43 protein-coding genes, 1 tRNA gene and 6 pseudogenes are annotated in these 53,385 nt (G+C 56.6%); 26 read left to right on the forward strand and 24 right to left on the reverse strand.

Going from position 1 to position 53,385, the window contains the following annotated elements:
• Nucleotides 1-224: 224 nt before the first annotated feature.
• The 6 genes and pseudogenes from metG (at nucleotide 225) to sanA (ending at nucleotide 7,236) form a co-directional block, all read left to right on the forward strand.
• Nucleotides 225-2,257 (forward strand): annotated as a pseudogene (metG, locus tag HA48_RS12465) (methionine--tRNA ligase).
• Between the two features lie 153 nt (nucleotides 2,258-2,410).
• Nucleotides 2,411-2,794, forward strand: coding sequence for a CidA/LrgA family protein (locus tag HA48_RS12470; protein WP_128601597.1), 384 nt, complete (start codon nucleotides 2,411-2,413; stop codon nucleotides 2,792-2,794).
• Nucleotides 2,787-3,477: pseudogene (locus tag HA48_RS12475) on the forward strand (CidB/LrgB family autolysis modulator). Before HA48_RS12470 ends, HA48_RS12475 begins: the two are co-directional and overlap by 8 nt.
• A gap of 124 nt (nucleotides 3,478-3,601) precedes the next feature.
• Nucleotides 3,602-4,498 carry a cytidine deaminase gene (cdd, locus tag HA48_RS12480; RefSeq protein ID WP_128601598.1) on the forward strand — a complete coding sequence of 299 codons (897 nt, stop codon included), beginning with the start codon at nucleotides 3,602-3,604 and terminating at the stop codon, nucleotides 4,496-4,498.
• 157 nt (nucleotides 4,499-4,655) lie between these two features.
• Nucleotides 4,656-6,353, forward strand: a complete 1,698-nt coding sequence (locus HA48_RS12485) for an NAD-dependent malic enzyme (protein WP_128601599.1) — start codon at nucleotides 4,656-4,658, stop codon at nucleotides 6,351-6,353.
• Nucleotides 6,354-6,517: 164 nt separating this feature from the next.
• Nucleotides 6,518-7,236 (forward strand): annotated as a pseudogene (gene sanA, locus HA48_RS12490) (outer membrane permeability protein SanA).
• A 59-nt stretch (nucleotides 7,237-7,295) separates the two neighbouring features.
• Here sanA and mglC read toward each other — a convergent pair.
• The 7 genes from mglC to HA48_RS12525 form a co-directional block, all read right to left on the reverse strand.
• Nucleotides 7,296-8,306 carry a galactose/methyl galactoside ABC transporter permease MglC gene (mglC, locus tag HA48_RS12495; RefSeq protein ID WP_128601600.1) on the reverse strand — a complete coding sequence of 337 codons (1,011 nt, stop codon included), beginning with the start codon at nucleotides 8,304-8,306 and terminating at the stop codon, nucleotides 7,296-7,298.
• A gap of 18 nt (nucleotides 8,307-8,324) precedes the next feature.
• Complete coding sequence (mglA, locus tag HA48_RS12500) at nucleotides 8,325-9,845, reverse strand: galactose/methyl galactoside ABC transporter ATP-binding protein MglA (protein WP_128601601.1); 1,521 nt, start codon at nucleotides 9,843-9,845, stop codon at nucleotides 8,325-8,327.
• 71 nt (nucleotides 9,846-9,916) lie between these two features.
• The gene (mglB, locus tag HA48_RS12505) at nucleotides 9,917-10,912 is read right to left on the reverse strand and encodes a galactose/glucose ABC transporter substrate-binding protein MglB (protein WP_128601602.1); all 996 of its coding nucleotides are present in this window, start codon (nucleotides 10,910-10,912) and stop codon (nucleotides 9,917-9,919) included.
• A 308-nt stretch (nucleotides 10,913-11,220) separates the two neighbouring features.
• Nucleotides 11,221-12,261: an HTH-type transcriptional regulator GalS gene (gene galS, locus HA48_RS12510; protein ID WP_128601603.1), complete on the reverse strand. Its 1,041-nt coding sequence runs from the start codon at nucleotides 12,259-12,261 to the stop codon at nucleotides 11,221-11,223.
• Nucleotides 12,262-12,403: 142 nt separating this feature from the next.
• Nucleotides 12,404-13,564: a DUF418 domain-containing protein YeiB gene (gene yeiB / locus HA48_RS12515; RefSeq protein WP_128601604.1), complete on the reverse strand. Its 1,161-nt coding sequence runs from the start codon at nucleotides 13,562-13,564 to the stop codon at nucleotides 12,404-12,406.
• Nucleotides 13,565-13,618: 54 nt separating this feature from the next.
• Entirely contained in the window at nucleotides 13,619-14,284 is a 666-nt protein-coding gene (gene folE / locus HA48_RS12520; protein ID WP_128601605.1) for a GTP cyclohydrolase I FolE, read from the reverse strand.
• Between the two features lie 125 nt (nucleotides 14,285-14,409).
• Nucleotides 14,410-15,540: a YbfB/YjiJ family MFS transporter gene (locus tag HA48_RS12525; RefSeq protein ID WP_128601606.1), complete on the reverse strand. Its 1,131-nt coding sequence runs from the start codon at nucleotides 15,538-15,540 to the stop codon at nucleotides 14,410-14,412.
• A gap of 103 nt (nucleotides 15,541-15,643) precedes the next feature.
• Here HA48_RS12525 and ptrR point away from each other — a divergent pair, with 103 nt between their 5' ends.
• Genes ptrR through fghA form a run of 3 tightly spaced genes read left to right on the forward strand, consistent with a single transcriptional unit; the run spans nucleotide 15,644 to nucleotide 18,581 of the window.
• A complete protein-coding gene (ptrR, locus tag HA48_RS12530) occupies nucleotides 15,644-16,555 on the forward strand; it encodes a putrescine utilization regulator PtrR (protein ID WP_128601607.1) in 912 nt (303 codons plus the stop codon).
• Between the two features lie 46 nt (nucleotides 16,556-16,601).
• Nucleotides 16,602-17,726 (forward strand): S-(hydroxymethyl)glutathione dehydrogenase/class III alcohol dehydrogenase, encoded by a 1,125-nt coding sequence (locus tag HA48_RS12535; RefSeq protein WP_128601608.1) that lies wholly within the window; start codon nucleotides 16,602-16,604, stop codon nucleotides 17,724-17,726.
• A 12-nt stretch (nucleotides 17,727-17,738) separates the two neighbouring features.
• Nucleotides 17,739-18,581 (forward strand): S-formylglutathione hydrolase, encoded by an 843-nt coding sequence (fghA, locus tag HA48_RS12540; RefSeq protein WP_128601609.1) that lies wholly within the window; start codon nucleotides 17,739-17,741, stop codon nucleotides 18,579-18,581.
• Between the two features lie 61 nt (nucleotides 18,582-18,642).
• Here fghA and HA48_RS12545 read toward each other — a convergent pair whose 3' ends face one another.
• The 5 genes and pseudogenes from HA48_RS12545 to HA48_RS12565 form a co-directional block, all read right to left on the reverse strand.
• The gene (locus HA48_RS12545; protein WP_128601610.1) at nucleotides 18,643-19,431 is read right to left on the reverse strand and encodes an ABC transporter ATP-binding protein; all 789 of its coding nucleotides are present in this window, start codon (nucleotides 19,429-19,431) and stop codon (nucleotides 18,643-18,645) included.
• A complete protein-coding gene (locus HA48_RS12550) occupies nucleotides 19,431-20,510 on the reverse strand; it encodes a FecCD family ABC transporter permease (protein ID WP_128601611.1) in 1,080 nt (359 codons plus the stop codon). Before HA48_RS12550 ends, HA48_RS12545 begins: the two co-directional genes overlap by 1 nt.
• A gap of 204 nt (nucleotides 20,511-20,714) precedes the next feature.
• Nucleotides 20,715-22,180, reverse strand: a pseudogene (locus HA48_RS12555) (amino acid permease).
• A 136-nt stretch (nucleotides 22,181-22,316) separates the two neighbouring features.
• Nucleotides 22,317-23,183: a DNA-binding transcriptional regulator YeiE gene (yieE, locus tag HA48_RS12560; RefSeq protein WP_128601613.1), complete on the reverse strand. Its 867-nt coding sequence runs from the start codon at nucleotides 23,181-23,183 to the stop codon at nucleotides 22,317-22,319.
• Between the two features lie 9 nt (nucleotides 23,184-23,192).
• A complete protein-coding gene (locus tag HA48_RS12565) occupies nucleotides 23,193-23,570 on the reverse strand; it encodes a YkvA family protein (protein WP_128601614.1) in 378 nt (125 codons plus the stop codon).
• Nucleotides 23,571-23,733: 163 nt separating this feature from the next.
• Here HA48_RS12565 and nfo point away from each other — a divergent pair, with 163 nt between their 5' ends.
• Nucleotides 23,734-24,582 carry a deoxyribonuclease IV gene (gene nfo, locus HA48_RS12570; RefSeq protein ID WP_128601615.1) on the forward strand — a complete coding sequence of 283 codons (849 nt, stop codon included), beginning with the start codon at nucleotides 23,734-23,736 and terminating at the stop codon, nucleotides 24,580-24,582.
• Nucleotides 24,583-24,631: 49 nt separating this feature from the next.
• Here the strand turns inward: nfo and fruA are convergent, their stop codons facing one another.
• The 4 genes from fruA to HA48_RS12590 form a co-directional block, all read right to left on the reverse strand.
• Nucleotides 24,632-26,320: a PTS fructose transporter subunit IIBC gene (gene fruA / locus HA48_RS12575; RefSeq protein ID WP_128601616.1), complete on the reverse strand. Its 1,689-nt coding sequence runs from the start codon at nucleotides 26,318-26,320 to the stop codon at nucleotides 24,632-24,634.
• Nucleotides 26,321-26,336: 16 nt separating this feature from the next.
• Entirely contained in the window at nucleotides 26,337-27,275 is a 939-nt protein-coding gene (fruK, locus tag HA48_RS12580) for a 1-phosphofructokinase (RefSeq protein WP_128601617.1), read from the reverse strand.
• The gene (gene fruB, locus HA48_RS12585) at nucleotides 27,272-28,402 is read right to left on the reverse strand and encodes a fused PTS fructose transporter subunit IIA/HPr protein (protein ID WP_128601618.1); all 1,131 of its coding nucleotides are present in this window, start codon (nucleotides 28,400-28,402) and stop codon (nucleotides 27,272-27,274) included. Before fruB ends, fruK begins: the two co-directional genes overlap by 4 nt.
• Before the next feature lie 276 nt (nucleotides 28,403-28,678).
• A complete protein-coding gene (locus tag HA48_RS12590) occupies nucleotides 28,679-28,933 on the reverse strand; it encodes a YkgJ family cysteine cluster protein (RefSeq protein ID WP_128601619.1) in 255 nt (84 codons plus the stop codon).
• A gap of 149 nt (nucleotides 28,934-29,082) precedes the next feature.
• Here HA48_RS12590 and yeiP point away from each other — a divergent pair, with 149 nt between their 5' ends.
• The 9 genes and pseudogenes from yeiP (at nucleotide 29,083) to yejF (ending at nucleotide 39,943) form a co-directional block, all read left to right on the forward strand.
• A complete protein-coding gene (yeiP, locus tag HA48_RS12595) occupies nucleotides 29,083-29,655 on the forward strand; it encodes an elongation factor P-like protein YeiP (protein ID WP_128601620.1) in 573 nt (190 codons plus the stop codon).
• A gap of 96 nt (nucleotides 29,656-29,751) precedes the next feature.
• A complete protein-coding gene (locus HA48_RS12600) occupies nucleotides 29,752-30,726 on the forward strand; it encodes a CobW family GTP-binding protein (RefSeq protein ID WP_128601621.1) in 975 nt (324 codons plus the stop codon).
• A gap of 44 nt (nucleotides 30,727-30,770) precedes the next feature.
• The gene (locus HA48_RS12605) at nucleotides 30,771-31,478 is read left to right on the forward strand and encodes a phosphatase PAP2 family protein (protein ID WP_128601622.1); all 708 of its coding nucleotides are present in this window, start codon (nucleotides 30,771-30,773) and stop codon (nucleotides 31,476-31,478) included.
• A 514-nt stretch (nucleotides 31,479-31,992) separates the two neighbouring features.
• Nucleotides 31,993-32,571: a bifunctional murein DD-endopeptidase/murein LD-carboxypeptidase gene (gene mepS / locus HA48_RS12610; protein WP_128601623.1), complete on the forward strand. Its 579-nt coding sequence runs from the start codon at nucleotides 31,993-31,995 to the stop codon at nucleotides 32,569-32,571.
• Between the two features lie 222 nt (nucleotides 32,572-32,793).
• Nucleotides 32,794-34,359 carry a cyclic di-GMP phosphodiesterase gene (locus HA48_RS12615; protein WP_128601624.1) on the forward strand — a complete coding sequence of 522 codons (1,566 nt, stop codon included), beginning with the start codon at nucleotides 32,794-32,796 and terminating at the stop codon, nucleotides 34,357-34,359.
• 65 nt (nucleotides 34,360-34,424) lie between these two features.
• Nucleotides 34,425-36,233, forward strand: a complete 1,809-nt coding sequence (locus tag HA48_RS12620; protein WP_128601625.1) for an extracellular solute-binding protein — start codon at nucleotides 34,425-34,427, stop codon at nucleotides 36,231-36,233.
• Between the two features lie 10 nt (nucleotides 36,234-36,243).
• Entirely contained in the window at nucleotides 36,244-37,332 is a 1,089-nt protein-coding gene (locus tag HA48_RS12625; RefSeq protein ID WP_128601626.1) for a microcin C ABC transporter permease YejB, read from the forward strand.
• The gene (locus HA48_RS12630) at nucleotides 37,332-38,354 is read left to right on the forward strand and encodes an ABC transporter permease (RefSeq protein WP_128601627.1); all 1,023 of its coding nucleotides are present in this window, start codon (nucleotides 37,332-37,334) and stop codon (nucleotides 38,352-38,354) included. The genes HA48_RS12625 and HA48_RS12630 overlap by 1 nt, the downstream gene beginning before the upstream one ends.
• A pseudogene (yejF, locus tag HA48_RS12635) lies at nucleotides 38,355-39,943 on the forward strand (microcin C ABC transporter ATP-binding protein YejF).
• Here yejF and HA48_RS12640 read toward each other — a convergent pair.
• From HA48_RS12640 to rsuA, 3 genes and pseudogenes are all read right to left on the reverse strand, one after another.
• The gene (locus HA48_RS12640; RefSeq protein ID WP_128601628.1) at nucleotides 39,937-40,263 is read right to left on the reverse strand and encodes a YejG family protein; all 327 of its coding nucleotides are present in this window, start codon (nucleotides 40,261-40,263) and stop codon (nucleotides 39,937-39,939) included. The pseudogene yejF and the gene HA48_RS12640 overlap by 7 nt on opposite strands.
• Nucleotides 40,264-40,670: 407 nt before the next feature.
• Nucleotides 40,671-41,863, reverse strand: a pseudogene (locus HA48_RS12645) (Bcr/CflA family multidrug efflux MFS transporter).
• 12 nt (nucleotides 41,864-41,875) lie between these two features.
• The gene (rsuA, locus tag HA48_RS12650; protein WP_128601629.1) at nucleotides 41,876-42,598 is read right to left on the reverse strand and encodes a 16S rRNA pseudouridine(516) synthase RsuA; all 723 of its coding nucleotides are present in this window, start codon (nucleotides 42,596-42,598) and stop codon (nucleotides 41,876-41,878) included.
• A gap of 247 nt (nucleotides 42,599-42,845) precedes the next feature.
• Between rsuA and radD the strand changes: the two genes are divergently transcribed.
• Nucleotides 42,846-44,600, forward strand: coding sequence for a DNA repair helicase RadD (gene radD / locus HA48_RS12655; protein WP_128601630.1), 1,755 nt, complete (start codon nucleotides 42,846-42,848; stop codon nucleotides 44,598-44,600).
• Between the two features lie 130 nt (nucleotides 44,601-44,730).
• The gene (rplY, locus tag HA48_RS12660) at nucleotides 44,731-45,015 is read left to right on the forward strand and encodes a 50S ribosomal protein L25 (RefSeq protein ID WP_128601631.1); all 285 of its coding nucleotides are present in this window, start codon (nucleotides 44,731-44,733) and stop codon (nucleotides 45,013-45,015) included.
• Nucleotides 45,016-45,107: 92 nt separating this feature from the next.
• On the opposite strand, the gene yejK is transcribed toward rplY, so the two are convergent.
• The gene (gene yejK / locus HA48_RS12665; RefSeq protein WP_128601632.1) at nucleotides 45,108-46,112 is read right to left on the reverse strand and encodes a nucleoid-associated protein YejK; all 1,005 of its coding nucleotides are present in this window, start codon (nucleotides 46,110-46,112) and stop codon (nucleotides 45,108-45,110) included.
• Nucleotides 46,113-46,270: 158 nt separating this feature from the next.
• Here yejK and HA48_RS12670 point away from each other — a divergent pair, with 158 nt between their 5' ends.
• The 3 genes from HA48_RS12670 to HA48_RS12680 all read left to right on the forward strand — a co-directional run bounded on the left by HA48_RS12670 (nucleotide 46,271) and on the right by HA48_RS12680 (nucleotide 48,422).
• Nucleotides 46,271-46,498 (forward strand): YejL family protein, encoded by a 228-nt coding sequence (locus HA48_RS12670; protein WP_021509249.1) that lies wholly within the window; start codon nucleotides 46,271-46,273, stop codon nucleotides 46,496-46,498.
• A 23-nt stretch (nucleotides 46,499-46,521) separates the two neighbouring features.
• Entirely contained in the window at nucleotides 46,522-48,273 is a 1,752-nt protein-coding gene (yejM, locus tag HA48_RS12675) for an LPS biosynthesis-modulating metalloenzyme YejM (protein ID WP_128601633.1), read from the forward strand.
• Between the two features lie 72 nt (nucleotides 48,274-48,345).
• A tRNA-Pro gene (locus tag HA48_RS12680) sits at nucleotides 48,346-48,422 on the forward strand.
• Nucleotides 48,423-48,672: 250 nt separating this feature from the next.
• On the opposite strand, the gene HA48_RS12685 is transcribed toward HA48_RS12680, so the two are convergent.
• Both HA48_RS12685 and HA48_RS12690 read right to left on the reverse strand, forming a co-directional pair.
• The gene (locus HA48_RS12685; protein ID WP_128601634.1) at nucleotides 48,673-49,062 is read right to left on the reverse strand and encodes a putative T6SS immunity periplasmic lipoprotein; all 390 of its coding nucleotides are present in this window, start codon (nucleotides 49,060-49,062) and stop codon (nucleotides 48,673-48,675) included.
• Between the two features lie 3 nt (nucleotides 49,063-49,065).
• On the reverse strand, nucleotides 49,066-49,620 hold the full coding sequence (locus tag HA48_RS12690) for a type IV secretion protein Rhs (RefSeq protein WP_128601635.1): 555 nt from the start codon (nucleotides 49,618-49,620) through the stop codon (nucleotides 49,066-49,068).
• A gap of 310 nt (nucleotides 49,621-49,930) precedes the next feature.
• Here HA48_RS12690 and HA48_RS12695 point away from each other — a divergent pair, with 310 nt between their 5' ends.
• Entirely contained in the window at nucleotides 49,931-50,134 is a 204-nt protein-coding gene (locus HA48_RS12695) for a hypothetical protein (protein ID WP_128601636.1), read from the forward strand.
• Nucleotides 50,135-50,211: 77 nt separating this feature from the next.
• Nucleotides 50,212-50,940 (forward strand): 4'-phosphopantetheinyl transferase family protein, encoded by a 729-nt coding sequence (locus HA48_RS12700; protein ID WP_128601637.1) that lies wholly within the window; start codon nucleotides 50,212-50,214, stop codon nucleotides 50,938-50,940.
• A 152-nt stretch (nucleotides 50,941-51,092) separates the two neighbouring features.
• Here the strand turns inward: HA48_RS12700 and HA48_RS12705 are convergent, their stop codons facing one another.
• Together HA48_RS12705 and alkB are read right to left on the reverse strand one after the other, a co-directional pair.
• Nucleotides 51,093-52,745 (reverse strand): multidrug ABC transporter permease/ATP-binding protein, encoded by a 1,653-nt coding sequence (locus tag HA48_RS12705; protein WP_128601638.1) that lies wholly within the window; start codon nucleotides 52,743-52,745, stop codon nucleotides 51,093-51,095.
• Between the two features lie 84 nt (nucleotides 52,746-52,829).
• On the reverse strand, nucleotides 52,830-53,385 hold a 556-nt coding region (alkB, locus tag HA48_RS12710; protein ID WP_128601639.1), incomplete at its 5' end, for a DNA oxidative demethylase AlkB.

Consider the following 53,385-nt stretch of genomic DNA (forward strand, 5'->3'; position numbering starts at 1 on the left):
ACGCCGATGACCACAGCGCGCAATGCTTCGGGTGAATGGTGTTCACGGGATTGTGAAGTCATCCCTACTCCTTATTTTGTCATGACGCCGGATGATGGCGGTGTGCTGTCAATAATATCAGATAGGCGCTAAAAGTGACGCGGCTCTCCTGTCGTGTTTACGCCGCAGGGTGCTTCGGTTAACATCTAAGCCCGATTTTTCATTTACGGAACGCTACGCAAATTATGACTCAAGTCGCTAAAAAATTACTGGTAACGTGCGCCCTGCCGTACGCAAACGGCTCAATCCATCTCGGTCACATGCTTGAACACATTCAGGCTGACGTATGGGTCCGTTACCAGCGAATGCGTGGCAATCAGGTTTACTTTATCTGCGCAGACGATGCTCACGGCACACCGATCATGCTGAAAGCCCAGCAGCTGGGCGTGGCACCGGAGCAGATGATTGCGGAGATGAAGCAGGAGCATGAGACCGATTTCGCCGGTTTCAACATCAGCTACGACAACTATCACTCGACGCACGGCGAAGAGAACCGCGTGCTCTCCGAGCTGATCTACACGCGGCTGAAAGAGAATGGCTTCATTAAAAACCGCACCATTTCGCAGCTGTACGATCCGGAAAAGGGCATGTTCCTGCCCGATCGTTTCGTAAAAGGTACCTGTCCGAAGTGTAAATCACCGGATCAGTATGGCGATAACTGCGAAGTGTGTGGCGCGACCTACAGCCCGACCGAGTTGATCGAGCCGAAATCTGTGGTCTCTGGCGCTACGCCGGAGATGCGTGACTCTGAGCACTTCTTCTTTGATCTGCCGTCGTTCAGCGCCATGCTGCAGGCGTGGACCCGTTCGGGCGCGCTGCAGGAGCAGGTAGCCAATAAGATGCAGGAGTGGTTTGAAGCGGGCCTGCAGCAGTGGGACATCTCACGCGATGCGCCCTACTTCGGCTTTGAGATCCCGGGTGCGCCGGGCAAATACTTCTATGTGTGGCTGGATGCGCCAATCGGTTACATGGTTCATTCAAGAATCTGTGCGACAAGCGCGGTGACATCGATTTTGACGAATTCTGGAAGAAGGATTCCGATACCGAGCTGTATCACTTCATCGGTAAAGATATCGTCTACTTCCATAGCCTGTTCTGGCCAGCGATGCTGGAGGGCAGCAACTTCCGTAAACCGACCAACCTGTTTGTGCACGGTTATGTGACGGTAAACGGCGCGAAGATGTCGAAATCGCGCGGCACCTTTATCAAAGCCAGCACCTGGCTGCAGCATCTGGATGCCGATAGCCTGCGTTACTACTATGCGGCGAAACTCTCGTCACGCATCGACGATATCGACCTGAATCTGGAAGATTTCGTGCAGCGCGTGAATGCGGATATCGTTAACAAAGTGGTTAACCTCGCCTCACGCAACGCCGGTTTCATCACCAGGCGCTTTGGCGGCAAGCTGGCGGGCGAACTGGCCGATCCGGCGCTGTATCAGACCTTTGTTGATGCCTCGGAAAAAATTGGTGAAGCCTGGGCGAGCCGCGAATACAGCCGTGCCATCCGGGAAATCATGGCGCTGGCCGATCTAGCTAACCGCTATGTTGACGAGCAGGCACCGTGGGTGGTGGCGAAGCAGGAGGGCCGCGATGCCGATCTGCAGGCGATCTGCTCCATGGGGATCAACCTGTTCCGCATCCTGATGACCTGGCTGAAGCCGGTACTGCCTTCGCTGAGCGAGCGCACCGAAGCGTTCCTGCAGAGCACCTTAACCTGGGACGGTATCGCGCAGCCGCTGCTGGATCACACCGTGGCGCCGTTTAAAGCGCTGTATGGCCGTATCGAAATGACCAAAGTCGATGCGCTGGTGGAAGCTTCTAAAGAGGATGCTGCCGCAGCCAGTAAACCTGCGGTAACCGGTCCGCTGGCCGATGCACCGATTGGTGACACCATAACCATTGATGACTTTGCGAAAGTCGATATGCGCGTGGCGCTGATTGAGCAGGCTGAACTGGTTGAGGGATCCGATAAACTGCTGCGCCTGCAGCTGGATCTGGGTGGTGAGAAGCGTCAGATCTTCTCCGGCATTCGCGCTGCCTATCCGGACCCGTCCGTGCTGGTGGGCAAGATGACGATCATTGTCGCTAACCTGGCGCCGCGCAAGATGCGTTTTGGCGTGTCAGAGGGCATGGTGCTGTCCGCCGGCCCGGGCGGCAAAGACCTGTTTGTGCTCTCCGTGGATAGCGGCGCACAGCCGGGCATGCCGGTGAAGTAAGGCTTCGGGGGCGTTGCCCCCACTTTGTCCCTCTCCCGCACGGGAGAGGGCGCTGACGTCCCGTTATCGCTTTCGTTTCACGCTGACCACCCGCACGGACACTCCCTCAAGCGCTGAGTGCGTATGATGAAGCCCATAAAACAGGAGCCTGACATGTCCGCCGTGTTATCTGCCTGCTGGCGTTACCTGCGCGCCTTTCTGATTATCTACGCTGCGCTGTACGCCGGCATCGCGCTTGCCGCCCTGCTGCCGTTTACCCTGCCGGGCAGCATCATCGGTATGCTGCTGCTGTTTCTGCTGCTGGCGCTGCAGATTCTGCCGGTGGAGTGGGTGAAGCCCGGTTGCCACCTGCTAATTCGCTACATGGCGCTGCTGTTTGTGCCGATTAGCGTGGGCGTAATGGGCTACACCGATATTCTTAGTGCGCAATTTGGCCCGATTGTTGTCTCCTGCGTGGTCAGCACTTTTGTGGTGTTACTGGTCGTCGGTTTGAGCGCAGAGCGTCTGCAACAGCCTGGGAATCCACGCGATGAGTGATGCCTGGTGGTCACTGCCGCTAACCGTGGTGGCTTACTTACTGGCGCGCAAACTGGCCGCCCGTATTAATCTCTCCATCATCAATCCGCTGCTGGTGGCGATGGCGATTATCATCCGCTTCTGCTGGTTACCCATCTGCCTTATGCGCGCTACTTTGCCGGCAGCGCGCTGCTTAATCAGCTGCTGCAGCCGGCCGTGGTGGCGCTGGCGCTGCCGCTGTATGAGCAGATGCACCAGATCCGCGCACGCTGGAAAACCATTATCAGCGTCTGCTTTATCGGCAGCATTACCGCCATGGTCTCCGGTACCGCCATCGCGCTGTGGATGGGCGCCACGCCGGAGATTGCGGCCACTATCCTGCCCAAATCGGTCACTACACCAATTGCCATGCTGTCTCCGGTTCGCTGCACGGCATTCCGGCGATCAGCGCCATCTGCGTATTGATTGCCGGCGTGCTGGGTGCGGTATTCGGCCACATGCTGCTCAATCTGTGCAGGGTCACGCTGAAATCATCGCGCGGGCTGGCGATTGGCAATGCATCACACGCGCTGGGCACCGCGCGCGCGGCAGAAATTGACTATCAGGAGGGCGCGTTCAGCTCCCTGGCGCTGGTTATCTGCGGCATTATCACTTCCCTGCTGGCGCCGTTTATTTTTCCGCTATTAATGCTGTGGCTGGGTTAAAACTTGCGAGAGATCTCGCAAAGTTGAAACAACCCGGCTGGCTTGCATTGTCTTAGCGACATGGATCACATATAAACCTTGAGGCGGCGCCCCGCCGCTGACGAGTTAATGAGGCCATCACATCATGCATGCACGATTCACATCCGCTTTTTCTGCCCTGCCCGCCACGCTGCAAACGGCGCTACAGCCTATGCTGGATGCCAGCGATTTTCGCGGCATGTTCAGCCCGCAGGATGTGGCCCACCTCAGGCAGGCAACCGGTCTGGATGATGATGCGCTGGCGCTCGAAATGCTGCCGCTGGCCGCCTGCTGTGCGGTCGCTACGGTGTCGCATTTCAACGTTGGGGCCATTGCGCGCGGCGTGAGCGGTCACTGGTACTTAGGGGCCAATATGGAGTTTCTGCATACGCCACTTCAACAGACCGTGCACGCCGAGCAGAGCGCCATTACGCATGCCTGGCTGCGGGGCGAAGAGCAGTTAGCGGCCATCACCGTCAACTACACGCCGTGCGGACACTGCCGTCAGTTTATGAACGAGCTGAACAGCGGCACTGCCATCCGTATCAGTCTGCCCGGCCGTGAGGTTCAGACGCTGGGCGATTACCTGCCAGACGCCTTTGGCCCGGCGGATCTCAACATCGCTGAACGTCTGCTGACGCCGGTTAATCACGGTTTTGCCCTTGAGGGCGATACGCTACAGCAGGCGGCGATTGCAGCAGCTAACGCCAGCCACGCGCCATACAGCCACAGCTATAGCGGCGTCGCATTACAGAGCCGCGACGGGCAGATCTTTACCGGACGCTATGCCGAAAATGCAGCCTTCAACCCCAGCCTGCCGCCGCTGCAGGCCGCGCTGATCCTGATGAATATGCACAATGAGCCGCTGGAGCATATTCAGCAGGCGGTGCTGGCAGAAGCGGAACAGGCGACGCTGAGTCAGTTTGATGCCACCCGCACCACGCTGGCCGCGCTGGGCTGCAAAGATTTCTCGGTTACTTTAGTTTCGAAACCAACAGTTTAGTGATCCTTTTACCGCTTTTGTGACCTTCTATTAACAAAAGCTGTACATCTGCAGGAATTTTCATAGGATCGGTCGCCAGAACTTCACAATAAAAGGCTCTGGCGTTACCTTTTGCCGGCGACACGTCAGAAAACACTGCAACCGGAGCAAACACTGCATGGAACTCGAGTACGAAAGTAAACGTCCGCTGTATATTCCTTACGCGGGTCCGATCCTGCTGGAATTTCCGCTGTTGAACAAAGGTAGCGCCTTCTCCCTGGAAGAGCGCAACGAATTCAACCTCAACGGCCTGCTGCCTGAAGCCGTCGAAACCATCGAAGAGCAGGCCGAACGCGCCTGGCGCCAGTTCCTGGACTTTAAAAACAACAACGACAAGCATGTCTATCTGCGCAACATCCAGGACACCAACGAAACCCTTTTCTACCGCCTGCTGGACAACCATCTGGAAGAGATGATGCCCATCATCTACACCCCAACGGTTGGCGCCGCTTGTGAGCACTTCTCAGAGATCTACCGTCGCGCGCGCGGCGTGTTTATCTCCTATAACAACCGCGACCGCATCGAAGACATGCTGCAGAACGCCACCAAGCAGAATGTGAAGGTGATCGTGGTGACGGACGGCGAGCGTATCCTCGGCCTCGGCGACCTCGGCATTGGCGGTATGGGCATTCCTATCGGCAAACTGTCGCTGTATACCGCGTGCGGCGGCATCAGCCCGGCCTATACCCTGCCGGTCGTGCTGGATGTGGGCACCAATAACCAGCAGCTACTGAACGACCCGCTCTACATGGGCTGGCGCCATCCGCGCATCACCGGTGAAGAGTATGAAGCGTTCGTGAACGACTTTATCCAGGCCGTCAAACGCCGCTGGCCGAACGTGCTGCTGCAGTTTGAAGACTTCGCGCAGAAAAATGCCATGCCGCTGCTGGAGCGCTATCGCGATGAGATCTGCTGCTTTAACGATGATATTCAGGGCACCGCGGCCGTTACGGTAGGCACGCTGATCGCCGCCAGCCGCGCTGCCGGCAGCCGCCTGTGCGAGCAGAAGGTGGTGTTCCTCGGTGCCGGCTCCGCCGGATGCGGTATCGCCGAGCAGATCATTGCGCAGATGAAATCTGAAGGCCTCAGCGATGACGAAGCGCGCGCGCGCGTCATGATGGTTGACCGCTTCGGCCTGCTGACCGATAAGCTGCCCAACCTGCTCGATTTCCAGAGCAAGCTGGTGCAGAAGAGCGATAACCTCAAGGAGTGGGATGTCACCAGCGATTCTATTTCACTACTGGATGTGGTGCGTAATGCGCGTCCGGATATTCTGATTGGTGTTTCAGGCCAGCCGGGGCTGTTCACGGAAGAGATCATCCGTGAGATGCACAAGCACTGTAAGCGCCCTATCGTGATGCCGCTCTCTAACCCGACCTCACGCGTGGAAGCGACGCCAGCGGATATCATCGCCTGGACCGACGGAGCTGCGCTGGTCGCGACCGGCAGCCCGTTCGCACCGGTAACCTGGAAAGGCAAAACTTATCCGATTGCGCAGTGTAACAACTCCTATATCTTCCCGGGCATCGGGCTGGGCGTGATTGCCGCTGGCGCCACCCGCATCACTGACTCAATGCTGATGACCGCCAGCCGTGCGCTGGCTGACTGCTCGCCGCTGGTGAATGATGGTGAAGGCCCGGTGCTGCCGGAGCTGAAACACATCCAGGGCGTTTCAAAGCTTATCGCGATGGAAGTGGGCAAAGCGGCGCAGCTGGCGGGCGTTGCCGTGGTGACATCCGAGGATGTGCTGTCAAAAGCGGTCAACAACAACTTCTGGCTGCCGCAGTATCGCCACTACCGCCGTACGTCTATTTAACCCGCGCTAACGCCCTTAACAGGCGATAAACGCGCTCCAGTGCCGGCAGCAACCGGCCGGCACTGCTTAAAAATACGCCAGCCGACCGGCACGATCTTGCTTAGCCGCCGCGCCTCAAGTAGCCTTGACCCATTCAATTTCTCGCCAATCGAGTGCCCACGCGCATGATCAAACGCGTTTTCTTTGCCCTGTTTATCATCATCTTATTGGTGATGGCGACCGCGCTTGGCCTGGATCGCTGGATTAGCTGGAAAACGGCGCCGTTTATCTATGAAGATGTCGCCTCGCTGCCGCATCGTCAGGTCGGTGTGGTGTTAGGCACGGCGAAGTATTACCGCACCGGGGTCTACAACCAGTATTACCTCTATCGCATCCAGGGGGCGCTCAACGCCTATAACAGCGGCAAGGTCAATTATCTGCTGCTCAGCGGCGATAACGCGCAGCAGAGCTACAATGAGCCGATGACCATGCGGCGTGATCTGATTAAAGCCGGGGTTGCGCCAGCGGATATCGTGCTGGATTACGCCGGATTCCGTACGCTGGATTCGATTGTGCGCACGCGCAAGGTATTCGATACCAACGATTTCATCATCATCACCCAGCGCTTCCACTGCGAACGCGCGCTCTACATTGCCCGACACCTCGGGATTCAGGCGCAGTGTTATGCGGTGCCGTCACCAAAGAATATGCTGTCAGTGCGTTTCCGTGAAGTGGGCGCCGACTTGGCGCACTGGCCGATCTCTACCTGATGAAGCGTGAGCCGCGTTTCCTTGGCCCGCTGGTGCCCATCCCGGCCGTGCATGAAGTGCCAGAGGATGCCCAGAGTTATCCGGCGGTAACCCCCGAGCAGCTGCTGGAGCTGGAAGAGAAGCTGCAAAAATAGGCGTATATAAAAAGGGCTGCGTCTCCGCAGCCCTTTGTCTGAGTATTGCTGTGTGATGTCTATTTTTTACGTGCGTACTTCAGTGAATCCAGCGCCACCGCGAAGATGATGATGCCGCCTTTGATAATGTACTGCCAGTAAGGGTTCACGCCGATGTAGGTCAGGCCGTAGTTGATGACGGTGAAGATGATGACACCGGTTACCACACCCGCCACGGTACCTACACCGCCAGCGAATGACACGCCGCCCACGACGCAGGCTGCAATCGCATCCAGCTCATACATAAAGCCAAGGTTGTTGGTCGCACTGCCGATACGGCCTGCTTCCAGCATCCCGCCAAAGGCGTAGAACACCCCTGACAGCGCATAGACCAGAATCAGGTTGAGCGGAACGTTAACGCCAGAGACGCGCGCCGCTTCCGGGTTACCGCCGATCGCAAAGATGTTCTTACCAAAGCGCGTTTTGTTCCACAGAATCCAGACAAAGATAATGGCGATAAACGCGTAGAACGTAATGAACGACAGCTTGAAATCACCGAAGCGCAGGAAGCCCTGAGCGAAGGTGGAGAAGCCGGCATCGAAGCCTGCCACCGGTGAAGCGCCCACAAAGTCGTAGTACAGCGAGTTGATGCCGTAAACGATGATCATGGTGCCCAGTGTGGTAATAAAAGGCGTCACCTTCAGATAAGCGATGATCACGCCATTTACCAGGCCGATCACGCCACCGATAAGGCATACGGTCAGGATCACCAGCGGAATCGGAACCGTATCCAGATGCGGGAACACTTTGTTCGCGTTATCCATCGACTGCAGCAGCGTTGCAGCGACGACCGCGGCCAGACCCACCTGACGCCCTGCTGAGAGGTCCGTACCCTGAGTAACGATCAACCCGGCGACGCCCAGTGCGATAATAATACGCACCGAAGATTGCGTCAGAATGTTACTCAGGTTCATCAGACTGAGGAAGGTCGGATCCTGGAAAATAATAATTGCCAGCAGTACCAACAGGACGACGTAAATACCGCCCTCTTTTAACCAGGTTAGCGCATTCTTTTTAGTAGTCGCTTTCATGTTAAAGCCCTTGCTTCATTAAAGGTGTAATGACGCTAAACGCAGGATTTCATTCTGCGAGGTCGTTTTCGTATCAACAATGCCCGCTACCTGTCCATTACTCATTACCAGAATACGATCGGTAATGCCCAGCAGCTCTGGCATTTCAGAAGAGATAATGATGATGCCTTTCTCTTTTTTCGCCAGCTCAGCAATCAGCTGGTAAATTTCGAATTTCGCACCCACATCAATTCCGCGCGTCGGCTCATCCAGCATCAGGATCTCAGGCTGGGTTAATAACCAGCGGCCGATAATGACTTTCTGCTGGTTACCACCGGAAAGCGATCCAATCTGCGTATGGTGGCCCGGCGTTTTCACGCGCATGGAGTCAATAACCCATTGGGTATCACTTTTCATGCGCTTATTATCGAGTAATCCCATGCTCGATTTATATTTCTTGATATTGGAGATCAGCGAGTTGAAGCCAATATCCAGATAGGCATAAATACCGGTGGAGCGACGCTCCTCGGTCACCAGGGCAAAGCCGTGATTAATGGCTTCGTTGGCGCTGTGGTTATTGATCGCTTTACCGTGCAGCTTAATGGTGCCGCCCGACTTTTCGCGAATGCCAAACAGCGTCTCAACAATATCCGTACGTTTTGCCCCGACCAGACCGGCAATACCCAGGATCTCCCCCTTGTGCAGATCAAAGGAGATATCGCGAATCGAGGGCTGACGCAGCGAGGTGAGATTACGCACCTCCAGAATCACCTCACCAGGCACGTTGGTCTTGTCCGGGAAGCGCTGGTTAAGTGAGCGGCCGACCATCATGGCGATGATCTTATCCATGTCCAGCCCTTCCAGCGGCTGGGTGGCGATCCACTGTCCGTCACGCAAAATAGTGATCTCATCGCACAGCTGGAAGATCTCCTCCATTTTATGCGAGATATACACAATACCGCAGCCACGATCTTTCAGCTTACGGATAATGGTGAACAGGTGGTTAACCTCTTTTTCGGTCAGCGACGAGGTGGGCTCATCCATAATGACGATTTTGGCGTCATAGGAGAATGCCTTGGCAATTTCAATCATCTGCATTTGCGAGACAGAGAGAGTCGCCACTTTATCGCGCGGGTCGATATCAATATCTAATTCATCAAAGATCGCTTTGGTATCGCGATACATCTTCTCCTGATCAACAAATACGCCTTTACGCGGATAGCGGCCCAGCCACATGTTATCCATGACGTTGCGTTGTAAAACCAGGTTTAATTCCTGATGCACCATTGATACGCCATTTTCCAGCGCCTCTTTGGAGCTCTTATAATCAATTTCCTCACCCTGAAACAGGATGCTCCCCGTATCCTTTTTATAAATACCAAACAGGCATTTTAATAATGTGGATTTCCCGGCGCCGTTTTCACCCATTAAGGCATGGACGGAGTGCGGCCGCACTTTTAAATTCACATTATCTAAGGCTTTAACCCCTGGAAATGATTTCGAGACATTCGTCATCTCCAGCAGATATTCACGCTGTGTGGTCGGATTCTCACTGGCCATAATTTACCTGGCTAAATAAAACGTGGGTCAGATGCAATAAGGCGCGGCACCTATGCCGCGCCCGGGACGGATTACTTCACAAACTGAGACAGGTTTTCTTTATCTACCGGTACGTAAGGTACACGTACGATTTTGTTTTCCATCTTGAAGTTAGTCCCCGCCGTAGGCTCTTTGCCATCCGCCAGATTCTTCGCGATATCGATGGTGGCTTTCGCCTGGTTTTCGGCGTCGTTCAGTACCGTACCGGCCATCGCACCTGATTTCACCAGCGCCAGGGCCTCTGGCAGGGCATCAACACCGAACACAGGAATGTTGGTTTTATTGTGTGCTTTCAGCGCTTCGACCGCACCCATCGCCATTGCATCGTTGTTGGCAATGATCACTTCAATCTTGTTGCCGTTCGGACCAGAGAGCCATGCATCCACTTTATCTTTCGCTTGTGCGGTGTCCCACATTGCGGTGTCCATGGATAACTGCTGCGTCTTCACGCCGTCAGCGTTCAGCGTGTCAATCACGTACTTGGTACGCGCTTCCGCATCCGGGTGGCCCGGCTCGCCTTTCAGCAGTGCGAACTGAATCTGACCATCTTTATTCAGATCCCACGCCGGCATCGCTTTCCAGTGCTTCTCAATCAGCTTCGCCTGGATTACGCCAGACTCTTTGGAGTCGGTGCCCACGTAGTACGCTTTTGGATAGCTGGCCAGTACTTTAGCGTTTGGCTCTTTGTTGAAGAACACCACCGGCACATCGTTCGCCTTCGCTTTGTCGATCACCACTGCCGCAGCAGCAGGATCCACCAGGTTGATCGCCAGGGCTTTAACGCCTTTGGCCATCAGCACGTCAATCTGGTCGTTCTGGGTAGACTGGCTGTTCTGTGAGTCGTTCATCAGCAGCTGGATGCCGCCCAGTTTTTTCGCTTCGCTATCAATGTCCTTGCGGACCATCGACATAAAGTTGTCGTCATATTTATAAATGGTCACGCCAATGCGGGTATCGGCGGCGTGCGCAGTTGCACCAAACATCATGCTGGCAACCAGTGCTGTGAGCGTGAAAACCTTCTTATTCATGGTATCTCCGGTTTTTTTTATGCAGGGTATTTCATCGCACCGTCTTGCCTGCGGGCAGACAGCGCAGTCGGTTGAAACGCTATTATTATGGGGCTGGCGCTTACGCAGGGCCGGACTCCCATCGCTATCCTGACTTCCCTGTACGTAAACGCTTCCTGAAGAGTGTTGTGAACCATTTCAATCGGCTACTGAAACCGGACCGGGGAAGGAGAACCCGGCGTTACATAATGTTTCAGTCCGGTAAGACGCTGCCATCATAGAGAGCGCCATGTTAATTAACTGTGAATGTAATCACAGATTGGAAACGGTTACACGGCGCTATCGCCTGAATTAGTGACCGACTCCACAATTTGCCGCTGCGCCACCGAATGGCGCCGCACCAGCGTTGGCATAAAGCAGTGACTTGCGTGCGGATCAAGCTCGCCGGCTGCACCTTTCAGTGCCAACTCTGTCGCCAGTTTCGCCATAGAAACAATGGGATAGCGAACCGTAGTCAATTGCGGATCGGTGTAACGTGAGATGGGAATGTCGTCAAAACCAATGACAGAGAAATGCTGTGGCACCTGTATACCATTGTCTTTTAACGCCGTGAGCGCGCCGGCGGCCATACCATCGTTATAAGAGAACACTGCCGTAAGGTGCAGGTTGCGTCCCAGCAGCTCTACCATCGCCGCTTCCCCGCCCTGCATATCCGGCTCCGCATGGGCGATCCACGCTTCTGGCGGGCGAATCCCCTGCTCTGCCAGCGCCTGAGTCCAGCCCTCCTGGCGCTGCGTTACATCCTCAATCGGGTGCCCTGAACTCAGATAACCGATACGCTGATGGCCCTGCTGTAACAGCATGCGGGTGGCAACTTGCGCACCGGTTACATTATCCAGGCAGACGCAGCGGTGCTCATAACCTGCAATTGTCCGGTTTATCAACACCATACCAGGAACCTGATCCATAAACTGCATGAGCTCAGCGTCTGAAAGCGTTTTCGCGTGTACCACCAGCGCGTTACAGCGTTGACGAATCAGAACCTCAATGGCGTGACGCTCTTTCTCCTCCTGATGCCAGGAGTTACTGATAAGCACATGTTTCTGCACGCGCTGCGCCACGGTATCAACCGCTTTGACCAGCGCACCAAAAAACGGATCGGAAACATCCATGACCACCACGCCAATGGTGTCACTGACTTGGGTGGCAAGTGCCTGGGCGTTGGCATTAGGACGGTATCCCAGCGACTCTACCGCCTGTAGCACGGCTTCGCGGGTATCCGGGGTGACAGCACTGCTGTTATTGAGCACACGCGACACGGTGGCAACGGACACACCGGCCTGTCGGGCGACATCACGAATCGTTATCATGCAGCTGTTCCACAGAGGAAGAAAATGCGCGACTGGCGCGTAACGGCGCTATTTTGTCAGGGCATCGGGCTTAGCTACGTGAATTACGTCACACAGATGAAAACGGTTACATACAATTATGCAACCTTTGTGATGGACATCATTATCTGATGAGAGAAGAGTTACCGGGTTTGCCAGCTGCCAGCCGGGTCAGTTTCCGCCACAGCCACTCCATGGGCCCCCGGGAGAACACGCGCAGCCACAGTACGGAAAACAGGATATTAACCAGCCAGATAGCCGGCACAAATGCCAGCAGGTGCAGGCGATCAAACTTCAGGAACAGGTTAAAGCGGTAGAACAGCGTGGTGCAAATCAGCGTCTGTAGCAGGTAGTTGCTTAGCGCCATACGGCCGACGCACTGAATAGCGTAGCTGAAACGCGTTTTCATCAGTGTGGGCCAGAAGCCGTAGCAGAGCGCAGCATAGCCAAGGCTGATAAAAGGCGAGGCCAGATCGCGCGGCACCTGCAGAAAAAAGCCGCTCCAGCGAAATTCCCAGCCCAGCAGCCACTGCGCCACAATGCCGGGGATGGCAATCAGCCAACCAATAGTCAGCAGCAGCGCTGCCGCACGGCGATAGTGCTGTACGCTGAACTGGCCGGTAAGCCAGCCGCTGCGCATCAGCGCCGCGCCAATCAGCATCAGGCCCGCCAGCTGCCAGCCATACTGCGATGCCAGCGCCATCAGCCCGGATGAAAGATGATCAAGACGATTCTGGATAGCTTCCCAGCCGCCTACCAGCTTCCAGTAGCTCTCATACTCCAGATCTGCCGCGCCAGGCAGCCAGGAGCGGGTTGCCTGCGGGCTGGAGATAGCGCCAAACACCAGCAGCACCGCACAGCCAACCAGATAGAGCAAAACGCCGGTGTGCAGCAGCGCACGATCAGACGGCACTTCACGCAGCATGCGCCAGACAATCAGCCCAATCAGACCATAGTCCAGCAGGATATCGCCTTCCCACAGGAAGACCGCGTGAATAAATCCGATGAACACCAGCAGCGTAAGCCGTGAGGTTATCCAGCGGCTGCCGCGCGGGATCTGCATCGCGAGTCCCGCCCCAAACAGCAGCGCAAACAACGTGAGGAACTTCAGCTGCGCCAGGCCGTCCAGCAGCACCCATGTCCAGGCATCGGACAGCGTAATCTCGCCCTGCCACGCCGGATTGAGGTAGGCGGCTGACGGCAACGCAAAGCCCACAATGTTCAGCAGCAGAATGCCGAGAATGGCGCAACCACGAATGAAATCCAGCGCGAGATAGCGTTGCATTGAGCAGGCCTTAAGCGAGAGGCGTAACGGGCGACAGTGCGCCGCCCGCTGGCATTAGCTGTGACGTACCGCGCGCAGAAACTCCTGACGCGTATTCTGGCTGGATTTGAACAATCCACCCAGTGAAGTCGTAGTGGTGGCGCTGGTGGCATCTTTCACGCCGCGCGCTTTAACACAGTAGTGCACTGCGTCGATGGAGACGGCCACGTTGGTCGTGCCAAGCAAGGTTTGCAACGCCACCAGAACCTGCTGCGTTAAGCGCTCCTGCACCTGCGGACGCTGCGCGAAGAACTGCACGATGCGGTTGATCTTTGACAGGCCAATCACCTTATCTTTGGGGATATAGGCGACCGTGGCTTTGCCATCAATAATCACGAAGTGGTGCTCGCAGGTACTGGTCAGGGTGATATCACGCACCGTTACCATCTCATCCACTTTCATTTTGTTTTCAATGACGGTGATTTTCGGGAAGTTGGCGTAGTCGAGGCCAGAGAAAATCTCATCCACATACATCTTAGCGATGCGGTGCGGCGTTTCCATCAGGCTGTCATCCTCGAGATCCAGATTCAGCAGCTGCATGATTTGGGTCATGTGACCGGCGATTTCGCGCTTACGCGATTCGTCGTCCATCTCACGCACCGGGGCGCGCAACGGCGTTTCCAGGCCACGCGCCAGCAGCGCTTCGTGAACCAGGGCGGCTTCCTGACTTAAGGTGCTCATCGTACTCTCTCTCCGGCTGGTGATGCGCCCACAGGTCGGCGCCTGCGGGGGAAATTCTGAGCGCGTATTGTGAAACACAACGCGCGCTTAATCCAGCAATCAATCCGATAGTAGATGAAAGCTTTTCACGCTGCGGATCGGGGAATAACCAGAGCGCCCGCCAGCAGCAGACCGGCACCGGCGACCCACAGCGCCGGGTCAAGACGGTGCCATAACAGGCTGGCGATCCATGACAGCAGCGGCCCGCCCAACTGCCCGATGGCATAGCCGGTAGTGAGCAACCCCGCCAGGTAACGCGCATGGTGCGGCGCCAGTTCGCGACTGTACTGCAGCGACAGCTGCACTACGCACAGGAAGCCGCCGCCAATCAGCAGCGCGGCAAACAGCAGGCCACTGATGCCCGGCAGTACAACTGCGGCTATCACGCCAAGCGCCTGTGCCCACAGCACAATCGCCAGACGTAAAGGCGTGCTGCCCCAGCGCCGCGTAATGATCCCCAGCGCAATGCCAGTGACCGCTGCGCCACCAAACACCGGCCAGACAAACTGCGCAAAGGCGCTGTCAGGAAAGCGCGTTGCCGCCATTTGTGACAGGAACGTAGCGGGCAAAATATAGCCAAACCCGGCCAGGCTGTAGCTCAGCACCAGGCGTTTAAGCCTGGCGTCCAGTACCAGCGCAGGCGGTGCCCGATCGGGCCGGTGCAGCTGTCCGCTGCGTGGCAAAAAGCGGGCGATGGCCGCTATCAACAGCAGCGCCAGCACGCCATACGCGGCCCAGGCAAATGCCGCACTGACGCCGCTGGCATGCAACACCACGGCCAGCATTCCGCTGATAAAAATCCCGGTGCCCGGGCCGGCAAACACCGCTGCGGAGAGCCCCGGTCGCCCATGCTGTAGCAGCTGCTCATTACTCCAGGCCGCCACCAGCACCATGGCCCAGCCGCTGGCCGCCCCGATCAGGAAGCGCACCAGTCCGTGCAGCCACGGCCCGCTGATACAGGCCGAGAGCAGCGTCAGCAGCACTGCGCCCCAGACGCCGAGCTGGAGACGCCACTCCACGCGGCGGTGCGCACGCATTGCGTCAAACGAGCCACACAGATAGCCAAGATAGTTAAGCGCCGCCACCAGGCTGGCGCTGGTTAGCGTCAGCTGATGGTCCTGAATCATCAACGGAACCTGGGGCGTAAAGGCAAATCGCCCAATTCCCATCGCAACCACTAAACTTAAAAACGCGCTCAGCGCAACTCGCAACGCCATACCGGCTCCGGATCGATCCTGTTTTCACTTGTCAGCAGCATGCATGACGTTTACACTCACGAAAAGTGAATAATATTAACCAAGTTGTTTACGAGAAGAGAATATGGATTTAGTTCAGCTCCGCATGTTCTGTTCCGTGGCCGAAACCGGCTCGCTGGCTCGCGCCGCCGAAGTGCTACATCGCGTCCCTTCTAATCTCACCACGCGCCTGCGCCAGCTGGAAGAGGAGATTGGCGTCGATCTGTTTATTCGTGAGAAGCAGCGCATTCGCCTGTCGCCTATGGGCCACAATTTTCTTAATTATGCGCAGCGTATTCTGACCCTGAGCGATGAAGCGCTGAACATGGCGCGCGCCGGCGAACCGGGCGGCAACTTTGCCTTTGGCTCAATGGAGAGCACGGCGGCAACCCGCTTGCCGGGCCTGCTGGCCGCCTATCACCAGCGCTATCCCGGCGTGGCGCTTTCGCTTATCACCGGTACCTCGGGCGATATTATCGACAAGGTGCGCGCCGGTACGCTGGCAGCGGCTTTGGTGGACGGCCCGGCGACGCATGACGACCTCAACGGCTGCATCGCTTTCCGTGAAGAGATGGTGCTGATCACCAGCCTGGAGCACGCACCGATTGAGAGCGCGCGCGACACCCAGGGCGATACGCTGTTCGCGTTCGGCAATAGCTGCTCCTACCGCACCAAACTGGAGTCGTGGTACCGCGAGAGCCAGAGCGCGCCCAACAGCGTGATGGAGATCCAGTCTTATCACGCCATGGTGGCCTGCGTGGCGGGCGGCGGCGGCGTCGCGATGATTCCGGCATCGGTACTGGCGCAGATGCCTGCACGTGCACGCGTGCAGGAGCACATCCTGCCGCCGGCATACCGCGATACCGCCACCTGGCTGATGTGGCGACGCGACGCTTTCACGCCCAACGTAGAAGCCCTGAAGTACTTGATTATTGAAATGTTTGACGACCGTCCGCTCAACGATGAACTGCTGCATCCGTTGCAGGCCGCTGAGTGACCGTTTTTTATTTTTTCATCACGACATCCGAAGGAAGAGGAACGACATGAACATGATTAAAACCCGCGCCGCCGTTGCCTGGGCAGCTGGCGAACCACTGAAGATTGAAGAAGTGGATCTGATGCCCCCGCAAAAAGGTGAAGTGCTGGTGCGTATCGTCGCCACTGGTGTGTGCCACACCGATGCCTATACCCTCTCCGGGAAAGATCCGGAAGGCGTCTTCCCGGCGATTTTGGGTCATGAAGGCGGCGGCGTGGTGGAAGCGGTTGGCGAAGGCGTCACCAGCGTAGCCGTTGGCGATCACGTGATTCCGCTCTACACGCCCGAGTGTGGCAAATGTAAATTCTGTCTGTCCGGTAAAACCAACCTGTGCCAGGCGATCCGCACCACCCAGGGCAAAGGCCTGATGCCAGACGGCACCACCCGCTTCTTTAAAGATGGCAAGCCTATCTTCCACTATATGGGCACCTCGACGTTCTCTGAATACACGGTCGTGCCGGAGATTTCGCTGGCGAAAATCAGTAAAGAGGCGCCGCTGGAGGAGGTCTGTCTGCTGGGCTGCGGCGTCACCACCGGTATGGGTGCGGTGATGAACACGGCGAAAGTCAAAGAGGGCGATACGGTTGCCATCTTTGGTCTGGGTGGTATCGGTCTTTCGGCAATCATCGGTGCAAAAATGGCCAAAGCGGGCCGTATCATCGGTGTCGATATCAATACCAGCAAATTCGATCTGGCGCGCAAACTGGGTGCGACCGATCTGATCAATCCAAAAGATTATGACAAGCCGATTCAGGAAGTGATCGTAGAGCTGACCGATGGCGGCGTCGATTACTCCTTTGAGTGCATCGGTAACGTGAACGTGATGCGTTCCGCGCTGGAGTGCTGCCATAAAGGCTGGGGCGAATCGGTCATTATCGGCGTTGCCGGTGCCGGTGAAGAGATCGCCACCCGTCCGTTCCAGCTGGTGACCGGCCGCGTATGGCGCGGTTCCGCCTTTGGTGGCGTTAAAGGCCGCAGCCAGCTGCCGGGTATCGTGCAGGATTATCTGGACGGTAAGTTCGCGCTGAATGATTTCATTACGCATACCATGCCGCTGGAAGAGATCAACGACGCCTTTGATCTGATGCACGAAGGGAAATCGATCCGTTCTGTAGTGCATTTCAACAAGTAATCAGGAGGCGTTATGGCATCCACTCTGGAGCTGCTGGAAGAGCATCGCATCTTTGGCGGCTGGCAGCAGCGCTGGCGTCACCACTCGGCGGTACTGAACTGTCCGATGACCTTCAGCATCTTTTTGCCGCCGCCGCAGGACGATGCGCCGCCGCCGGTGGTGTGGTTCCTCGCGGGGCTGACCTGCACGGATGAGAACTTCACGACCAAAGCCGGGGCGCAGCGCGTGGCGGCGGAGCTGGGTCTGGTGCTGATTATGCCTGACACCAGCCCGCGCGGTGACGAAGTCGCCAATGACAGTGGTTACGATCTCGGTCAGGGCGCAGGATTTTATCTCAACGCCACGCAGCAGCCGTGGGCGGCGCACTACCGTATGTTCGATTATCTCAGTCAGGAGTTGCCGGCCCTGGTGGCAGATAATTTCAACCTGAGCGAGCGGCAATCGGTGATGGGCCATTCGATGGGCGGGCACGGTGCGCTGGTTCTGGCGCTGCGCCTGGGCGGTCGATTTGCATCGGCTTCGGCATTTGCGCCCATCGTCAATCCCACCGAGGTGCCGTGGGGGCAGAAAGCCTTTGCCGCTTATTTGGGAGACGATCGTCAGGCATGGCGTGAATGGGATAGCTGCCTGCTGATGGGTGAAGTGGAGCAGCGCCTGCCGATTCTGATCGACCAGGGAGACAGCGATCAGTTCCTTGCCGATCAGCTGCGCCCTGAGCGATTAGAGACGGTTGCGCGCGAGCAGGGTTTTCCCCTGACGTTGCGCATCCAGCCGGGCTACGATCACAGCTATTTCTTCATCGCCAGCTTCGTAGAGGACCACTTGCGATTCCACGCGAAGCATCTGCTGGTGTAGGGTAAATCTGCGCTCTCCCACGCGCACTCTCCGTGCGGTGGGGGACGCGCAGGCACCTTATCTATATCAGCGACTCTGCCACCAGCCCGTCGATCATGACCTGCGGCATCCCCTGTGAACAGTGCTCAATACGGCCGCGCACGCCATAGACCTGCGCCAGCGTATCCGGCGTAATCACCTGCGACGGCGCGCCATCGGCCAGCAGTTTGCCATCCTTCAGCATCAGCGCATGATCGGCGTGCCTGAGCGCAATGTTAATGTCATGCACCACCACTACCGTGACGATGTCGCGCAGCTGCGTCTCACGCCGGACCAGATCCATCACGTGGAACTGGTAGTTCAAATCCAGCGCGCTCAGCGGTTCATCCAGCAGCAGCAGCTCCGGGCGCCGAATCAGCGATTGCGCCAGGCCAACCAGCTGTTTCTGCCCACCTGAGAGCTGATCGAGATAGCGCATAGCCAGATGCGCAATGCCCAGCTGCACCAGCAGATGCATAATTTCTGCCTCACCGGATGCGCTGTGCAGGCCGCCCGAGGCGCGCTGCGCCACAATGATCGACTCCAGCACATGCAGATGCACGCCCGCCGGAAGCGTCTGCGGCAGGTAGACAACGCGCTGTGCCCGCCGGGCAAACGGCTGCGTCATAAGCTCTTCGCCGTTCAGCCATAGCTCGCCCTGCCCTTTGCTCAATCCCGCCAGCGCACGCAGCAGCGTCGATTTACCGCAGCCGTTCGGGCCAAGCAGCACGGTGATTTTCCCACGCGGCAGATGCGGTACGTTCAGGTCTTCAATGACTTTACGCTTCGGATAGCCGGCAGAGAGATGGCGAAGGCGTAATCCCTGTTCCATTACACGGTCCCCCGATGGCGCAGAATGATGCTGAGGAAGAACGGCACGCCGACCAGCGACGTCACAATCCCGACGGGGATGATGACGCCGGGGATCAGATTTTTCGAGGCCACTGACGCCAGAGAGAGCACCAGTGCGCCAATCAGTGCGCTGGCGGGCAGATAGTAGCGGTGATCTTCGCCAAACATCATGCGGGCGATATGCGGCGCCACCAGGCCAATAAAGCCTATCGGGCCCACAAAGGCGACGGCCAGCGCCGAAAGGATACTGATGCGCAGCAGCGTGGTGAGGCGCAGACGGCGCACATCAATACCGAAGCTGATAGCGCGATCCTCTCCGAGACGCAGCGCGGTGAGCTTCCAGCTGCTGAGCATTGAGAAAGGAATCAGCACGACAAACGCGGCGGTAAGGACACCGAGTTTCTCCCACGAGGCGCGCGCCAGGCTGCCCATGGTCCAGAACACCAGGCCCTGCAGAGTATCTTCACTGGCGATGAACTGCATCATGGAGACCAGGGCGTTAAAGGTGAAGACCAGCGCAATGCCAAACAGCACCACACCGGATGTCGATACGTTGGTCCAGCGCGTAATGCCGTCGAGCATCAGCGCGGCAAACAGTGCGAAGATGAAAGCGTTAAGCGAGATGAACCACTGATCGGGTACGCCGGGTATACCAATACCGAGGATAATGGCCAGCGCGGCGCCAAACGCGGCGGCAGAAGAGACGCCCAGCGTGAAAGGGCTGGCCAATGGGTTGTTCAGAATGGTTTGCATTTCGGCACCGGCAAGGCCCAGGGAGAACCCGACCACCACCGCCATCAGCGCGTAAGGCAGGCGAATATCCCAGACGATAACGCGGGTACCGGCATCCATGGCATCAGGATGGATCAGCGTTTGCCACAGGGTTTCAAGCGAGAGCCCGGCCGGGCCGAGGGTAAAATCAAGAATAACCGATGCCACTATCGCCAGCACCAGTACCGCAATCAGCATGAGGCGCTGACGCAGTACCTGACGATAACGTGTCAGGGTATCGGCTTCAGTGCCGTTCTCCGCCACCTGCGCGGCGTCCGTGATACGCATTATTTAACCTGTTTTCTTATCGTAACCATAACGGCTGCCACAATAGAGCAGGTGATAATAATTATCAATTATATGTCTGTAACAAAGCTCAAACCGCTGGTGCGGTATGGAAACCCGGTGCGCATGAATGCGTATCCTGCGGGCGCCGGGCGGGTCTGGCCGCACAGCGCCTCCAGGATCGCCATTCATGGCGACCGCCCCGCTCTACTGCTTAAAGGTCGGGAACTCCATCTCGCTGTACTTCACAAAACGTGAACCCCGCGTCAGCCGGTAACCGAGCCAGATCAACAGGAACAGCGGAATCCCGATATAGGTGGCGGCCACGCCGTACCAGTCAATACGATCGGCCAGGAACGCCTGATAATTCTGCCCCAGCGTAATGATCAAACAGAGCACAAAGGCAAAGATCGGTCCCAGCGGAAAGAAACCTGAACGGTACGGCAGGTCGGCCAGATTATGCCCCTGCGCGGCGTAGCCACGGCGGAAACGATAATGGCTGATCGCAATCCCCAGCCAGGCGATAAAGCCGGTCATGCCGGAGGTATTCAGCAGCCACAAATAGACCTCCTGATTGCCAAACTTCGAGCTCAGGAAACAGAGCCCCGCAACCACGGTCGTGGCCAGCAGCGCGTTACGCGGCACACCGCCCTTCGACAGCTTCGCGAACATGCGCGGCGCTTTGCCCTCCTGCGCGAGGTTAAACAGCATACGCGTTGATGCGTACATGCCTGAGTTACCCGCGGACAACACCGCCGTGAGGATAACCGCGTTCATAACCGCCGCCGCTGACAGCAGACCCGCATTCTGGAACACCAGGGTAAACGGACTGACGCTGATATCGGTCACATCATTGTGCAACAGCTGTGGATCGGTATACGGCAGAATCAGGCTAATGATCAGAATGGCAAACACGTAGAACAGCAGAATACGCCAGAATACCTGGCGCACCGCGCGCGGAATATTTTTGGCCGGATCTTCCGATTCACCGGCGGCAATCCCGATCAGTTCGGTGCCCTGGAAGGAGAAACCGACAATCATCGCCACGCCAATCATCGCTGCAAACCCGCCGGCAAACGGCGCATCGCCGACTGTCCAGTTGTGCCAGCCGGCACCCTCTGCGCCACGCATAATGCCGACAATCATCAGCACGCCGACGATAATAAAGACGATCACGGTCGTGACTTTAATCAGCGAGAACCAGTATTCGGCTTCGCCAAAGCCCTTCACCGAGATGAAGTTCAGCAGGAACATCAGGCCGAGGAACAGCGCGCTCCAGATCCAGCCCGGCGTGTCCGGAAACCAGTAGTTCATTACCAGCTGTGAGGCGACGAGATCGACGGCAATGGTCACTGCCCAGTTGTACCAGTAGTTCCAGCCGAGGGCGAAACCAAAGCCCTCTTCAACGTATTTGGCGCCGTAGGTGGCGAACGAACCGGAAACCGGCATAAACGCTGCGAGTTCGCCAAGGCTGGTCATCAGGAAGTAGACCATCAGGCCGATCAGCGCATAAGAGAGCAGTGCACCACCAGGTCCGGCCTGAGAGATAGTGGCGCCCGAGGCGACAAACAGGCCGGTGCCGATGGAGCCGCCAATGGCGATCATGGTGAGATGGCGCGCTTTTAGTTCACGGCGCAGCCAGGTTGTTGTGTTGTTTTTGAGTCATTATGCATGTGTAAACGCTATGCCGGATAAAAATAAGGCGCGATTGTAGCAGCAAAGCCTGCACTGTATAGCATTCACCACGGGTTATTAGTTACCTTCATGATCGGCCAGCGATTATTAGCCACAGCGTAGCCGACGCCGCGCTTATTCGCGGCAATAGGCGAGAAAACGCTGCAGCGCTTTGGAGACGTGCTTCTGTCGATGGTGAATGCGATAGAGCGTGCGCGTCAGGCGCGGCAAGGGCACGTTAACTTCCACCAGCGTGCCGGCTTCCAGCAGATCGGTGATCACGCGGCGTGACAGACAGCTGATGCCCATGCCATGCCGCACCGCATGCTTGATCGCCTCCGAGTTGCCCAGCTCCATGCCCAGCTGAAACTGCGGCAGGTGCGAGAGAAGCAGATAATCCACGATTTCGCGCGTTCCGGAGCCACGCTCACGCAGAATCCACGGCGCCGCCGCCAGGCTCTCCAGCGTAATCGGCTGTTGCAGCAGCGCCGCATCCGGTGCCGCAAATACCACCAGCTCATCCTCAAGCCAGGGTTCGCTGAGGATATCCGGCTCGTGACAGGGCCCTTCAATCAGGCCGATATCCACGCGGAAATCCGCCACCGCGTTGATCGCATCCTGACTATTGCCCACGCTCAGCTCCAGCGGCAGCGCCGGAAAGTCGCGGCGATAGGCAGCAATCATGCCCGGCAGCAGATAGTTGCCGATGGTGCTGCTGGCAAACAGGCGGATGGCGCCGTTATCCTCTTTAAACAGCTGTTCGATCTCGCCCGCCTGCTCCAGCAGGCCGACCGCGCGGGGATAGAGCAGACGACCGTGCTCATTCAGCACCAGCCGCTTACCGACACGGTCAAACAGCTGCACGCCGAGCTGCGTCTCTAAATCTGCCAGCGCGGCACTGACCGCCGACTGCGACAGCGCCAGCACCTGAGAGGCCTGGGTGGTGGAGCCGCTCTTCAGTACTTCGGTAAAGACCTCAACCTGACGCAGAGTGATATGCATGCGCCCTCCTTACATTGCGTAACGCTGCACAAGATAGATCACCACCGCCAGCCAGATCAGCAGCATCAGACCGAAGCCGGCCCAGCTGACAATCTTCTTCCCGCGCGCCCGCTGCACATCGGCGCGTTCAGCGCTGCTGATACGGATTTCACGCGGTAACAGGCGCAGCAGAACAATCACGCCAAGCGGCACGATGATTGCGTCATCCAGCAGGCCAATAATGGGAATGAAGTCCGGAATGAGATCTATCGGGCTCAGGGCATAGGCCACAATGCCAAACGCCAGCAGTTTAAACCACCATGGCGTACGCGGATCGCGGCAGGCAAACCACAGCGTCAGCACATCACGTTTGATGAGCCGCGCCCAGCGGCGCAAGCGCATGAACATGGTTCCCTCTCTTATTACTTATTCCGGTTGAAATCTAATATATTAGCAATTTCACTTTTAACCAAGCGCCGCACTGATTGTGCGGCCATAACTTTTCCTGGCGCAACCGCATCCGTTATGATGTGCGCTTCGCGATACCCCCACGCCCATTCAGGAGAGCGGCATGAAATATATCGGCGCACACGTCAGTGCAGCAGGCGGCGTAGACCAGGCAGTTATCCGTGCCCATGAAATCGAAGCCACAGCCTTCGCGCTGTTTACCAAAAATCAGCGCCAGTGGAAAGCCGCCCCGCTCTCAGGCCAGGTGATTGATGCGTTCAAAACCGCCTGTGAGCAGTACAACTTCACTTCAGCGCAAATTCTGCCGCACGACAGCTATCTGATAAACCTGGGCCATCCGGTGATGGATGCGTTAGAGAAATCCCGCGAGGCGTTTCTCGATGAGATGCAGCGCGCTGAGCAGCTCGGCCTGACGTTGCTCAATTTCCACCCCGGCAGCCATCTGCAGCAGATTGATGAGGAGGCCTGCCTGAAGCGAATTGCTGAATCAATTAATATCGCGCTGGATAAAACGCACAACGTGGTCGCCGTGATTGAGAACACCGCCGGCCAGGGCAGCAACCTCGGTTTCCGCTTTGAGCATCTCGCCACCATTATTGATCACGTGGAAGACAAAGCACGCGTGGGCGTGTGCATCGATACCTGCCACGCCTTCGCCGGCGGCTACGATCTGCGTACCGAAGAGGCCTGTGCCGCCACCTTCGCCGAGTTTGAGCGCGTTGTGGGCTTCCGCTACCTGCGCGGTATGCACCTTAATGATGCCAAGAGCACGCTGGGCAGCCGCGTTGACCGCCACCACAGCCTGGGCGAAGGCAACATTGGCAAGAGTGCGTTCAGCTGGTTAATGAAGGATAAGCGCTTTGATGGCATCCCGATGATTCTGGAAACCATCAATGCCGATATCTGGAAAGATGAGATTGCATGGCTGAAGTCCGAGCAGCAGCCTGAATAACGCACAACAAAAAGGGAGCCGAAGCTCCCTTTTTTATGCCTGCCCGTAATTAAGCCGCTTTCGCCAGCTCCTCTTCCGGACGTTTCAGAATGGCATAGCCCAGGCCTGCCACCGCCGTACCAATCACAATCGCCAGCAGGTAGCCCAGCACCGGTGTAATCGCGCCTGGAATCAGCAGCACGAACAGACCACCGTGTGGTGCCATCAGCTTCGCGCCAATCGCCATGGAGATCGCGCCGGTGATGGCGCCGCCAACGATACAGCAGGGCAGCACACGCATCGGGTCACGCGCGGCGAAAGGAATTGCCCCTTCAGAGATAAAGCACAGGCCCAGCACCAGCGCCGCTTTACCGCCCTCCTGCTGCCCTTTATTGAACTTACGACGCGCCACCAGCGTTGCCACGCCCATTGCCAGCGGTGGCACCATACCGGCAGCCATGATGGCAGCCATGGGTGCGTAAGTTTGCGAACTGAGCAGGCCCACCCCAAACGCATAGGCTACTTTGTTCACCGGGCCGCCCATATCTGTGCACATCATGCCGCCGAGGATCGCGCCCAGCAGTACCGCATTGGCGGTGCCCATGTTCGCCAGCCAGTTGGTCAGACCGCTCATAATACCAGCAACCGGTTTACCCACGACATAGATCATCAGCAGGCCGGTAATCAGGCTGGCAACCAGTGGAATGATCAGAATCGGCTTCAGCGCTTCCATACTCTGCGGCAGCTTCACTTTACTGCTCAGCAGCTTCGCCGCATAACCGGCAATGAAACCGGCGATGATCCCGCCAAGGAAGCCAGCGTTGATGCTGGTTGCGATCATGCCGCCAATCAGACCTGGGGTCAGACCCGGACGATCGGCAATCGAGAAGGCGATAAAGCCGGCCAGCACCGGCACCATCAGCGCAAAGGCGCTGCCGCCGCCGATCTGCATCAGCGCAGCCGCCAGCGTACCCGGCTCTTTAAAGGCGGTAATCCCAAAGGCGAAGGAGAGCGCGATGCTCAGGCCGCCTGCGACCACCATCGGCAGCATGTATGAGACACCGGTCAGCAGGTGACGATAAGCACCGGCTTTCTCTTTGCTGTCGCTCTGGCTTGCCGCGCCCTGGTTGCCGGACGGCTGATACGTTTTCGCTTCCGCCTGCGCTTTATCCAGCTCCTGCGCAGTTTTCTTCAGCGCCAGGCTGGTTGAGGTACGGTACATCGGCTTACCGGCAAATTTCGCCAGATCCACATCGATGTCTGCCGCAACGATCACCAGATCTGCCGCCGCGACCTCTTCCGGGGTAATCGCATTACCGGCGCCGACCGAACCGCGGGTTTCCACTTTTACCCACCAGCCACGTTTGGTGGCTTCGGCTTCGATCGCCTCAGCTGCCATGAAGGTGTGGGCTACGCCGGTTGGGCAGGCGGTCACGGCCACAATACGTTTCTGGCTGTTGTGCGTAGCCGCGGCTACAGGCGCAACAGCGGGCTGCCAGGTTTTGGCCGCGTCTTTGGCCAGCGCAATTGCCGCCTGCGGATCACGCAGCGCCTGCTGCACGTCCACCAGCGCAACGGATTTGCCGGCCAGCTGCGCATCCGCCGGGACGGTTTGCCCGGCGACCAGCACCAGCTCTGCCTCAGCAGCGCTATTGACCAGCTCAAGGCCAGCCTGCGCCGCCGCAGCGCGCAGACGTTCCGTGGCTAAGTGCCCGGACGCCAGGCCGAGTGAAGCATCTTTTATCAGCAGCGTTTTCATTATCGCTCTCCTGCTGTTAGTTAACGGGTTGTAAGTCAACGCGCGCCATCATCGCGGCTAACTGGGTACGATCGGTCACGCCGACGTTGCTCTGGCTGACGGCCATGGCCGCCACTGCCGTTGCCAGACGCAGCGTGTGTTCACTGGATTCACGCATCAGCAAGCCGTAAATCAGGCCGCCGACCATAGAGTCGCCGGCACCCACGGTGCTGACCACTTCACAAGCTGGCGGTTTGGCGATCCATTCGCCAGAGGCGTTCACCCACAGTGCGCCTTCCGCACCGAGGGAGATCACCACGTGGGCAATACCCTGCTCGCGCAGCTCGTGCGCGGCATCAATCACATCCTGCAGCGTCGGCAGTTTGCGACCCGCCCAGATCTCCAGTTCGCGACGGTTGGGTTTAACCAGCCACGGCGCGGCTTTCAGGCCAGCAACCAGCGCTTCACGGCTGCTGTCAAAGATAATGCACGGACAGAGCGTGCGCAGATCGCTCATCCATTTGGTGAACGCTTCCGGCGCCACGCCCGCAGGCAGGCTGCCGCTGACGCACACCATGTCAAACTGGCCGAGCCAGGTCAGTGAATCGGCGGTGAAGCGATCCCAATCCTGCGCCGTAACATCAAAGCCAGAGAAGTTCAGGTCGGTGACATCGCCATCTTTTTCTGTCAGCTTGACGTTAATGCGGGTACGGCCCTGCACCACCTGAAAACGGTTGGCGATGCCCAGCTCGCTGAACAGCTGCTGAAAGCCATCCTGATTCTCTTTGCCCAGGAAACCACCGACGGTGACGTCAATGCCCAGATCCTTCAGCACTTTGGCGACGTTAATGCCTTTACCTGCGGCGTGCAGACCGGTGGTTTTCACCAGGTTGACTTCACCGCGCTCGATCTCCGGCGTGTATCCCACCAGATCATAGGCGGGATTCAGGGTAATAGTGGCGACGCGACGGCTCATGCTACCCCCTCGCCCAATCCGCTGTTGATAGCCTCTTCAATGGCGTTCAGCGCCTGCTGCGCATCTTCGCCGCTGGCGGTAAAGCGCAGGCGATGGCCCTTCTTCACGCCGAGCGCCACCACTTTCATCAGGCTGCGTCCGTTGGCCGGTTTACCGCTGCCGTCGAGATTGGTTACGGTGATATCGCTGTTGAACTGTTTGATCACGGTGACCAGCGCCGTGCCCGGACGCGCATGCAGGCCGTGCTCATTGCGGATAGTAAATTCAGCGGTAAGCACCTCTGCCGCTTCATCCACTTCGCTGGTCAGTAACGCCAGAATGCCGGCGGCATCCGCTTTCAGCAGACGTTCAGCTTTGTTCGCCTGCAGCAGGTTGCTGAGGTAGCCGAGGACCTCCAGCGGACGCTCATCAGCCGCGGCCACGGTCAGCAGCAGCGCGACATTTTCACCCTGATGCACAAACGGTGTGGCGGCACGGCTAACGGCGACCGCGCTGTTCAGGTTGCCGCTGGCACTGTCGTTGAGCCAGATGCCCTGACCGAGGCTCAGCGGTGCGCCGGAGACCACGCTGGCAACAAAGCTGGCGTCGACTGCGCCCGCCGCCTGCAGACGTCCGGCGTTCAGCGCCTGTAACGTCATCAGATCGCTGGCTGCCACCTCAGTGGCGATCAGCGAGGTATCAAATTTGAACTCTGCGGCCTGCTTCTCACCCATCAGTAAGGCGCGCAGATCTTCCGCTGAAGCCGTTTTCAGCTGATCTGCCACGCTGTCGTCGCTCAGTACGTGCGTCAGCTGGCGCAGCAGCGCAAGATGTTCATCCGATTTGGCTGCAATACCAATCGCAACCCAGGCGATTTGACCGTCGCCCCAGTCCACACCCTGCGGGAACTGATAGACCTGGACGCCGGTTTTGAGCACCAAATCGCGCGTGTCAGTGGTGCCGTGCGGAATGGCAATACCGTTACCCAGGAAAGTGGTGGTTTGCTGTTCGCGCGCCAGCATACCGTTAACGTAGCCTTCTGCGACGTTGCCTGCGGCGGTAAGCGCTGCGGCAACCTGACGGATCGCCTCTTCTTTATCCTGTGCGCTGGCACCGGTATGAATGGCCTGAACTTCGAGCTGGAACATATCTCTCCTCGCTTGCTGAAATTGAATCGTTTCAGCTTAATGGCGAAAAAACACGCTGTGCGACACCGGCTTAGCCGATAAGACAACGCTGAAACGTTTCAGGAAATATGGTACAGCCCACCGTGTCAGGCAAGAAAATGCGCAATCGGCGTAGCAGATTTTTGACGCTCCGCACACTTCATGATGGATTCAGGAATTTTCCGCATGAGAAGCTGACGTTTTGCTGTAACGCCAGGCAGCGGTAAGCGAAACACTTCAGCTGTATGTCAGCGCGGCTTATGGCGCGGTATCGGCTTCCAGCTGCAGCAGGAAAATCATGGCTTCTTCGCGGCTGCGACCGCACATCTCCGCATCCGGCTGCAGACCGGCACACACCGCCGGGCGCAAAGGAGACGCAAAGATTTTACAGCGCTGCTGGTCATCCAGCTGGACGCAGCGGGCATTAGCAGGCTTGCCGTTGGGCATGCCGGGGATCGGCGAAGAGATGGAGGGGGCTGTGCAGCAGGCACCGCACTGGTCTCGACACAACATCATGCGCTCCTGCAGAAAAGTCGCGCGACAATAGCAGTGGCCGCCCGTGAATGCTATGCCCGCGCAACAATTTTACACTGCCTCACTTGCCTGTTTTTCGCGGCGCGAGTAACGTGGCGCGCATAATCTTCTCAGAGCGAGACACACAGATGCCAAAGGCAAACGAAATCAAAAAGGGCATGGCTGTCACCTGGAACGGCAAACTGCTGCTGGTGAAAGACATTGATGTACAGAGCCCCAGCGCACGCGGCGCCGCCACGCTATATAAAATGCGCTTTACTGATGTGCGTACCGGCATGAAAGTGGAAGAGCGCTTTAAAGGCGACGACATTATCGATGCCATCCAGCTGAGCCGTCGCGCCGTTACCTTCTCGTATATTGACGGCGACGAGTACGTCTTTATGGATGACGAGGATTACACGCCTTACAACTTTAAAAAAGATCAGATCGAAGAGGAGCTGCTGTTTATTCCGGAGGGCGGCATTCCGGGTATTCAGGTGCTGACGATGGATGGACAGGTGCTGGCGCTGGAGCTGCCACAAACCGTCGATATGGAAATTGTGGATACCTCACCGGGTATCAAAGGCGCGTCCGCCAGCGCGCGCACCAAGCCTGCGGGCATGAGCACCGGCCTCTCGATTCAGGTGCCGGAGTATCTCAGCAACGGCGATCGTATCCGCATTCATATTGCTGAACGCCGTTATATGGGTCGCGCTGACTGATCGCACGGTTTTCTCCGGCCGCCGTGGGTTGTTATAGTATAACAATCGCGTGCGCCGGATGCTGTTATCCGGCGCGCTTATTTAATGGAGTAGACAATGACGCGCGTAAATATCATTACCGGCTTTCTTGGCAGCGGTAAAACCACTACCCTGCTGCATCTGTTAGCCCATAAGCCCGCCAATGAGAACTGGGCGATTCTGGTTAATGAGTTTGGCGAAGTAGGCATCGACGGCGCCCTGCTTGCCGATCGCGGCGCCACGCTCAAAGAGATCCCCGGCGGCTGCATGTGCTGCGTCAACGGCCTGCCGCTGCAGGTTGGGTTGAATATGCTGCTCCGGCAGAGCAAGCCTGACCGCCTCATCATCGAACCCACCGGCCTGGGCCATCCCAAACAGCTGCTGAATATGTTGCGTGCCGCAGTGTATCAACCCTGGATCCAGGTTGATGCGACGCTAACGCTGCTCGATCCCCGCCAGCTAAGCGATACGCGCGTGCTGGAGAATGAAAACTTCCGCGATCAGCTGGTCGCCGCAGATATCATTATCGCCAATAAAAGCGACACGTGGAGCAAGGACGATCGACAGCGCCTGGCGGCGTGGCAGCAGCAGTTTCTGGGCGATCGCCAGCTGATTGAGTCTGCATGGGGCAACATCGATCCGGCCCTGCTGAGCCAGCCAGCATTGGCAGATCGTGCGGTGCCGGATGCGGCTCACCATCATCATGCTCCGCGACCACAAGGACTGGCCGCGCTGAAACTGGAGGGTGACGCACGCTGGCGCCGTGCGCTAAATGAGGGTCAGGGCTATGCTTCCTGTGGCTGGATTTTTGATGGTGATACGGTATTCGATACCATACCGGCACTGGAGTGGGCGCGGCTTGCGCCGGTGGACCGCGTGAAAGGGGTGCTGCGCACGCCGGACGGTGTTGTCAGTATCAATCGTCAGGGCGAGGATCTGTTTATCGAAACGCGCCCCACCACGCCACCGGATAGCCGGATTGAATTAATTCACCATCAGCCCGTCGACTGGAATGTATTGCAGACTTCGCTGTTGAAGATTCGTTTAAATTAACTGCGTTAAGTTTGCCCGTTATTTCTTTTTTGAGTCTATTTTTTATGCGCGCTTCTCGTCTGATCACTATCCTGCTGCTGAATGCGCTGGGAGTGATGCTGTTTTTATCCTGGTATCTGCCGCCCGATCACGGGTTCTGGTTTGCCATCGATAAAGGCATCTTTTTTGGCTTTAACGACCAGATGGTTGATCACCACGGCTTTGCGCTGCTGGTGGCCATTACCAACTTCCGCGGCTTTGATGCCGTTTCCCTGCTGGCAATGGGTTTGCTGTATCTGTGGTTCTGGCGGCGCGAAACGCCGGAGGGCCGCCGTCGCATGCTGGCGATTGGCATTACCATGCTGCTGACCGCCGTGATCCTCAACCAGCTGGGCCACTTATTACCCGTGAAGCACTCCAGCCCGACGCTGTTCTTTGAGAATGTGCATCGCGTCAGTGAACTGACCGGTATCCCTGCAAAAGATGCCTCTAAAGATAGCTTCCCGGGCGACCACGGTATGATGCTGATTATTTTTGCCTGCTTTATGTGGCGCTATTTCGGCTTCCGCGCGTTTCTGGTCGGCATGGCTATTGTGGTGATCTTTGCCCTGCCGCGCATTATGGCGGGCGCACACTGGTTCACCGATATTGCCGTCGGATCGCTCTCCGTTATTCTGGTGGGCCTGAGCTGGTGGTTATTAACGCCGGCCAGCGACAAACTGGTTAACTGGCTCTTTCGTTCGTTACCCGGCAAATATAAGCCGCGCGCGTAACTGTTAAGCGCGGGTGATCATAAAGCCAAAACATTATCGCCCGCGCTTATTTAATCCTTAAATAAATTATTAGCGACCTAACCGTTTTTCGATAAAAGAAAAGGTTATGGTCGCAACTGCCTGATCCTGGCGTTATTCTTAGGCTGTCCAGCCAGAACCCTCTTAAAATCAGCCTTAGCGTTGGAATTAGACCCTTATTATCCCGCTTATTGGCGTTTAATTCGCTACCAATTGTTGATAAAGTAACCACTCTGTTACGGATTGATTTCACATCAATAAAACCTATAAAAATTTATAGAAAAGCACTCGCCACGCGGTCTGTAATCGGTTAACCTCAACTCCGATTCCATAAGTGCAGCATAAAATGCGGTGCCTTAAAGACCAAAAGTGTGTGCATTAACACATTTTAGTAATTAAGGAATTGTCTTAGACCGTGGTACTTATTAATCTCAACCCGTTTTGTCATCTGGCTGGCGACATTCTGTCGTAAGGACATCGAAGGAACACACCTATAATGGTCAAGTCTCAACCAATTCTGAGATACCTCAGGCGGATTATCCCCGCAGTAGCATTAGCAACACTTTTATCAGCATGTAGCAGTACGCATAACGGTCAGAACGCGAATAACGAGAATCATGAAGTTAACAACCAGAATGGTTTTTTACTTCAGGCGTCTCAGGACGAATTTGAACAGATGGTGCAGAATGTGGACGTTAAGTCCCGCATCATGGAGCAGTACAGTGACTGGAAAGGTGTCCGTTATCGCTTAGGCGGTGACACCAAACGCGGCATTGACTGTTCTGCTTTTGTTCAGCGCACCTTTCGCGAACAGTTTGGTTTAGAGCTGCCACGCTCAACCTCACAGCAGCAGGATACCGGCAGAGAGATCTCACGCAGCAAATTGCGTCCCGGTGATTTAGTGCTGTTCCGCGCCGGTTCTACCGGTCGCCACGTGGGCATCTATTTGGGCAATGATAATTTTGTCCATGCGTCCACCAGCAGTGGCGTGATGATCTCCAGCCTGAATGACAGTTACTGGAAAACACGTTACCGCGAAGCGCGTCGGGTACTTGCTAAACACCCGGGTGCGTAACCCAACGATGGTCCTCTCAGCCAGAGAATCAGAAAAACGCTGCCCCGGCAGCGTTTTTTTTCGCCTGCGATTTATTAAGTCAAATCATGCGGTTAAAAAGTAATTGCGTATCAAAAATATAACGAGACTTTTCGCGCCGCCTCGTTATATTCTCGTTGCCTTGCACCAGTACAGTTGTATGCAGTTTTGATAATAAAAATGGCGAGACCAGGGGAACACTCCATGCCACTGTCGGGGACGTTGAAACGTCATGCCAGCTACTCGCGACGCATCGCCTGGAGTAGCGCAATCATTGGGGCCGCTTTCTTTGTCTTGTTTGTCATTGTGCTACTCACGCTGACCTGGCAAAAGCGCGTCCAGCAACATCAGCAGCTGCTTGCACATAGCCGCGATGATTTACATCAGGTTATTGCCACCCTAATGGATACGCTCAATCCTATGCAGCAGTATACGCAGCTCCCCTGTAGCAGCGTGAGCCGTGAGCTGACTTCACGTGCCGCGTTTGCCGATAATATCCGCGCCATCCTGCTGGTGCGCAACGGCACCGCTTACTGCTCATCGGCTACCGGCGCTTTCCTGCTCCCTGCCGGCAATATCTCCCCGGAGTCTGAACTGGAGCGCGACAGCGATCTGCGGCTGCTGCCTGGCACCCCGCTCTTGCCGGGAAAGCCTGCACTGGCGCTGTGGCTGAAGAATCCTGGCGCGATGGAGAATGGCATCCTCGCGACCCTGAATATCAGCCTGACGCCCTATCAGCTGCTGGCCTCTTACCATCCTGAGATCACCGGTATGGCGCTGGTCGTCGGTGACAGAGCATTGCTGAGCGGTACAAACCAGGTTGTACACGTAAGCGATTTGCCACCCGCACTGATGTCGCTCCCGCTTCGCGAAGGCAATCTGCAGTTCATGCTGTATGGCAGCACGCTGGCCGCGCGCGATTATCACCTGGCGCTGCTGACCGGGCTGCTGTTCTCCTTGCTGGTGGCAGCCGCCAGCTGGCTACTGCTGTCGCTGCATCAGCGCCCTGGTCGCGAAATTTTACTCGGCATCAAGCGCGGGCAATTTCATGTCGAGTATCAGCCGCTGGTAACCGCGCAGGATGGCCGGCCGTACGGGGTCGAAGCGCTACTGCGCTGGACGCACCCGGTTGAGGGCATGATTCCGCCAGACGTTTTTATCGGCTATGCCGAAGCACAAAACCTGATCATTCCGCTGACGCAGCATCTGTTTAGCCTGGTCGCGCGCGATGCACGGTTCCTGAGCCAGCAACTGCCGCGCGGCACACGCCTGAGCCTGAACCTCTCTCCCCTGCATCTCGCCTCCTGTGATTTTCGCCACCATGTGCAGACATGGATCGCCGCGATGCCTGCCGACCATTTCAATTACGTTTTTGAAATCACCGAACGCACCATGGTGGGTGAGAAAGGCGCCGGCGAGGTCTTTGCGTGGTTGCACGATAATGACTTTAAGATCGCGATAGATGATTTTGGTACCGGCCACAGCGCGCTGATCTATCTGGAGAAGTATCCGTTTGATTATCTCAAGATTGACCGCGGTTTTGTGCAGAGCATCGGCACCGAAACCGTGACGTCGCCGGTGCTGGATGCGGTACTGCTGCTGGCAAAGAAGCTGAATTTGAAAACGGTTGCTGAAGGGGTTGAAACCGGTGACCAAGCCGCCTGGCTGGTGAATCGCGGCGTGACCCATTTACAGGGATATCTGTTCAGCCGCCCGCTGCGTCCGGAAAATCTGATCCACTACTATCAAAGCCAGGCGCGTTTGGGTTAACGTCACGCGCGTGGCATGAAACTGCTACCATACAGTGCGGAACACTAAAGGAGAGCGCCCCACTTATGCTGCTTCGTCTTGTTACAGTGCTGCTGGTATGCAGCGCGATTGCGCCACTGCATGCCGCCATTATCAATGAAAGCTACGCCTTTGCTAAGTTGGGCGATCCTAAATATGCCGTCAATTTCACCCATTATGACTACGCGAACCCGGCCGCCCCGAAAGGGGGTAAAATTACGCTTGCCGTGGTGGGCACTTACGATAATTTCAACCGCTACGCCTCGCGCGGTAACCCCGGTGTCGGTACCGATACCTTATATGACGGCCTGTTTACCACCTCCGACGATGAACCCGGCAGCTACTATCCACTGATAGCCGAGTCGGCACGTTATCCCGCCGATTTTCACTGGATGGAGGTGGCGATCAATCCGCATGCACAATTCCAGAACGGCACACCGATTACCGCTCAGGATGTGGCCTTTACATTCCAGAAATTCATGACCGAGGGCGTACCGCAATTTCGGGCGGCGTATCGCGGCGTAACGGTCAGCGCGCTGAATCGTCTGACGGTACGCATTGAGATGCCAAAACCGGATAAAGATCGGCTGCTGAGCTGGTTAACCCTGCCGGTACTGCCGGAAGCCTTCTGGCATAACAAAAAATTCAATGAGCCGCTGGGCTATCCGCCGCTTGCCAGCGGGCCTTACCGCGTCACGTCTTACAAATCCGGCCAGTTTATTCAGTACAGCCGGGTGAAAAACTACTGGGCCGCCAATCTGCCGGTTAATCGCGGGCGCTTTAATTTCGATACGATTCGGTATGACTACTATCTTGATGACAACGTAGCCTTTGAGGCCTTTAAAGCGGGCGCGTATGACCTGCGGGAGGAGAGTTCAGCGAAAAAGTGGGCGACGCAATATCGCGGTCGCAACTTTGACAGCCATGCCATTGTGAAATCCACTACGCCCAATACTGTCTCAACCGATACGCGCTGGCTGGCTTTCAACAACGAAAAGGCGCTGTTCGCTGACCGACGGGTACGCGAAGCCCTGACGCTGGCATTTGATTTTGAGTGGATGAACAAAGCGCTGTTTTATGGCGCGTATACGCGTACCAGCAGCTATTTTCAGAACACCGATTATGCGGCGCAGGGCTATCCCAAAGCCGATGAGCTGGTCTTACTGGCGCCCTATAAAGCGCAACTGCCGCCCGAGATTTTTACCCACGAATATGCCCCACCCCGCTCCAGCGGCAGCGGTTTTGATCGGGGCAATTTACTCAAGGCGATGCAGCTGCTGAACGACGCCGGCTGGCATGTTAAAAACCAGCAGCTGGTCAATGACAAAACCGGCCAGCCGTTCCGCTTCGAACTGTTGATGCGCAGCGGGTCCCAGAATGACTGGGCGCTGCCGTTCCAGCACAGCCTGGCACGTCTTGGTATTCAGGTGACGCTGCGCCAGACAGACAGCTCCCAGTTTCTGCGCCGGCTGCGTGAAGGGGATTACGATATGATCCCTTCGCTCTACCAGGCGATGCCGTGGCCCTCTGCCGATATGCAGATCATCTGGCAATCTGACTATATCGACTCCTCATGGAACACTGCACGCGTTAAAGATCCGCTGGTTGATCACTTCGTTAAGGCGATCGTGGCGCATCAGGGCGATGAGAAGGCGCTGCGTCCGCTCGGCAAGGCGCTGGATCGCCTTCTGCTATGGAATGCTTATATGATTCCGATGTGGTACAACGCCGAGCAGCGGCTGGCCTGTTGGGATAAATTCTCGCATCCGGCGATCAAGCCCGCCTTTACGACCGGGCTGGAGAACTGGTGGTACGATGTCAATAAAGCCGGGCGTCTGCCGGCGGATCGACGCTGAGGAGAGCGGTTTGGGTGCTTATTTTCTGCGCAGGTTACTGCTGATTATCCCCACGCTGTGGGCCATCATTACCCTGAATTTTTTTATTGTGCAGATTGCGCCGGGCGGCCCGGTCGATCAGGCGCTGGCCAATATTCAGTTTGGCCACAGTACCGGTTTACCCGGTAGCGGCGCGGACAGCAGCGCGCGCGGTGCGCTGGTACGCGACAATCCTGGTGACAGCCAGTATCGCGGCGCGCGCGGTCTCGACCCGGAGGTGATCGCAGAGATCAAACACCGCTACGGTTTCGATAAGCCGCTGCTGCAGCGCTACGGTGAGATGCTGTGGAACTATCTGCGCTTCGATTTTGGCGACAGCCTGTTTCGCAGCGCATCGGTGCTGCAGCTCATCAAAGAGAGCCTGCCCATATCCATTAGCCTGGGGCTGTGGAGCACGCTGATTATCTATCTGGTCTCGATTCCGCTTGGGATTAAAAAGGCGGTACGCAACGGCAGCGCGTTTGATATCTGGAGCAGCATGTTTATCATTATTGGCTACTCCATCCCGGCCTTTCTGTTCGCCATCATGCTGATTGTGCTGTTTGCTGGCGGCAGCTATCTCGACTGGTTCCCGCTGCGTGGCCTCACCTCACCGCAGTTTGATACGCTGCCGTGGTACGGCAAAATCACTGATTACTTCTGGCACATTGCGCTGCCGGTGCTGGCAACGGTGATTGGTGGTTTCGCTACGCTCACCATGCTGACCAAAAACGCCTTTCTGGATGAGATCCGCAAACAGTATGTGGTGACCGCCCGCGCCAAAGGGCTGGATGAAAAACGTATTCTGTACGGACACGTATTCAGGAACGCCATGCTGCTGGTCATCGCCAGTTTCCCTGCCACCTTTATCAGCATGTTCTTTACCGGCTCCGTACTGATTGAGGTGATGTTCTCGCTTAACGGACTGGGTCTGCTGGGCTATGACGCCACCATCCAGCGCGATTATCCGGTGATGTTCGGCACGCTATATATTTTTACGCTGATTGGCTTGCTGATGAATATTCTCAGCGATTTGACCTATACGCTGGTCGATCCGCGCATTGATTTTGAGGGCCGCTGATGCGCTTATCTCCCGTAAACCAGCAGCGCTGGCAACGCTTCCGACATAACCGCCGCGGTTACTGGTCGCTGTGGATCTTTCTGGTGATTTTTGTGCTCTCGCTGGGGGCCGAATGGCTGGCTAACGATAAGCCGTTGCTGGTGCACTACCAGCAGCGCTGGTACGTGCCGCTGCTGGTGAACTACAGCGAAAGTGACTACGGCGGCGCCTTCTCAACCCCGGCCGATTATCAGGATCCGTGGCTGAAACAGCGCATTGACCAACAGGGCTGGGCCATTTGGGCGCCGATTCGCTTTAGCGACAGCACCATCAACTTTGCCACCGATGTGCCCTTCCCCTCTCCGCCTTCGCGCCAGAACTGGCTCGGCACCGATGCTAACGGGGGCGATGTGCTGGCGCGCCTGCTCTACGGTACGCGCATCTCCCTGCTGTTTGGCATATTGCTGACGCTGTTTTCCAGCGTGATTGGCATCGTGGTGGGCGCGCTACAGGGCTATTTTGGCGGACGTATCGATCTGGTAGGCCAGCGCCTGATTGAAGTGTGGTCCGGCATGCCGTCGCTCTTTATGCTGATTCTGCTCTCCAGCGTGATCCAGCCCAATTTCTGGTGGCTGCTGCTGCTTACGGTAGTCTTTGGCTGGATGAGCCTGGTGGGCGTGGTGCGCGCCGAGTTTCTGCGCGCCCGTAATTTCGACTACATTCGCGCAGCCCGGGCGCTGGGCGTCAGCGACAGCAGCATTATGCTGCGCCATTTGCTGCCCAACGCCATGGTCGCCACGCTGACCTTTCTGCCCTTTATCTTGTGTGGCTCGATTACCACGCTGACGTCGCTGGACTTTCTTGGCTTCGGCTTGCCGGTGGGATCGCCCTCACTCGGTGAACTGCTGTTGCAGGGGAAAAACAATTTGCAGGCGCCGTGGCTGGGGCTCTCCGGCTTCTTCGCCCTCGCCCTGCTGCTTTCGCTGCTGATATTTATTGGCGAAGCGGTACGCGATGCCTTTGATCCATCCCGGGGACGCTAAATGAGCCTGTTAACAGTTAAGCATCTGGCGGTGGCCTTTGATACACGCCGCGTAGTGGAAGATATCTCACTGCACGTGGATGCCGGAGAGACGCTGGCGCTGGTCGGTGAATCCGGCTCGGGTAAGAGCGTAACGGCGCTGTCGATCATGCGTTTGTTGCCCAGCCGCCGGTCAGTTACCCGCAGGGCGAAATTGTGTTTAACGGTCAGCACATTTTGCAGGCCAGCGAACGCACGCTGCGCGGTTTGCGCGGTAATCAGATGGCGATGATTTTTCAGGAGCCGATGGTCTCACTCAATCCGCTGCATAGCGTGGAGAAGCAGCTGTATGAGGTGCTGTCGCTGCACCGCGGCATGCGCCGTGAAGCGGCGCGTGGCGAGATTCTCAGCTGTCTTGATCGGGTTGGCATCCGCCACGCCGCTTCGCGCCTGCAGGATCTCCCGCATCAACTCTCCGGCGGCGAACGCCAGCGCGTGATGATCGCCATGGCGCTGCTCACCCAGCCGAAATTGCTGATTGCCGATGAACCCACCACGGCACTGGATGTCACAGTACAGGCGCAGATTTTACAGCTGCTGCGCGAACTACAGCGCGAACTCAATATGGGGATGCTGTTTATTACCCATAATCTGAATATTGTGCGTCAGCTGGCGCATCGCGTAACGGTGATGCGTAACGGACGGGAAGTGGAGAGTAACCGCTGCGATCGCCTGTTCAGTCAGCCGCAACAGCCGTACACGCGCGAACTGCTGGCCGCTGAACCGGACGGCGAGCCGGTGCCGCTTGCTGAAGCACCGCCACTGCTGCAGGTGAAGAACCTGCAGGTGGGTTTCCCGATACGCCGTGGATTACTGAAGCGTGTGGTGGCGGAGAAGCGCGCGCTGCACGATCTCAGCTTTACCCTGCAACGCGGTGAAAGCCTTGGCCTGGTCGGCGAATCCGGCTCCGGGAAGAGTACCACCGGCCTGGCGCTACTGCGGCTGATAGCCGCGCGCGGTGAGATCTGGTTTGACGGTCAACCGTTGCATCAGCTAACACGTCAGCAGCTGCTGCCGCTGCGTCAGCGGATTCAGGTCGTGTTTCAGGATCCAAACTCATCGCTCAATCCGCGCATGACCGTGCAGCAGGTGATCGCCGAGGGGCTGGCGGTGCACCGGCCCACGCTGAGCGCGGCTGAGCAGGAAGCGAAAGTGATTGCGGTGATGCAGGAGGTCGGACTGGATGCCGGGGCGCGTTCACGTTATCCGGCGGAGTTTTCAGGCGGCCAGCGGCAGCGGATTGCCATTGCGCGCGCGCTGATTCTGGAACCTCAGCTGATTGTGTTAGACGAGCCAACGTCTTCACTCGATCGTTCCGTGCAGAAGCAGATCCTTACCCTGCTGCGCCGTTTGCAACAGCAGCACCAGCTGGCGTATCTGTTTATCAGCCACGATTTACAGGTGGTGCGTGCCCTATGCCATCAGCTGATTGTGCTGCGTCAGGGCGAAGTGGTAGAGCAGGGATCGTGTGAAGCGCTGTTTAACGCGCCGGCGTCCGAATATACGCGCCAGCTGTTGGCGTCCGCTCAGGGCAAGCCCTTCACTCAGTGACCGTCGAAGGTTTCAGCGATTGCCACGCCCTGGTTTTTCAGGCAACAGTTGGTGGCGCTTTCGTCGATACGCTGAATCAGCAGGCACGGCTGCCCTTCGCATTGAGCAATTTTGCACTCGACCTGAATCTGCGCCAGCGTCTCCTGTAGCTGGAGCAGAATTTCCAGCGCCAGGTGGCCGTCATGACTCAACAGACGCAGCGCAATAAGATCTTCATCATGCACACCATTCGCCGTTTCCTGGCGTTCAATTTCGCCCACATGGTCCACTGACCAGCGGTAGTGCTGCGGTAAACGATGCACAACAGAGAGTTGCAGCATAGTGTTTCAATCCCCAGAGACGTTAGCGTTATTCACAACGGACGGCCTTATCGCGGTGAATCCCCACCTGGTAAGCTCAGAATACGGACGTCAAGGATGGCCTTCTCGTTTCAGTGACAAAGCATGAAGCAACATTATTATTTGCGAGCTTTCTCGCATTTATGCCTATGTGTACCGCGTTCTGCCGCGGTTAACAATCATTTTAGACGCAATTCCGTTACTTTTTTAGCGCTTAATTTTCACAATATGGAAACATTAAGCATAACGAACGCAGGGGATTTAGGCGCAGTTGTCACGAATCGCGCGTGAAAGACGGTGAGATATACGCAGCGGCATGAAGATGAGCGGCGGGCCTGTGGCGCGCCACTACGGGGTTCAATGCATGTACGGTGAACGGCGGACGGGCATTACGCTGCCTTGCGTGGTCGGGCGGCGTAGCTGAACAGGACGATGGAGACCGTGGCGCACAGCGCGATGGTGGCGACCATCGGCCAGGCACTGTTCATGCTCACCAGCGACAACAGCGCCCCCACCAGCGCGCCCACGCCGAAGCGCAGCGTGCCTGCAAGGGAGGAGGCGGTGCCTGCCATGTGCGGAAACTCATCCAGGATCACCGCCATCGCATTAGACGAGACCACGGATACGCAGCCGATAAACATGGCGACGCCAAACACCAGCGGCAGAAAACCGAGATGCAGCGCGCTCACCACCAGCAGCCAGATGCCCATCGCGAACTGAATCACCAGCCCGCAGCGGAACATCGCCAGCGGGCCAAAACGCCGCACCGCACGGCTGTTGATCAGCGTCATGACAAACAGGAACACCACATTCAGACCAAAGTAGTAGCCGAAGTTCTGCGGCGATACATGGTTGACCTCAATGTAAACAAACGGACCGGCGTTAAGAAATGTAAATAGCCCGGCAAAGGAGAAGCCGCTCGCCAGCATGTAGCTGAAGGCGCGCTTATGGCGCACCAGCACCACAAAGTTGCTCAGCGTGGTGCGTAAATGAAAGCGCTGGCGCTGCTCAGGCTTCAGGGTTTCGCGAATTTGCGTCACCACCAGTACCGTGGTGATCAGCGCTGCAATGGCCAGCGTCCAGAAGATAGCGTGCCAGTTCCACAGCAGCAGCAGCCAGCCGCCGATAATCGGCGCCAGCAGCGGCGCGATGGTGGTAATCAGCATCACAAACGACATCATGCGCGAGAACTCCTCTTTCGAGTAGCTGTCACGCATCAGGCATTGATCACCACGCTGGCAGCGGCGGCGGATAAGCCGTGCAGGAAACGCATAAAGATCAGCTGATCGATCGACTGCGACAGCGCGCAGGCGGCAGCGGCACAGGCAAAGATCAGCGTGCCCAGCACAATCACCGGTTTCCGTCCGTAGCTGTCCGCCAGCGGGCCATACACCAGCTGACCGATGGCAAAGCCAAGGATATAAAGGTTGAGTGTCATCTGCACGCTGCCCGCCGAAACGGCATATTCGCGCGCGATTTGCGGCATCGCCGGCAAATACATGTCGATGGAGAGTGGCATCAGCATCGCCAGCAATCCCAGAATGACCACCAACCCTACCGGTGAATTTTTTTCCTTACGCACCGCCGTCTCCCGCTATTTGCGTTGTTTAAGTTCTTCTGGCAGGCCAATGCTGTCGATCTCGGCGGCGGTCAGCGCGCGATATTCCCCCTCCCCGAGATCCTCATCCAGCACAATCGTACCAATGCTTTCACGATGCAACGCATTCACATGGTTGCCGACGGCAGCGAACATGCGTTTCACCTGGTGATAACGCCCTTCGCTGATGGTCAGACGCGCTGCCTTCTCATCCAGAATGTCCAGAACCGCAGGTTTGGTGAGCTCTTTTTCATTGTGCAGCTGAATACCTGCAGCAAACGTCTCCACCAGCGCCGGATCGATAGGCTCTTCGACTTCAACCAGATAGGTTTTTTCCAGATGATGGCGCGGTGACGTAATGCGATGTGACCATTGACCGTCATCGGTCAGCAGCACCAGACCGGTGGTATCAATATCCAGACGACCCGCGGCGTGCAGCTTGAAGGCCGCCGGCTCCTCAATGAAGTAGAGGATGGTGGGGTGATCGGGATCGTCGGTAGAGCAGACATAGCCCTGCGGCTTGTTCAGCATGAAATAGCGCGGACCGTGCTGCACCACCAGCGGATTGCCATCATAGTCGATTTCGTCTTCCGGCATCACTTTGTACGCGGTATCGCGCACGACTTCGCCATTAATGGTGATTTTTCTGGCGCGGATTTCGCGGCCAGCAATTGCACGGCTAACTTCCAGTTGCTGAGATATGAATTTGTCGAGTCGCATGAATTCGCTTTTGCCTGTTACTGCGGAGGGAACCTGAAACGGTATTTATCGCCCGGGCGCGTTCACGTTGCTGGCGGGCAACCGACAGGGGAAGCCAGACCTTATGCGGCGTGAAGCATGGCAGGGTTAACCGCTAAAAAAGTGTGGGCAGTATAGCCTGAACGTTCGCCTGCTAATAGTAGCGATCCTGCGTTTCAGCCACTTTCATGGCATAATGTGCACCCGTTTCAGAAAAAAGTTTGCCCCGATGTCTTTCACCCTGCGCCCATATCAACAGGAGGCGGTTGACGCCACCGTCGCCCATTTCCGCCGGCACGCTTCGCCCGCGGTCATTGTGCTGCCAACCGGTGCCGGCAAGAGCCTGGTGATTGCGGAACTGGCGCGCCTGGCGCGCGGACGCGTGCTGGTACTGGCGCATGTTAAAGAGCTGGTAGAGCAGAACCACAGCAAATATCAGGCTTACGGCCTGGATGCAGATATTTTCGCGGCCGGCCTGCAGCGCAAGCAGAGCGAAGGTAAAGTGGTGTTTGGCAGCGTGCAGTCGGTGGCGCGTAACCTTAATCGCTTTGACAGCGCATTTTCGCTGGTGATCGTCGATGAGTGTCACCGCATCAGCGATCATGATGAGAGCCAATATCAGCAGCTCTTTACCCATTTGCGTCAGCACAATCCACAGCTGCGCCTGCTGGGGTTGACCGCCACGCCGTTTCGCCTCGGCAAAGGCTGGATTTATCACTTCCACTATCACGGCATGGTGCGCGGCGACGATAAGGCGCTGTTTCGCGACTGTATCTACGAATTACCGCTGCGCTATATGATCAAACACGGCTTCCTGGTGCCGCCGGAGCGGCTGGATATGCCGGTCGTTCAGTACGACTTCAGCCGCCTGATTCCGCAAAACAACGGCCTGTTTAGCGAGGCCGATCTTAACCGCGAGCTGAAGCAGCAAAACCGCGTTACACCGCATATTATTCGCCAGATTATTGAATTTGCGGAGGATCGGCGCGGCGTGATGATCTTTGCCTCCACCGTGGAGCATGCGCGCGAAATCCTGACCCTGCTGCCGGAAAACAGTGCGCTGGTCTCTGCCGAAACGGCCGTTAAAGAGCGCGACCGGCTGATTCAGGCGTTTAAAGCACAGCAGCTGAAGTTCCTGGTGAACGTGGCGGTGCTGACCACCGGTTTCGATGCGCCGCACGTGGATTTAATCGCCATTCTGCGTCCGACAGAGTCGGTCAGCCTGTATCAGCAAATCGTCGGGCGTGGCCTGCGGCTGGCGCCCGGCAAAACCGACTGTCTGATTCTGGATTACGCCGGCAATCCGCACGATCTTTTTACGCCTGAAGTGGGCGCCCCTAAAGGCGCCAGCGATAACCAGCCGGTGCAGGTATTCTGCCCGGCCTGCGGCTTCGCCAACACGTTCTGGGGCAAAGCGACAGAAGATGGCCACATCATTGAGCACTTTGGTCGTCGCTGTCAGGGCGTGCTGGAGGATGACGAAGGCAACCGCGAGCAGTGCGATTATCGCTTCCGCTTTAAAAGCTGCCCGGACTGCGGCGCAGAGAATGACATCGCTGCGCGTCGCTGCCAGCAGTGCGACAAAGTGCTGGTGGATCCGGATGATATGCTGAAAGCGGCGCTGAAGCTCAAAGATGCCCGCGTGCTGCGCTGTAGCGGCATGACGCTGGAGCACGGGCGCGACGACAAAGGCGAGTGGCTGAAGGCGACCTACTATGATGAAGATGGCACCAGCGTTAGCGAGCGTTTCCGCCTGCACACGCCGGCGCAGCGCAAAGCCTTTGAGCAGCTGTTTATGCGTCCACACCAGCGTGCCCCCGGCGTGGAGCTGGGCTGGCAAACCGCTGCCGACGTGGTGGCTCTGCAGCCGTTGCTGCGCCATCCCGATTTTGTTGTGGCGCGCGCTAAAGGCCACTTCTGGCAGGTGCGGGAAAAAATGTTCGATTATCAGGGACGTTACCGGCGCGCTAATGAGCTGCGCTGAGCGGCGGAATCATTTGCCCCCCTGCCCCAATCCGGCTATAATGCCGCCCGCTTTTGCATCCGTAAAAGCGTTATGAATAACCGTTCTGCTGCTGGGTCGCCTGTAGCAGAAATTATCGAAGAGATATTACATGTTCACGATCAACACCGAAGTACGTAAAGAGCAGGGTAAGGGTGCGAGCCGCCGCCTGCGTGCAGCAAACAAATTCCCGGCCATCATCTATGGCGGCAACGAAGCACCAGTTGCTATCGAACTGGATCACGACTCTGTAATGAACATGCAGGTTAAGCCTGAGTTCTACAGCGAAGTGCTGACGCTGGTTGTTGACGGTAAAGAGACCAAAGTAAAAGTTCAGGCTGTTCAGCGTCACCCGTTCAAGCCAAAACTGCACCACATCGACTTCGTTCGCGCTTAATCGCTAACGGGTTGACGAAAAAACGCCGCATCTGCGGCGTTTTTTTATGGCGCACACTTCTGCGCGCCCACGTCGTCAGCCTTTGCGGCTCATCACTTACTTCCCGTCCGGCGCTGCAGCTGATCGCGCAGGTTCGGTGGTGTGCCTTTGATGGTTAGCGTATCGGTTGCCGGATCCCAAAAAATCCGCTCGCCCAGCAGCATGGCATCAAAGTTCAGCGTTAATCCCCCGCCGCTCCCGGCAAACTTCGTCAGCTGACGCAGCGTACTGCGGTCCGCCGGAAAGTGCTCCTCCAGCTCATACCCTTGCTCCTGCGTAAAGGCCTGGAAGGTTTTGTCGCCCAGCGGTGGCAGCTCAGTCGAGAGATCTTCCAGCGCAATCTCTTCGCCCGCCTGCAGCTGATCGTTGCAGTAGCTGTATACCTGCTGGCGATAGTTCTGCCGCTCGTTCTTATCCAGATTCGATTCGGCACAGTAATCATCCACCGCCTGTAGCAGGCCGCGGTTTTGCGCTTTGGTATCCAGTCCGACGCTGGCCCCGAGGAAATCCATAAAGAAATCCGCTACCTTGCGTCCAACGCGACCGCGCAGGAAGGTCAGATAGCGGGTGGATTCCGGATTGGTTTCCCACTCGGTCAGATCGATACGCGCCACAATATCCGCATGATTGATATCAAGATAATGGGTGCTGCTGATATCCAGTTGCTCATTAACGCGCATGCTTGACTGGCTGTTCAGCACCGCCACCAGCAGATACTCCACCGCCAGATAGCGATAGTGCAGGAACAGCACGATGCCGCCGTCGGCAAAAGGGTATTTACTGAGCTCATCACGCAGGCGACCGGTCGCCGCACGGCTGAACGCCAGGAAGTCATCCTGCCCTTTGCGGCAGTTACGCAACGCATCGGCCAGCTCGCTCTCCTCGTTGAACAGGCCGTAGGCTTTACTTTTCGCGCTATAGACACGGTGCAACTCTTCCGCCATCTCTTCCACTGCCTGGGTGGCCGGCAGTAGGGTGTCGCGCAGAACCAGCTCCAGCTGGTTTTCATCACGTTTAACTAACTGATGCAGGGCAATCTGGTCGATATCCAGACTCATGGTAGACTCTCCTTTAAGCTCAGGCGCGTATTCAAACACCGCCCGCAGCCGCTTTCAACTCCGCGCACAAACTGATCGTTCTGCTTGCGATAAAAGTGCGGAAAAAAGTGCTTTGTTACGGTAATATACCGCCTTTTCACACTTGATTAGTCGACGATATGCCACAATCATCCCGTTATAGCGACGCACGCGTTGAACAGCTTCTCGCGCAGCTGGCGCAGGTTCTTGAAAAAGACAAAGCGCCAACCGACCTCTCCCTGATGGTATTAGGGAACATGGTGACCAATTTGATTAACACTGACATCGCACCGGCCCAGCGCCGCAGCCTGGCACGGTCTTTCGCGGAAGCACTACAGTCTTCCGTCCGCGATGACAACGCCCATTAATTTGCAGATCTGACCTCATAAATATGGTAACCAACCGGCAGCGCTACCGAGAAAAAGTCTCCCAGATGATTAGCTGGGGGCACTGGTTTGCCCTGTTTAATATTCTGTTCGCGCTGATATTAGGCAGCCGCTACCTGTTGGTCGCCGACTGGCCCTCTTCCCTGGCGGGCCGCATTTATGCGTTTACCAGCTGGATTGGCCACTTTAGCTTTATTGTGTTTGCCGCTTATCTGCTGATCATCTTCCCGCTGACCTTTGTGGCCATGTCGCAGCGCCTGCTACGGGTGCTGTCGGCGATTGTCGCCACCGCCGGGCTGACGCTGATCATGGTTGATAGCGCAGTGTTCAACCGTTTCCATCTGCACCTTAATCCGGTGGTATGGGAGCTGGTGATCAATCCGGATCAGAGCGAGATGGCGCGTGACTGGCAGCTGATGTTTATCAGCGTGCCGGTGATTTTCCTGGTGGAGATGCTGTTTGCCACCTGGAGCTGGCAAAAGCTGCGCAGCCTTAACCGGCGTTCGTTCGGTAAGCCGCTTGCCGCTCTGTTTATCAGCGCCTTTTTTGCCAGCCATCTGCTCTATATCTGGGCCGATGCCAACTTCTATCGCCCGATTACGATGCAGCGCGCTAATCTGCCGCTCTCCTATCCAATGACGGCGCGCCGCTTCCTTGAGCGTCACGGTCTGCTGGATGCGCAGGAGTATCAGCGCCGTCTGGTGCAGCAGGGCGATCCGGAAGCGCTGTCGGTACAGTATCCGCTGAGTGACATTACGTTCCGCGACGGCGGCACGCGCCACAATTTGCTGGTGTTAACCGTTGATGGCCTGAACAACGACAGCGTGGATAAAGCACTGCCGGCCCTGAATCAGTTCGCCAGCGAAAATGTGCGCTTCACGCAGCATTACAGCGCCGGGCTGCAGCCGGAAAAAGGGCTGTTCGGTCTGTTCTACGGTATCTCTTCCAGCTACATGGATGGCGTACTGGCAGCACGTATGCCCTCTGCCCTGCTGGAGGCGCTCAATTCACAGGGTTATCAGTTTGGCCTGTTCTCGTCGGAGGGCTTTAGCCAGCCGCTCTATCGCCAGGCGTTACTGGCGGATTACAGCCTGCCGGAAGCGGATACGCAGCCAAACAGCACCACGGTGAATCAGTGGCAGAACTGGCTCAACGGGCAGAAATCCGGGAGTGCTCCCTGGTTCTCATGGATTGCGCTGAACGGCGTGATGGTAACCGGTGACAACACCAAAGCACGCCAGCGTAGCTATTTGCGCCAGGCGGGCAGCGTGAACGAGCAGATTGCCGCCGTGCTGCAAAGCCTGCAGCAGCGTGATTTGCTAAAAAATACCGTGGTGGTGATTACCGCACAGCGTGCTGTGACCTTTGATGGCAGTGACGATCCCGGTAACCGCGCAACGCTGCAGGTGCCGCTGGTGGTGCACTGGCCGAATACGCCTGCACAGACCATTACCCGCCTGACCGATCAGCAGGATGTGATGACCACGCTGATGCAGCGTTTACTGCATGTGCGTACCAACCCGGTCAATTACTCGCAGGGGGAAGATCTGTTTGCCGCCCAGCGCAGCCATGACTGGGTAGCCAGCAGCGAGGATGGCAAGCTGGTGGTGACAACGCCAACCGTAACGCTGGTGCTGAATAATAACGGCAGCTACAGCGCCTATGATGTTCAGGGCAATGAGCTGAAAGATCATAAGCCGCAACTGGCTCTGTTGTTGCAGGTGTTAACAGAAGAGAAGCGCTTTACGGCAAACTGATTAATTATGAGGCAGTTAACCTGCGCGTATCTTGCAATCGTTGACGGAACCAGTAGTATAAGCATCCACGTTCGGCACGTAGCGCAGCCTGGTAGCGCACTGTCATGGGGTGTCAGGGGTCGGAGGTTCAAATCCTCTCGTGCCGACCAAAATCCCTAAAAAAAAGCAGCCTGTTATGGCTGCTTTTTTTATTGTACTACTTTTCGATTTTTAATTCATCCTGCCACTCATCGGCCACCTGTTACAGATCGGCTGGCCGGCAAACTGCTCACTGCTGTCGGTCAGGCTTTATGGATGATAAAGGGTTTCGCCTGCCAGCCGTTAACAGAGGGCAGTTTGGCGCTGGCAGAAGCATTATTTCAATTGTCTTTTAAAAAACATGTTGTGTATCCGGATATCCTATTGACCATGTTGTGGCTGTAACACAAATTCAGCAGCAAGTTCCCGGCTGAAAGGCCACTGTCCCGCCTGCTCTTTTTTCGAAGAAAGGAGTTTAACGGAAAAATGGTAGGCAACGTTTTCTGCAAAGACATAGCCATTCACGGGGATGCAATCCCCGGAACGCAGAGTAAGTGTTGGCTTAAAAAAGGCAGTTGTACGTTTGTCAGGCTGATCCAGTCGGTAAATGGAGATAGCTTCCAGCCGTTCATCGGCCTTTGGTAAGACCGTTACACAAACGTTACCCTGCACTATCCTGATATTTGCGGTTTCCGTTACGGGTATGCTATCGCGATAGCCGGGACATCCTGTTAAAGTTATTACCAGGGACAAAAGTAAAATCCTTTTCATGGTTTATCGCTGCCTCAGAGATAGATTTAAAATACGCTCGTAGTTCATCTGAAGCTCATGGTCTATCAAACCAACGAACTTCACAAATCGACCCCGTCCATATTGCCATTCACCCATGCCATAACGCCTCAGTAACCAGTAGTCAGCTATTATGGAGGCCTGTTGCTCAAGGGAATATTCTGTTAGCTCCTTTTTATCAAGTCGGTAAGTATAGTTTGCTGCCCAGCTAAACATCCCACGCAGTCTGACCCATTGACCATGCTGATGCTGCCAGACATGGGCAAGCTCATGAATGAAAAAGTGTTGTTTAGAACGATCGGCTGTAAAAGAGAAATCCGGTAAATATTCTTCCTTTCTGAAATAAATCTCTCCATTGGGGGACATTCCCACATGCTTCCCCTGGAGCCCAAAAGGTAAGTAACTATCACAGTGAACCCAAACCTGGCTATAAACGATTGAGTGTCCAAAAATCAAACGAGCCATAGTGATTTCACCTGGCGTCATCATTCGCAATCCACCTTCCTGAATTAATTGGTCTTTCTGTTCTTGCCTGAGCATAATGAACTCCCTGTATATGAGTTTTTGTGTTTTCCGCTTCTCCAAATATCTGTACCTAATCAGAAAGTGAAAACCCTGTCCTAAATCAACATTCTTTGCTTCTCCGGCAGAGGAAGTAGCCTTGGGCCAGCAAGATAAATAGCGCCAAATCAATTTTAAACTGGCAATAAATCAATAACTTGCCGTGATAAATCAAAGCGGAGCGCAGTCACATTTTTACTGTTTTATGACAGCATTTCATTAAACTGAAACAAAAACGTCACATATATCCCCTACCCTGAAACCTCCTTTAATTTGATGGAAAACCGTTATGGTCATCAAAGCAAAAAACCTGCAGGACGCGGAAGAACTCCTGCATTCCGGTATTAGCAAAGTTGAACTGGCATACGATATCGGCAGCGACGACTTTTTCCGCCTGGCGACACACTGGTGCGATCGCGGTGCGCGTATCACTAAAGGCCATCAGCACTTTGTCGTGCAGATAAAAAGCTTCGCTATTCCGCCAAATCACTAAACTTCGGCAGGCCACTTTGGCTTGCTCTGCCCACGGCTGACTGGTAAAACACCCTTTTCCGTCAGCCGTGCTCATCTATGTTTATCAGCGAATCCTCTCTGCCGTTACCTGCCTCCTCCTTTATCCGTGCGGCAGGTACCCTTACAGCGTCATCTCCCGCTATCGCCTGGTGCCAGTTTGATCAGGCATGCTGGCAGGAGACGCTGCATCAGCAGTGGCAGCTGCCGCTACCGGCGACACTGCAGGGTGCCGTCCTCAAGCGCAAAGCGGAGTTTCTGGCCAGCCGCTGGCTGGTACAGCAGCAGCTGGAGCAGTGGGGCATAGCGAATTTTCTGCTGCGCAACGCCGCCGATCGCTCGCCGATCTGGCCGCCAGGGATTCAGGCATCACTGTCCCATAGCCACGGTTGGGTAGTGATGGCGGCCACGCAGGCGCCCTTGTGTGTCGGCATCGACGTTGAAGAGGTGATGACAGATAAGATCGCGCGGGAGACCGCAGAAATGCTGATGAGTCCGGCGGAGCACGCCCTGCTAACGGGTTTACCGCTGCCGTTTGCTCAGGCCGCTACCCTGCTGTTTTCGCTCAAAGAGAGTGTGTATAAAGCACTGTGGCCGCAGCTGCATCAGCCGATGGAGTTTCATCAGGCGGTATTAACCGCTCTTGATCTGCACCATCATCAGGCCAGCCTGCGTTTAACACACGCTTTCAGCCCGGCGTTTACACAGCAAACGCCGTTGCAGGCACGCTTCTGGCTACAGCCAGATCGCGTTATCACACTGCTGACCCACCCGCTGCCGGGGCAATAAAAAACCGGCGCGGGAAGCATCCGGCCGGTGATAACACAAGATAACAGAACTATTCCAGGCTGGCAGAGACGAGGATCTCTGCTGAAACCCACCTTATCTCTTTAGCCAGGCGCTGCCCAATACGGGTTTTCGCTAAGCTTTGCCGTCAGGCGTTAATGGCCGGTATCGGTGCGTTTCACCGCATCCAGCGTTGCCATATCCCGCTCGCTGCCGGTCAGTTCGCTTAACCTGCCTTCGCGCATCTCCAGCAGACGGTCGGCATGGGTAAAGTAGTGATCATCATGGCTAATGGCGAACACCGTTTTACCGGATGCCTGTAACCACGGCAGCAGTTCGCGATAGAACACGCGGCGGAAGTGCGGATCCTGATCGGCCGCCCACTCATCAAGCAGCAGGATATCGCGCTCTTCGGCAGCGGCCAGCAGTAGCGCCAGGCGCTTGCTCTGCCCCTTCGACAGCTGCAGGTTCAATACCTTATTGCCCTGCAGTTTGAGCTTATCCTGCATCTTCAGGCGCTCCAGCCACTGCTGTACCAGCGCCGGATTCGCCGGCTCGCCATTATGGCGAATCAGGCGGTCAAACAGATGGACGTCAGTAAAGACGGCCGAGAAGTGCTTGCGATATGCATCCAGGTTCTGCCAGTCAACCACTTTGCCATCCAGCAACAGGCTGCCCGACTGCGGCTGATACAGGCCGGTAAGCAGCATCGCCAGCGTGGATTTGCCGCTGCCGTTGCCGCCAATCAGAAACACCAGCTCACCACGGCGCAGCGTCAGGTTAATCGGCCCGACGGCGAACCCGTGCTCGCCATAATGGAAGCAGACATCGCGCAACTCCAGCGTTTGCCAGTCGCTCACCTGCGGCAGTGCTTTAAAGCCAGGAGTATAAGGTGCGAGATCGAAGGTATTGATTTTACGAAACGCCACCTGCGCACTCAGCAGCGTCGGCAGTGCCCCCACGGCCGCCAGCAGCGGCGTACGCAGGAACAGCAGCGTTAACGAGTAGGTCGCCGCAACTGCGGTATTGGCCCAGCCCAGCCCGTTAGCCATAAAGAACACGATACCGATAGCACCGAGCATCATAATGTTCGACCAGTTTACCGCGCTGAGGTGGAAGGTATCGGCGCGCACAATATGGTGGCGATAGCGGGTGGCATCTTCCTGATAAACGCTGTCGTAAATCAGCTGCGCACGCTCGCGGTTGAGCATCAGCTCTTTGCGACCCTCAATGATGGTCTGGAAGTCGCGATAGAGATCATCCTCAATCTCGCGCAGCTTTGCCATGTGCTGATAGACGCGGGAGACCAGCAGCCAGCCGCCAACCAGCGTGATAATCAGCCACAGAGAGGTGATCACCAGCATTTTGGGCGACAGCCACGCGAGGTAGAGCGCCGAGCCCAGCGTGATAATAATGCCCTGAATCAGCTCCGGCAGACGTACAAAGGCGATGGTTATGGCGCGTACATCGCTGGTAAGGCCGGCCAGCAACTGCGCGTTGCCGATCTGCTCGATGCGCTCAATGCGGGTATCCAGAATCCGTTTGATGAATTCGCCGCGCAGCCGCCAGACAAAGTGATGGCCTAACATCGTCAGCGCCAGCTGCGAACCCAGCGTCACCGCCATCAGTAAAAATAGCTGCCCAAGGAACATCGGCAGAACAGCGACAGAGGTATTAACCGCGACGATCAGTTCGTTATTGATCCAGGCAATCAGACCGATTCCGAGGGCGGCGCTGAGCAGCGTAAGCGCGATTACACCAATAAAAGGCCAGCGGTACTGGCGAAAAACAACCTGCAGCAATGTCATGAAAATTATCCAGGGTCAACCAGGCAGCCTGCAGTTTAATGGCGCTCCGGTTGATCGCAAGAATAATTCGCCCCTGCCGCCCGGTTAATGGGCGCGGCGGAAGGTGAGGTTGTAGCGGAAAGCCCCCGCCTGCGGATGAACGCCAGGCTTCAGCGGTAAAATACCGTGATAACGCAGGCGCGACGGACCGCCCCACACCACGATATCGCCATGCTCCAGCAGCACGCGCTGCGTCGCATCGCCCCGCTCAAAACCGCCAAACTGAAACACCGCCGGTAACCCCAGCGAGACAGAGACGATCGGCTGGCGCAGGTCTTTCTCATCCTTGTCCTGATGCAGCGTCAGCTTTGCGCCCGGCTCATAGCGGTTGATCAAACAGGCATCGGGATGGAAACCGTCGAAGCCCGCCTCTGCCGCAGTCTGCTGCGCCAGGGTACGAAACAGCGCAGGCATTGGCGGCCATTTCTGACCGCTGCTGACATCCTGTTCGGTATACTGATAGCCGCGCGAATCCGTTGACCAGCCCAGATCGCCACAGTTGGTCATCGCCACCGACATGCGATGCCCGCCCGGGGTAATGCGATGCGCAAAAGGGTTTTGCGCGGCAATCGCCATAATGGCGGCCAGCAGCGCATCGGCG

This window comes from Pantoea wallisii, from assembly GCF_002095485.1.
GTDB lineage: Bacteria > Pseudomonadota > Gammaproteobacteria > Enterobacterales > Enterobacteriaceae > Pantoea > Pantoea wallisii.

Excerpts from the sequence above, each read along its gene's own strand:
- HA48_RS12615 (WP_128601624.1), top strand. The coding sequence starts at position 32,794 with ATGCCACTGTCGGGGACGTTGAAACGTCATGCCAGCTACTCGCGACGC.
- HA48_RS12640 (WP_128601628.1), bottom strand. The coding sequence starts at position 40,263 with ATGCTGCAACTCTCTGTTGTGCATCGTTTACCGCAGCACTACCGCTGG.
- HA48_RS12690 (WP_128601635.1), bottom strand. The coding sequence starts at position 49,620 with ATGCTCAGGCAAGAACAGAAAGACCAATTAATTCAGGAAGGTGGATTG.
- HA48_RS12590 (WP_128601619.1), bottom strand. The coding sequence starts at position 28,933 with ATGTTGTGTCGAGACCAGTGCGGTGCCTGCTGCACAGCCCCCTCCATC.
- HA48_RS12550 (WP_128601611.1), bottom strand. The coding sequence starts at position 20,510 with ATGCGTATCACGGACGCCGCGCAGGTGGCGGAGAACGGCACTGAAGCC.
- mglA (WP_128601601.1), bottom strand. The coding sequence starts at position 9,845 with ATGGCCAGTGAGAATCCGACCACACAGCGTGAATATCTGCTGGAGATG.
- HA48_RS12600 (WP_128601621.1), top strand. The coding sequence starts at position 29,752 with ATGACGCGCGTAAATATCATTACCGGCTTTCTTGGCAGCGGTAAAACC.
- HA48_RS12470 (WP_128601597.1), top strand. The coding sequence starts at position 2,411 with ATGTCCGCCGTGTTATCTGCCTGCTGGCGTTACCTGCGCGCCTTTCTG.
- HA48_RS12670 (WP_021509249.1), top strand. The coding sequence starts at position 46,271 with ATGCCACAATCATCCCGTTATAGCGACGCACGCGTTGAACAGCTTCTC.
- HA48_RS12630 (WP_128601627.1), top strand. The coding sequence starts at position 37,332 with ATGCGCTTATCTCCCGTAAACCAGCAGCGCTGGCAACGCTTCCGACAT.
- HA48_RS12605 (WP_128601622.1), top strand. The coding sequence starts at position 30,771 with ATGCGCGCTTCTCGTCTGATCACTATCCTGCTGCTGAATGCGCTGGGA.
- HA48_RS12525 (WP_128601606.1), bottom strand. The coding sequence starts at position 15,540 with ATGGCGTTGCGAGTTGCGCTGAGCGCGTTTTTAAGTTTAGTGGTTGCG.
- fruA (WP_128601616.1), bottom strand. The coding sequence starts at position 26,320 with ATGAAAACGCTGCTGATAAAAGATGCTTCACTCGGCCTGGCGTCCGGG.
- HA48_RS12545 (WP_128601610.1), bottom strand. The coding sequence starts at position 19,431 with ATGGAACAGGGATTACGCCTTCGCCATCTCTCTGCCGGCTATCCGAAG.
- mepS (WP_128601623.1), top strand. The coding sequence starts at position 31,993 with ATGGTCAAGTCTCAACCAATTCTGAGATACCTCAGGCGGATTATCCCC.
- galS (WP_128601603.1), bottom strand. The coding sequence starts at position 12,261 with ATGATAACGATTCGTGATGTCGCCCGACAGGCCGGTGTGTCCGTTGCC.
- yeiP (WP_128601620.1), top strand. The coding sequence starts at position 29,083 with ATGCCAAAGGCAAACGAAATCAAAAAGGGCATGGCTGTCACCTGGAAC.
- yieE (WP_128601613.1), bottom strand. The coding sequence starts at position 23,183 with ATGCATATCACTCTGCGTCAGGTTGAGGTCTTTACCGAAGTACTGAAG.
- mglC (WP_128601600.1), bottom strand. The coding sequence starts at position 8,306 with ATGAAAGCGACTACTAAAAAGAATGCGCTAACCTGGTTAAAAGAGGGC.
- HA48_RS12565 (WP_128601614.1), bottom strand. The coding sequence starts at position 23,570 with ATGTTCATGCGCTTGCGCCGCTGGGCGCGGCTCATCAAACGTGATGTG.
- HA48_RS12705 (WP_128601638.1), bottom strand. The coding sequence starts at position 52,745 with ATGACATTGCTGCAGGTTGTTTTTCGCCAGTACCGCTGGCCTTTTATT.
- fruB (WP_128601618.1), bottom strand. The coding sequence starts at position 28,402 with ATGTTCCAGCTCGAAGTTCAGGCCATTCATACCGGTGCCAGCGCACAG.
- rsuA (WP_128601629.1), bottom strand. The coding sequence starts at position 42,598 with ATGCGACTCGACAAATTCATATCTCAGCAACTGGAAGTTAGCCGTGCA.
- cdd (WP_128601598.1), top strand. The coding sequence starts at position 3,602 with ATGCATGCACGATTCACATCCGCTTTTTCTGCCCTGCCCGCCACGCTG.
- HA48_RS12620 (WP_128601625.1), top strand. The coding sequence starts at position 34,425 with ATGCTGCTTCGTCTTGTTACAGTGCTGCTGGTATGCAGCGCGATTGCG.
- HA48_RS12695 (WP_128601636.1), top strand. The coding sequence starts at position 49,931 with ATGGTCATCAAAGCAAAAAACCTGCAGGACGCGGAAGAACTCCTGCAT.
- rplY (WP_128601631.1), top strand. The coding sequence starts at position 44,731 with ATGTTCACGATCAACACCGAAGTACGTAAAGAGCAGGGTAAGGGTGCG.
- mglB (WP_128601602.1), bottom strand. The coding sequence starts at position 10,912 with ATGAATAAGAAGGTTTTCACGCTCACAGCACTGGTTGCCAGCATGATG.
- yeiB (WP_128601604.1), bottom strand. The coding sequence starts at position 13,564 with ATGCAACGCTATCTCGCGCTGGATTTCATTCGTGGTTGCGCCATTCTC.
- HA48_RS12685 (WP_128601634.1), bottom strand. The coding sequence starts at position 49,062 with ATGAAAAGGATTTTACTTTTGTCCCTGGTAATAACTTTAACAGGATGT.
- folE (WP_128601605.1), bottom strand. The coding sequence starts at position 14,284 with ATGAGCACCTTAAGTCAGGAAGCCGCCCTGGTTCACGAAGCGCTGCTG.
- ptrR (WP_128601607.1), top strand. The coding sequence starts at position 15,644 with ATGGATTTAGTTCAGCTCCGCATGTTCTGTTCCGTGGCCGAAACCGGC.
- HA48_RS12485 (WP_128601599.1), top strand. The coding sequence starts at position 4,656 with ATGGAACTCGAGTACGAAAGTAAACGTCCGCTGTATATTCCTTACGCG.
- HA48_RS12700 (WP_128601637.1), top strand. The coding sequence starts at position 50,212 with ATGTTTATCAGCGAATCCTCTCTGCCGTTACCTGCCTCCTCCTTTATC.
- yejK (WP_128601632.1), bottom strand. The coding sequence starts at position 46,112 with ATGAGTCTGGATATCGACCAGATTGCCCTGCATCAGTTAGTTAAACGT.
- fruK (WP_128601617.1), bottom strand. The coding sequence starts at position 27,275 with ATGAGCCGTCGCGTCGCCACTATTACCCTGAATCCCGCCTATGATCTG.
- yejM (WP_128601633.1), top strand. The coding sequence starts at position 46,522 with ATGGTAACCAACCGGCAGCGCTACCGAGAAAAAGTCTCCCAGATGATT.
- nfo (WP_128601615.1), top strand. The coding sequence starts at position 23,734 with ATGAAATATATCGGCGCACACGTCAGTGCAGCAGGCGGCGTAGACCAG.
- fghA (WP_128601609.1), top strand. The coding sequence starts at position 17,739 with ATGGCATCCACTCTGGAGCTGCTGGAAGAGCATCGCATCTTTGGCGGC.
- radD (WP_128601630.1), top strand. The coding sequence starts at position 42,846 with ATGTCTTTCACCCTGCGCCCATATCAACAGGAGGCGGTTGACGCCACC.
- HA48_RS12535 (WP_128601608.1), top strand. The coding sequence starts at position 16,602 with ATGAACATGATTAAAACCCGCGCCGCCGTTGCCTGGGCAGCTGGCGAA.